The organism is Rhizobium sp. CNPSo 3670, from assembly GCF_057784555.1.
In genome coordinates this window covers 1-49,579 of sequence record NZ_JBXSOL010000032.1, presented here as the reverse complement: position 1 = coordinate 49,579, position 49,579 = coordinate 1, and the positions used below count along the sequence as shown (strand labels likewise).

Below are 49,579 nucleotides of genomic sequence, written 5' to 3'. Positions count from 1 at the left end.
AGAAACATTGGCCTACCCTCAATAACCAATTTTGGATGAGGGAATGATGCAGCTTCGATCTCGGCGCCCTCGCGACCGAATTGCGGCGGCGGATTGCATTTGTTACGGCTTATTCGTGGCGGCAGGATCGCCGTACCGAGGCTCAGGTAGTTGCGGCGAGCGATGTCCTGGCCTGTCGTCTGCTACTGATATTGCCGAGCTTCGGCCTGGTTCAATTCCCGGACGTCCGTCATTTCTAACCGTACCCTCCCTGACGCCCGATACGCGCCGGCATCGGATCGGGAGGAGGATTAGGCTGAGCTAAATCCCGCCGCAAGCGTGCTTGGCTGCGGAGCGCTTCGACCGTGCGCCGCAAGCCGCGCCGAAATGGAGAGCGGGTCGGTTTGCCAGTGCGGCAAAACGATCAATAAGAATCATTGCCGCCATCACGCCTTTGCGCTTGAAATGCCGTCATACATTGGACATAGAGCTAACCGCAGAACTCCGGTCCCGGCTTTCTGCCCGTTTCAACCAATAGGACCGATATCATGGCCTTCCTTGCCGATGCTCTTTCCCGTGTGAAGCCTTCAGCCACCATCGCCGTCTCCCAGAAAGCGCGTGAGCTGAAAGCGAAAGGACGCGACGTCATTGGCCTCGGCGCAGGCGAGCCGGATTTCGATACGCCAGACAATATCAAGACAGCTGCCATCGACGCGATCAACCGTGGCGAGACGAAGTATACGCCGGTTTCCGGCATCCCTGAGCTGCGCAAGGCGATCGCCGCCAAGTTCAAGCGCGAGAACGGCCTTGAATATTCCTGGGAACAGACGATCGTTGGCACCGGCGGCAAGCAGATCCTGTTCAACGCCTTCATGGCGACTCTGAACCCGGGCGATGAGGTCGTCATTCCGGCGCCCTACTGGGTGTCCTATCCGGAGATGGTGGCGCTCTGCGGCGGCACGCCGGTGTTCGTTTCGGCTACCCAGGAGCATAACTTCAAACTCCAGCCTGCCGATCTCGAAAAGGCGATCACCCCGAAGACGAAGTGGTTCATTTTCAACTCGCCGTCCAACCCGACGGGCGCGGCCTATACGCATGCCGAGCTGAAGGCGCTGACCGATGTGCTGATGAAGCATCCGCATGTCTGGGTGCTGACCGACGATATGTACGAGCACCTGACCTATGGCGACTTCAAATTCGTCACGCCCGTGGAGGTCGAGCCCAGCCTGTATGACCGCACGCTGACAATGAACGGCGTCTCCAAGGCCTATGCGATGACCGGCTGGCGTATCGGCTATGCCGCAGGCCCGCTCCAGCTCATCAAGGCCATGGACATGATCCAGGGTCAGCAGACCTCGGGTGCCACGTCGATCGCCCAGTGGGCGGCTGTCGAAGCGCTGAACGGCACCCAGGACTTCATCCCGGCGAACAAGAAGATCTTCGAAGGTCGCCGCGACCTCGTCGTCTCCATGCTGAACCAGGCCAAGGGTATCGTCTGCCCAGTGCCGGAAGGCGCCTTCTACGTCTATCCGTCCTGCGCCGGCCTGATCGGCAAAACGGCGCCGTCGGGCAAGGTCATCGAGACGGACGAAGATTTCGTTTCCGAGCTTCTGGAGTCGGAAGGCGTCGCCGTCGTTCACGGCTCCGCCTTCGGCCTCGGCCCGAATTTCCGCATCTCCTATGCGACATCGGAAGATCTGCTTGAGGAAGCCTGCCGCCGCATCCAGCGCTTCTGCGGCGCTTGCAAGTAAAGCGAACCGCGACAACATCGATTCAAGGCCTGCCGGTGATGGTAGGCCTTTTATTTATCCGGCGTTGATGGTGTAGCTGCATGTGGATACATTTGGCATCATGAAGACCGTTTCGATCCGTGACGCGAAGAACCGCCTGACCGAGCTTGCCCGCGAGGTCGAGGCAGGCGAGACCATTGTCGTCACCGCTTCGCCGTGGCGAAGCGATAAGTGCGTCCGGCGATTCTGAAGTCTTGCAGATTTGCCAGGCAAATCTGCGGGAGGGTTGGCCGAAACGGGCCGGCTGATCGACCGGCCGGCTTGGCCGTAGATCTGGGCTACGACGCGCGCCGGCCGATCGACCATCCAACTCCGTTAGAGCCAACAGAATGCTGCAATCTGACCAGGAAAGGCTCTAAGCTCACATCCCGATTCAACACGTTGCCGTATTGAATCCGCTTCGCCTCGCAAGTTGTTGAATTCCGATTCAAAAGGTGACGCGGAGTGCCGGTAGGGCGGGTGATCTGCGGTTGCGGGCGGACGCCAAACCAACTAGATATCCGGCATCAAGTTCAATTTGGCGCTTCGGGGGGCCGGATTTTGCAGCAGAGTGCCGTCATCGTCTGTTCTGACGTTAACATGCTCCCGGCCGCCTGCTGCACTCTGCTTTCCGTCAAGCGCAATCTTACGAATGCCGGTGTAGAGTTCCTGCTTCTCGGCATCGACCTCAAGCCGCACGAGGTCGCCGAGGTCGATAATTTTGGGCGGCTTCACGATATGGCGATCAGGGTGTTGCCCTATAAGACGCCAGATCCCGGCCTCCAGGCGCGAGGCCGCTGGTCCGCCGCCACGCTGGCGCGGCTCTATATGGATCGGGATATACCAGGCCATGTCGAGCGCCTGCTTTACCTCGATGCCGACGTGCTGGCGGTTGCGCCGGTTGATGAACTCTTCACCCTTGATTTTCAAGGCAAGGCGCTTGCCGCCGTTGACGACTATGTCATGGCCTTTCCCGAGAAATCGGGCGCGCGCCAGCGCAAGATCGGCATGGGCGAGGGCGGCCGCTACTTCAATGCCGGCGTATTGCTGTTCGACTGGTCGGCTTGCCGAGCGAGGGGGCTCTTCCCCAGAACCCGGGAAATCTTCGAGCAGCGGTCGCACCTGTTCGAGAACAACGACCAGGATGCGCTGAACGTCACTTTCGACGGCGACTGGCTGGTGCTCCATCCGCGCTGGAATACGCAGACGGGCCTGCTGCCTTTCGTTGATCGGCCGGCCATCTTTCATTTTACCGGCCGCAAGAAGCCGTGGCAGGCGAACGTCCCCTGGGCGCACCGGCGGATGGCCAATCGTTATGCCGAAGATCTTCGCAACACAGCGTGGACGTCCTTCTGCAGGCAACCGTCGACGACGGACCGAGTGGCGGGCTTCCTCTCGCATGTGGGAAAGCAGATCGGCGGCCTGACGCGGCTTGCCCGGATGCGCGCCTATTTCAGCAACAGCTAGTCGGGCGGGCCGAGCGCATCGTCTTTGGAAAGTGCATGTGAGCCGATATGGAATCAATCCCCAGCGATAACAAGGCTACGACCGCTCCGGATGGCGGCTTCGATTTCCTGACGCCGGACGCTTGGAAGGCGCTGTTGTCGGGCTACTCCCATATCGTGCTAATAGCAAATAGCGAGGCGGTCGATCTCGAACGGCTGCGGAGCGAATTGCCGGAGACGGCGCTCTACGTCTTCTTCAACAAGGTCTATAAGGTGCTCGACGAACCCTTCGTCGGCCATTCCATGCTGGTTGCCCGCAGCGACGTGATGGGCGCCCATATCGTCCACCGGCGCGAAACGGCGGATGTCTTGCGCTTCTTTGGCGGCGACGATTTCCTCGGCGTCGTCAATATCCGGGTCTCCGTCGAGGAAAATTTCAGCGAAACGAGCCGCTTCGAAGGCGCTAAAGCCCGTCACCTCGATCTGACGCAAATGCTCGCCGATCTCTATCCGATCGGCAAGATCGCGACGAGCGGCTTTGCGGTAGCGTTGTGGCTCGCCGATCTGCAGTTGCCGGGCAAGATCCTGCTTGCCGGCTTTTCGGCGAAGCGGAGCGAGAAGTGGAAGGTGTTCGACGTTCACGATTGGACATTCGAGCAGATTTTCCTGCGTCTCTTTGCGCGAATGGGTTCGATCTCGATGATGGGCGGCGTCGATGCCAGCCCCTATTCGGCGCTTGCCAAACGGTTTCCCGAGGTGCCGCCGATCGAGATCGCGATGACCGCGGCTGAAGTCTTGTCGGAGCGGCTCGACAATACGAACAGCCAGATCGACAGGCTGATGTCCGTCACTAAATTCATCCGCGCCGTCGATAATTTCTTTCGGCGGTTCAAACCGAAAACCCGCAAGCAGCGTTTTCTCGAAAAGTCGAAGGGATGACTATCGCAGGCCTTAGCTAACAGGCGTGGGTGGCGAAGAAAGCTGTTGCCGATGCTGGCGATCAAGGTGGACAATGGAACAACAGAACGTCCGAATATTTGTGGGATTCGATCCCAAGGAAGTGGTCGCCTACCACGTTCTCGTGCAGAGCATCATCGAGAAGTCGTCGATCCCGGTCGAGTTCTCGCCCATTGCGCTCTCCAATCTTGGCAGGATTTTCACCCGCCAGCGCAACGCGCTGCAATCCACGGAGTTCTCCTTCTCGCGTTTCCTGACGCCATATCTCAGTGGTTATGAGGGCTGGAGCATCTTCATGGATTGCGACATGCTGATGCGTGCCGATATTGCTGAGCTTTGGGCATTGCGCGACGAGCGTTACGCCGTCATGTGCGTCAAACACGATTACCGGCCGAAGATCGACACCAAGTTCCTCGGCCAGACGCAGACCAAGTACGAAAAGAAGAACTGGTCGAGCCTCATCCTCTTCAACAATGACGAATGCCGCGCGCTGACGCCGGAATACGTCAATACCGCGACCGGGCTGCAACTGCATCAGTTCAAATGGCTGGAGAATGAAGACCTCATCGGCGAATTACCGGTGACGTGGAATTACCTCGTCAATGAATACGACTACCGCGAAGATGCCAAGAACGTCCATTTTACCGATGGCGGGCCATATTTCGAGGAATACAAGAACGACGATTACGCCGAGGAATGGTTCGCAGCCCGTGAACGCCTGCTCTTCGCCCAACAGCCTGCCTAAACAGCCTGTTCCGTCCCTTCTCCGCGGGGAGGGAGGCCTCAGAGCCCCAGCGCCGTCAGCATGACGAAGGTGGCGAAGAGGATGAAATGTGTCATGCCCTCGATGGCGTTTGTCTCGCCGTCGTTGAGGTTGATCGCGGCGGCAATCAAGGTGATCGTCACCATCACCGTCTGCACCGGGGTCATCGCCATGATGAAGGGCTGGCCGGTATAGAGTGCGATCGCCTCCATCACGGGCACCGTCAGGATCACCGTCGATAGCGAGGCGCCCATGGCGATGTTGACGGTCGCCTGCATTCGATTCTTGAGCGCCGCCCGCAAGGCGGTCAGGATTTCGGGGGCGGCCGAAATCGCCGCGACGACGACGGCCGTGACCGCGATCGGCGTGCCGCTGTCGCGCAGGCCTTCGGTCATGAAGGCCGACATGAATTCCGCCAGCATGCCGATAATGACGACTCCGACGAGAATGGTGGCGATCGAGACGGCCGCCGGTCCGTCGGCGCCGTGTCCGTGGTGACTTTCCTTCTTCCGCTCGGAGCGCGGGTAGCTGTAGCTGAAGAAATAGCTGTGCTGGCCGACCTGCATGCGCAGGAAGAGGCCGTAGAGAGCGATCATCGCGATGATGGTGAAGGCGGAATAATAGTGCCACTTATCGCTCGGCACGAATTCCGGCACGATCATCGAAATGCCCATGGCGGTGAGGATCATCACGCCGTAGGTCTTGCCCGAATTGTCGTTGTAGGGCTGCTCCCCATGCTTGAGGCCGCCGAGGAGAGCTGCGAGACCGAGGATGCCGTTTATATCCAACATCAGGGCCGAGTAGATCGTGTCGCGCACGAGGGTTGGCGAGCTCTCGCCCCTCATCATGATAGCGAGAATGATGACTTCGACGGCGAGGGCTGAAAGTGTCAGGATCATTGTGCCGTAGGGATCACCGACCTTGACGGCGAGCAGTTCGGCATGATGGGCGACGCGGATCGAGGCGAGTACGATGGTGGCGACGAGTGCTGCGGCGGCGACGAGCGCCAAGCCGCGCCCCATTTCCATAACCGCATGCTCCAGAAGGTGGGCGGTCAGCGCGACGACGAGTGCGGTGACCAGGAACTTCTCCTCTTTAAGGCGTGACGCGATGCCCAAATCTCAGCTCCCGTTGCGATTCACGCTTTTAAGTAAGTCACTGATTTCGGATGGGAAGCAAGCGGCGGCACTCTGCTATTTGCAGTCTTGGGCGTTTAATGGAATACTGACGCCCTCGGGGCCGGAAAGCAGATCGCGGCGTCCTCGAATTCTCGTCACGCGGCCGCGATGATCCGGACCCTGTCCGGAAGCATGCGAATGCGCAACAAGATGATGAGGAGACGGATGCATGATCAAGGTGGTCTATGAAGTCGTGCCACATGACGGCGGTTGGGCCTACAGGCTGGGAGGCGTCTATTCCGAGGCATTCCCGACCCATGCCGAGGCGCTCGAAGCTGCGCGCATCGTCGCGGCCGAACAGCAGGTCGGGGGCGATTCCGCCGAGATCAGCTGGCAGGACGAAAACGGCAAATGGCATGAGGAATATGCCGAGGGCGGCGACCGACCGGAAACCGAGGTGGTCGACGGCTTATGGCAGGAGCGTATGGCCGGAGCCTCGCAGAGCGCGGGACGTCAACCCTAAAGCGCGTCGCGATCTTTCAAATTCGCTTGCTGCGTTTTGGGCCTTTGTTTCGCGCATGCCGTTATCGCAAAATCGCGCACACTTTTGCGCGACATGATCTATCCCTTCAATGCCCGCGTGACGATCGTGTCGACAAATTCGCGCTTCTCAGCGGTATAACGATCGCCGTCCATTCTGAATTCGGCTGCCAGCCTGCGTTTGAGCGCGGCATAATCGGCCGCCGCCTCCGGATGTGCGATGAGATAATCCCGGAAAGCCAGCCTGTTTCGATGCGTGCCGTTGCCGGCCCGGCAAAGGTAGACCCGCTCCGCCGGCGACGAATCTCTCGACAAAAATGCCCAAACCTCGTCGTCGTAGCGATTGCCGCGCGGCTCGTAATTTTCCGAGAGAAGCACCTGCGTCGCAGGTTCGATATGCTCCAGACCGGGAAGAACGATGTCGATATCGATGAGCGACTTGGCGGTCATATCAGGTATGGCGGTGCTGCCGACGTGATCAATGGCGAGCGCCTGCGGAAGCAAGGCCAGCAGCCTGGCTCGGATGCGCTGGAAAGCTTCCGGCCATTCCCTGTCATAACTCACGAGTTCAACCGGCTTGTGCATCGTCATCTCCATAGGAGCTGCGAGATTGCCATTGATTCTCACCAAAAATCGATCTCGTTTTTCTACTTACGCGCCGGTCGAGTGATGATGGTAGGCCCGGAGGCCCTTGACCAGCGCGTCGAACGTGGCGCGGCAGCGCGGTGAGGTCTTCAAGCTTTCGTGCATGACCACCCATGTGCCGAGCGGAATTTCGAACGCATCGGGAAGGACATGCACGAGGTCGGGGTTTTCCCGTGCCAGTCCGATCTGGCAGAGACCGATGCCGACGCCAGCGCGGATTGCAGAGAGCTGAGCAAGATTGCTGTCGGTCCTGTAGGCGAATTTGATGCCTTCGGGCGCCGGATAGCGTTTCATCACCATGCGGACGTAGGCCGTCTGCCGGTCGAAGCCGATGAGCCGGTGAGTGGCGAGGTCCGCCATGGTTTGCGGAATGCCATGCCGTTCGAGATACCGTCGGTGGGCGTGGAAGCCGATCGGGAAGTCGCCGATGCGGCGCACGATAAGAGTACGCTGCTGTGGCTCGGCCATGCGCACGGCGATATCGGCCTCGCGATTTACCAGATCTTCAATCGCATCGGATGCCGAGAGCTCGATGTGGAGTTCGGGATAGGCTTCCTGCAGCGGCCCGAGAATCCGAGGCAAGACTTCGACGGCGACGACCTCGCTGGCGCTGACTCTGACCGTTCCGGCTACCTTCTCTCGCTCACCGGATGCCGTGCGCAAAAGGGCAGCGACGGTTGCCGACAGCGTTTCGGCATAGGGTTTCAGCGCCTGTGCGGCGTCGGTCGGCAGGAGGCCGTTCGGCGACCGGATGAAGAGCTCGGCGCCGATCGCCTGTTCCAGAGCATCGACATGACGGCCTATGGTCGGCTGGGTCAGCCCCAGTTCGCGCGCAGCCGCCGAAAGCGACCCCTGCTGGAGCACGGTCAGGAAACTGCGGTAGAAATCCCAGCTTGGTTCGAGCGTCATATGTTTTTGTATAGCTAAGCCAGTTATTTCGTCAATTTCGTTTATCTGGAAGCAGGAGCATAGTCATCTCGTGCAATTGAAGGAGATGATTGCGATGAATGGAGAGATGAAGATCACCGCACTGGTTCTCGGCGCGACCGGCGGCATCGGCGGCGCGATCGCGCGCAAGCTTCTGGCCCGTGGCTGGCGCATCAGGGCGCTCAGCCGTGACGCCGCCAAGGCGTCGAAGAACGAGCCGGCATTCGAATGGGTGCAGGGCGACGCGATGAATGCCGGCGACGTGCTGGAGGCGGCTGAAGGTGTTGGCCTGATTGTCCACGCGGTCAATCCGCCCGGCTATCGCGATTGGGAAAGGCTGGTGCTGCCGATGCTCGACAATACGATCGCTGCCGCTCGCATCGCCGGTGCCCGCATCGTGCTGCCGGGCAACGTCTATAATTTCGGTCCCGATGCCCTGCAGTCGCCGACGGAGGAAAGCCCGCAGCGTCCCCTTACAAAGAAGGGAGCGATCCGGGTCGAGATGGAAAAGAGACTGAAGGCGGCTGCGCAATCGGGCACCGGTGCCATCATCGTCCGTGCCGGCGATTTCTTCGGTCCAGGCGCAACGGCCAATAGCTGGTTCTCATCGGGGCTGGTGACGCCGGGCAAGCCGGTCGGCACCATCAAGAATCCCGGGCGACGCGGCATCGGCCATCAGTGGACCTATCTGCCGGATATGGCGGAAACCATCGCCCAACTCATCGAGCGGGCCGATCGGCTGCCGTCCTTCGCCATCTATCACATGGATGGCTTCTGGGATGCGGATGGCATGCAGATGGCAGAAGCGATCAAGCGTGTCGCCGGCGGCAAGGCGAAGATCAGGCGGTTTCCTTGGTGGATCGTGCCGCTCGCCGCGCCTTTCATTCCGTTGATGCGGGAGATCAACGAGATGCGCTATCTCTGGAAAGTGCCGCTCAGGATGAACAACGCGAAGCTTGTGGCCGAACTTGGCGAGGAGCCGCGCACACCGATCGACGAGGCGGTAAGAGCCTCACTCGTGGCGCTCGGCTGCCTGCCCGAAGCGCGTCGTGACACCGCGGCCGCCTTTATCGGGCATGCACTGCAGAAGGCGCCTTAGGCCGCCAGCTCGGCCAGCGCGATGCGCGCGACCTTCAAGGCAGTCTCCGCCTGTTCGATATTGGGGTCGCCAAGAAACCAGGCGGCGGAAAGGCCGGAATAGGCGGCGATCCATTGCAGCAGCCGCTTCGGCTCCAGCCCCGCCTCCGCAGAGACTATGGCGAGCTGGCGGCGGAAGCGGGCGGGGTCGGTGATCGACGGTAGTTCCTCGTTGGCGAAGATATTGGCGAAATCGAAACCGCGCTCGCCGTGGAGCCGTTTCGGATCGATCGCCAGCCAACCCCGCTCCTCGAAATCGAGAATGTTGCCGTGGTGGATGTCGCCGTGGAGGACGGCGAGATCGCGCGGATCGGCAAGGAGGGCGTTGGCGATCGCAGAGCAATCGGCAAGCGTGCCGCCATGTTTGCCGGCGGCCGGCTCGAGATCACGGAACCAGCGGGTGAGGGGAATGGGATCGGGGAGCGGTCTTTCGCGCGGCGCATGCAGCCGCGCGGCGGTGCGGCAGAGAATGCGGCTCGCTTCGTCGTCTTCTCCGTCCATCGCCATGACAAGCAGGGAGCGTTTCCCGGTTGCCCTTTCCAGCAACACAGCGTCGCCTTCGTGTTCGTAGACATGAGCCGCGCCGTCGCCCTCCCACCACTGCATCAACAGTGCGCCGTATCGTTCGTCGATATCCGTCGCCACTTTCAGCATGGCGGGTCTCTCCTGCCAGAGGACCGGCAGCAGGCGGCTGGAATGGGTGATGATGGGCTCGCCGTCCGATATGAGCGACCAGCGATCGAGGTAGGGAGCAAACATGCATCCTATATAGGGATATTGAACGCAGAAATTCCATCTCTCGATGGGATTTCTGCGTTTGCAGAGAAAGTCTCGGCCGCCATGCGCGGCCTTGTGCCGAGCATCTGACCACCGCTATTGCTTGACAAGGAAACGCCCGTTTTCCAATCAATTAACTTGACCGGCGCAGCTCCTTGGCACATGGCGGAGGATGACGTCGCGGGGTTTGCGACGGTTGTCGGCAGCCTCAGGAAACCCCGCGTTCGGCCCGAATTTCTTGAAGCAGAAACCTCAGGCGACCTTTTCGAGGGTGGGATAGTCGAGGTAGCCCTTGGCGGTGCCGCCGTAGAAGGTCGATTGGTCAGGCGTGTTGAGCGGCAGGTTCTTTGCCAGCCTTTCGACGAGATCGGGATTGGCGATGAAGGGTTTGCCGAAGGCGATCAGATCGGCGCGGCCGCTTTCGGCGGCGTCCATTGCGAGATCGCGGTCATAGCCGTTATTGACCATCCAGCTGGCCTTGCCGCCGGCCTTCTCATAAGCCTGGCGCAGCGCCTTGTAATCGAAGGAGGGGTTGTCGCCCTGCCGGTAATCACGGTCGCCGCCGGTCTGGCCTTCGATGACGTGAATATAGGCGAGGCCGTATCTGGCCAGCCCCTCGACGACATGGGTGAAGGTCGCCTGCGGATTGGAATCGTAGCTTTCGCCAGAGGGCGTTACCGGCGAAATGCGGATTGCGGTGCGGCCTGCGCCGATTTCCTTCACGATCGCATCGACGACCTCGAAGGTGAGGCGGGTGCGGTTTTCGATCGAGCCGCCATATTGGTCGGTGCGGTCGTTGACGCCATCGCGGATGAACTGATCGAGCAGATAACCATTGGCGCCATGGATCTCGACACCGTCGAAGCCGGCGTCGATGGCGGCGCGGGCCGCCCTTCGGTAATCCTCGATGATGCCGGGAATTTCGGACGTTTCGAGCGCGCGCGGCTCAGAGGTATCGGCAAAGCTGCCGCTGCCGTCGGCATTGACCAGATAGGTCTTGGCCTTGGCGATACGATTGGTCGAGGAGACCGGCTTGCCGCCGTCCGGCTGCAGCGTCGTGTGCGAGATGCGGCCGACATGCCACATCTGGACGACGATCCTGCCGCCGGCTGCGTGGACGGCGTCGGTCACCCGCTTCCAGCCGTCGAGCGCTTCCTTGCTGTAAAGGCCAGGCACGTTGGCGTAACCCTGGCCCTGATGGGTGATCGCGGTCGCTTCGGTGATGATCAGACCCGCGGTGGCGCGCTGGCGGTAATATTCGACATTGAGGTCATTGGGGATAGCACCCGGCGAGCGGTTGCGGGTGAGCGGCGCCATGACGATGCGGTTCTTGACTGAGATGTCGCCAACCTTGGTGGGTTCAAAAAGCTTGGCCATGATGGTCCTTTCTTTTGCGGGAGGATCACTCTGCGGGGCGAGGGCGGCCCGGCCCTTAGCGGAGAGATAGGTGAACGCCGTCGCACCCAGGCTGATGAGGGCCATCAGGGCTGCGGCGAGTGGAACGCGGGTGACGAGAAGGGCATTCTAGAGATCCTGTGTCAGCTGCTTGAGGAAAGCAGCGATCGCTTCTTCGTTGCGCTTGTAGAAGATCCACTGGCCGACGCGTCTGGTGGTGACGAGGCCGGCGCGCTGCAGGGTTCCGAGATGAGCCGAGACGGTGGATTGAGATAGGCCGCAGCGCTCGAACTGGCTGGCGCAGACGCCCATTTCAAAGGGATGCTCCTGCGTGGGGAAATGTTCCTCGGGATTCTTCAGCCAGCTCAGAATGTCCATCCGGGTTGGGTGGGCGAGGGCCTTGATAATCTCGTCTTTGTCCATCGTTGTTTGCCGAACTATAAATCGTGTTTGAACGATATATTGATCGTTGAATGCCGATATGCAAATCACGGACACGTGAGGCGGCGGCTTTTGTCGATTGAGCAAATTTTGGGCAAAAAAAGAGGGCCACCGGAAAAACCAGGGCCCTTTGAATTGTGAAGGTCAATAACCTCCAGAGGGGAACAGCTAATGCGGTGGAACTGGGAGAGAAACCACGAAATGCATCAGCTGAGTTGGATATGGTGCTTCCTTAGGCAGGTTTCAATGCTTTTTTGTGCATGCCTGCTATGCGCCGCACAAATTTTTTGCGGCGCGGCATTTGTCGAGGCGGCAAGGCAAAAAAAGAGGGCCGCTGGAAAACCAGGGCCCTTATAAGTGTGAAGGTTCAAAAACCTCCAGAGGGGAACAGCTAATGCGGTGGAACTGGGAGGAAAAGCCACCATGTGCATCAGCTATGTGCGATATGGTGGTTTAATGGGCAAACGGCAACCCTCATTTGTGCATGCCAGTCATGCGCTCACCGCATAGTATGGAAATCATTCCATAAATCTGGCTTAAAAATTCCAGTTTCTGGCTTTGCTGACAATGAAATCGCGGAAAGCCTTCAACTTGGCGGCATTCTTGATCTCGTCAGGATAGCAAAAATACGTGTCGAACGACGGTACGTCGGCATTGATCGGCAGCTGAATAAGGCCAGGATCGCGGCCAACGATATAGTCCGGCAGGCAGGCAACGCCGATTCCGAGCAGGCAAGCGCGCTTGATCGAAGTCTGGCTGTTGATTTGGAGATGCGGGATCCGCTTGTTGTCGGACGAACGGCCAGCCACTTCGAGCCAGTTGACATCGAGCAGGTAACTCGGCGCCGGTTCGCCGAAGGTGATAATGCGGTGATTGTCGAGGTCCTCGATCTTCTGAGGTTCGCCATGGCGGTTGATGTAGGAAGGTGCTGCATAGACGTGCATGTGCACGGTGAAGAGCTTGCGCTGGATGAGGTCGGACTGCTGCGGTTGACGAAGGCGGATTGCGCAGTCGGCGTGGCGCATGTTCACATCCACTTCCTCATTGTCGAGGATGAGCTGGATCTGCACATCGGGATAAAGCTGCAGGAATTCCTGAATCTTGTCGGTCAGCCAGCCCTGGCCGAGGCCGACAGTCGTGGTGACGCGCAGCTTGCCGGACGGCGTCTCGGTCGTCTCGGTCAACTGCATCTTGACGGTTTCGAGCTTCAGCAGCACGTCATGGGCGGTGCGGTAGAGCAGTTCGCCCTGTTCCGTCAGGATCAGGCCGCGCGCATGGCGGTGAAACAGCTTGGTGCCGACATCCTGCTCCAGCGCGCTCACCTGGCGGCTGATGGCGGATTGGGACAGATGCAGTTTATCAGCCGCATGCGTGAACGAACCCGCCTCGGCAGCTGCGTGGAAGATACGCAGCTTGTCCCAATCCAATGGCATTCCCCCACCCCTCATGCCGGTTTTACTCCGCGGCCACGGCGACGGGCATGTGGCCCGTCAGGTAGCGCTCGGCTTCGAGTGCTGCCATGCATCCCATGCCGGCGGCGGTAATCGCCTGGCGGAACGTATCGTCGGTCACGTCGCCGGCGGCATAGACCCCTTCCAGGCTGGTCGCGGTCGAATCAGGCGCCGTCCAGAGATAGCCATTGTCCTTGAGCTTCAGCTTGCCCTTGAACAGCTCGGTTGCCGGGGCATGACCTATGGCGACGAAGACGCCGTCGACCGGCATTTCGGTGATCGCGCCGGTCCTGACGTCGCGCAGGCGAGCACCGGATACGGATTGCGGCATCGGTGGCTTGGCCGGCGTGCCAGTGATCTCGGCCACTTCGGTGTTCCACAACACCTTGACGTTTTCTTTCGCGAACAGGCGCTCCTGCAGGATCTTTTCGGCGCGGAAAGAATCGCGGCGGTGAACGACGGTCACCGACTTGGCGATGTTGGAGAGGTAGAGCGCCTCTTCGACGGCGCTGTTGCCGCCGCCGACCACGATGACATCCTTGTTGCGATAGAAGAAGCCGTCGCAGGTGGCGCAGGCCGAAACGCCGAAGCCCTGGAAATGCTGTTCGCTCTCGATGCCGAGCCACTTGGCCTTGGCGCCGGTGGCGATGATCAGCGTATCGGCGGTCCAGACCTGGCCGCTGTCGGTGCGGGCGACGAAGGGGCGCTGGTTGGTGTCGACTTCGGTCACTAGATCGTTGATGATCTCGGCGCCGACATGTTTTGCCTGCTGCAGCATCTGATCCATCAGCCACGGACCCTGGATCGGATCGGCAAAGCCGGGATAGTTCTCGACATCGGTGGTGATCATCAACTGGCCGCCCTGTTCGAGGCCGGCGATCAGAACCGGCTTCAGCATGGCGCGCGCGGCATAGACCGCGGCGGTATAGCCCGCAGGTCCGGAACCGATAATGAGCACCTTTGTGTGGCGGGCGGGCATGTCATTTCCTTTCGACTGGCAGGAGGGCGGCGGCTAAAGTGCGATTACGGCCGTTTCGCGGTCCATGCGCCATTTATGAACGTCCAATGCTTTTATTCAAGGGCAGCCTTGCATTACCAACAAGGCAATCGCCTTGCTGTGCAAGAATCCGTCATCGGCTTGAAACTTTCTTGCGTATTCCGCCGCTTTATATAGAAGCTCGCCGGGAAGAATTAAAGAAAGGCCATGATGTGGGTCGCACGGAACTCGACGTCATCGACATAAAGATCCTCCGGGAGCTGCAGGCCGACGGCCGCATGACCAATGTCGAACTCGCCGACCGTGTCGGCATATCGGCGCCGCCCTGCCTGCGCCGGGTGCGCAAGCTCGAAGAAGCCGGCATCATCGAGGGCTATCACGCCATGCTGAACAGCCCGAAGCTCGGCTTCGATCTGGTTGCTTTCTGTATGGTCGGCCTCAAACACCAGTCGGAAGGCAACCTCAAGGCGTTTGCCGCCGCCACCACCGAATGGCCGCTGGTGCGCCAGGCCTGGATGGTCTCGGGCGACAGCGATTTCCTGCTGCATTGCGTCGCTGAAAATCTCACCCATTTCCAGGATTTCGTCATCGAGATTCTGACGGCGAACGAACATGTCGACACCGTACGCACCATGCTGACGATCCGGCAGGTGAAGAAGCTGGGACTGGTCGAAGTCTGACACAGTCTATTTGCGCGAGGCATAGCCGCCCCGGTTGATGCCGTGGCGCTGCAGCTTGTCGTAAAAGGTCTTTCTCGGAATGCCGAGCGCTTCGATGGTGCGGCGCACGTCGCCGTCATTCGCCGAAAGCGCGTCGCGGATGATCTCCGCCTCGTAGCGTTCCAGCCGTTCGGGCAACGTGCCGCCGGTCGACTGCGGGGAAACGAGCGTCGCTCCGCGGCCCTCAACGCCCAGCACCACCCGTTCGGCATAGTGGGAGAGCTCGCGGACGTTGCCCGGCCATGCGTGGGTGACAAGATGCCGCCGAACATTCTCTGAAAGCTGCGGGACATCGCGGCGGAAGCGCTCGGCCGCGCGGGCGGCGAAATGGGAAAACAGCAGCGGAATATCGTCGCGGCGCTCCCTCAGCGGCGGAATGGAAATCGTCACGACATTCAGCCGGTAATAGAGATCCTCGCGAAAATCGCCGCGCACCTCGGGATCGCCGAGGTCGATCTTGGCGGCTGCGACGACGCGCAGATCCACCGGGCGCACCTCGTTGGTGCCGAGCGGGGTGATTTCGCGCATCTCCAGCACTCTCAGCATCTTGACCTGCGTGGCCAGAGGCATGCTCTCGATCTCGTCGAGGAAGAGCGTGCCGCCGCTTGCATGTTCGATGCGGCCCATACGGCGCTTCTGGGCACCGGTAAAGGCGCCGGCCTCATGGCCGAACAGCTCGCTTTCGATGACGGTTTCGGGGAGCGCCCCGCAGTTCAACGCGACGAAATTGCCCTTCCGGCGGTAGCTCCACTGATGCAGGATCTGCGCGACCACTTCCTTGCCGCTGCCGGTCTCGCCGGCAATGAGCACGTCGACGTCGGTATCGGCGATGTGGCGAAGAATTTTTCTGAGATTCTCCATGACGGGCGTCTGGCCGATCAGCGGCAAAGTCTCTTGCGCATCTTCGGCTGCTTTGCGCAGCATGCGGTTTTCCAGAACGAGCCGACGTTTTTCGCTGGCGCGGCGCACGCTTTGGACGAGCCTGTCGGCAGGGAAGGGCTTGGCGATGAAATCATAGGCGCCATCCTGAATGGCCTGTACGGCCATCGGAATATCGCCGTGGCCGGTCATCAATATCACCGGCAGGTCGGCATCCATGCTTTGCAGCATGGCGAAGAGTTGCAGCCCGTCGATCTCGGGCATGCGAATATCGGTGACGATGGGGCCGGCGAAGTCCGCCGGCAGGTCCGCCAGCGCCGCCTTGGCGCCATCATAGGCGAAAACGGAGAAGCCGGCGAGCTCCAGCGTCTGGGCTGTGGCGCGGCGCAGGTCCCTGTCGTCGTCGATCAGCGCAACCGGGCTCCGTGTGTCCATGACCTAAGCCTTCCTCAGATGAACGATGAACCGGCTTCCTTCGCCATTGCTCTCAACCTCCATCCGGCCGCCGTAATCGCCGACAATATCCTTGGAGATGACGAGCCCGAGGCCGAGACCACTCTCCTTCGATGTGTTGAACGGCGTGAACAGGCCCTTGCGGATTTCAGGCGAAATGCCGGGGCCGTTGTCGACGACCGTCAGGGTCACCATGTCCGCATCGGTTGATGTTCTGACCTCGACGCGCCCCGCCTCAGCCTTCGGCGCCACTGCCTCCAGGGCGTTCTGAAGCAAATTGATGAGCACCTGCTCGAGGCGGATCCGGTTTCCCATGACCTGCAGCGCGGCCGGCGGCAGCTCGATGTCAAGCGTATCCATGCGGCCGGCAAAGCGGCTGCGCAACAGCATCACCGCACCCTCGATGACTTCCCTCAGGCCAGTCGGCTCGGCACTGCTGCGGCCCTTGCGGGCGAAGGTCTTCAGCTCCTCGGTGATCGTGCCGATGCGCTGTGTCAGCGCTGCGATGTTCTGAAGATTTTCGCAGGCAGGCGCGGTTTGGCCGCGCTCGAGGAAGGTGCGGGCATTATCGGCATAGGCGCGGATGGTCGCCACCGGCTGGTTGATCTCGTGGGCGACGCCGGCGGCCACCTGACCCAGGATTGCCAGCCGGTTGGCCTGCACCAGATCCTGCTGTACCGCCTGGAGCTTCTGCTCCGTGCTGCGGTGACCGGTGATCTCGGCCTGCAGGCGATCCCGCGCCTGGCTGAGATCGAGCGTCCGCTCGGCTACGCGCCGTTCCAGTTCTTCGCGCGCCTGCTGTTCGCTGAAGATCCTGAGCGTGATCGTCTGGCGGCGGCGCAGGAGGAAGGCGGCGCCTGCCAGAACCGGCAAAAGCAAGAGCAGCGCCAGCATGCGCGTTTCGCGGACCGCCGCATCGAAGGACGGCCCCAGCGCTACAAGATGCTGCAGATGCCACCTGGTTGCGGGGACTGGCATCGCGACCCCAAGGAAGCTGGTTTTTCCTGCGCCGCCGGGCATGACGATCTCGACGACGTCAAGCCGCTCGCCCAGATGTCGGACGATATCGAGCGGCAATGGCTGAAGCGGCGCATCACCAAATTGCAGGCTCTCGCGGATCGCCGTCAGCCGATCCTCGGCGATCCGGCCGATCGTCATGAACCGCCACGAGGGAATGCTTGTTATGAGGACGATGCCGCGATCGTCGATGACGTAGGACGGTGCGCCCGAGGCATTCCAATCCGCCTCGACATCGTCGAATTCCACCTTGACGACGACGACGCCCAGAAGACCGCTGCTGCCTGATATCCGCTGGGAAATATAAAGGCCCGGCTTCTTGCTGACCGTCCCGAGCGCGAAATGCTCGGCCTGTCCTTCCGTGACCGCGCCCTGGAAGTATTCGCGAAAACGATAGTCATTGCCGACGAAGCTCGTCGGTTCGCGCCAATTGCTGGCCGAAACCGCGATGCCGTTCTTGTCTATGACGTAGATGACGGCAGCCTTCGTGCCGGCGGCCAGCGTCTCCAGCTTCCGGCTGAGCTCATTGAACGTGGCGGCGTCGCGCCCCGCCAAGGCGGCGGCGAGCGCGGTATCCTGCGACAGAACGAAGGGCAGCGCCCGGTATTTTTCGAGGACCGTGCGCAGCAGCGCTACATTCATTCTCGCATCGGTGCGTGCTTGTTCCTCCAGGGCCGCCTCTGCCCGGCGCCGGCCGATCTCGCCGCTGACCCAGAGGCATGCGACGACTGCTGAGAGGGCGAGCACTGCATAGGCCCACCACATCCGGCGGATGCGGTGCTGCAAGGGCAAGGAGGGCCAAGGCCTTTGCGAGACTGACAAGGACATGGAGGATTTGTGCATCTTTCCGCACGAGACGCAAATAGATTTGTGTGGTTTTTCGCATCTTCTGAAAGACCCAAAGGCCCATAGAAAGTTTTTATCCAGGAAATACAACGCTCTAGAAAGGCTACCCGAAACTGGCACGGCGCTTGCGAAAGAGATGGCAACAACGGCTGAGCTGTTGGAGTGAAGCGAACGGCTCGGGAGGCCGGAGTTCGTTCCGGACGAGCCTTTAGGAGGACATCATGATCGCAGCACCATTCGATGCAGTCGCGGAAAGCAAGCGCAGAAAACCCTTTTATGCCCATCTTTACGTTCAGGTTCTCGCCGCCATCGCCGCGGGTATCCTGCTCGGCCATTTCTACCCCGAACTCGGCACGCAGCTGAAGCCGCTCGGCGATGCCTTCATCAAACTCGTCAAGATGATCATTGCGCCGGTCATCTTCCTGACGGTTGCGACCGGTATTGCCGGCATGAGCGACTTGAAGAAGGTCGGCCGCGTCGCCGGCAAGGCAATGCTCTACTTCCTGACCTTCTCGACCTTGGCGCTCGTCATCGGCATGGTCGTCGCCAATGTCATTCAGCCCGGCGCCGGCATGAATATCGATCCGGCTTCGCTCGACCCGAAGGCCGTCGCCACCTTTGCCGAGAAGGCGCATGAGCAGAGCATCGTCGGCTTCCTCACGAACATCATCCCCACGACGATTGTCGGCGCCTTTGCCGATGGCGATATTCTGCAGGTATTGTTCTTCTCGGTGCTGTTCGGCATTGCGCTCGCCATGGTCGGCGAAAAGGGTGAGCAGGTTGTGACCTTCCTCAATGCGCTGACGGCTCCTGTCTTCAAACTTGTCGCCATCCTGATGAAGGCCGCCCCGATCGGTGCCTTTGGCGCCATGGCCTTCACCATCGGCAAATACGGCATCGGTTCGATCGCCAACCTCGCCATGCTGATCGGCACCTTCTACATCACCTCGCTGCTCTTCGTACTCGTCGTTCTCGGCGCCGTCGCCCGCTACAACGGCTTCTCGATCCTGGCGCTGCTGCGCTACATCAAGGAAGAGCTGCTGCTGGTTCTAGGCACCTCGTCGTCCGAGGCCGCACTGCCAGGGCTGATGAACAAGATGGAAAAGGCCGGCTGCAAGCGCTCGGTCGTCGGCCTCGTCATCCCGACAGGCTATTCCTTCAATCTCGACGGCACCAATATCTACATGACGCTGGCCGCCCTCTTCATTGCCCAGGCAACCGGCATCCAGCTCTCCTGGGGTGATCAGATCCTGCTGCTGCTCGTGGCGATGCTGAGCTCGAAGGGGGCTGCTGGAATCACCGGCGCCGGCTTCATCACGCTTGCCGCGACGCTCTCCGTCGTGCCCTCCGTGCCGGTCGCCGGCATGGCGCTTATCCTCGGCATCGACCGCTTCATGTCGGAATGTCGGGCGCTGACCAACCTCGTCGGCAATGCGGTCGCGACGATCGTCGTGGCACGCTGGGAAAAGGAACTGGATACCGCGCAGCTCGCCGCAGCTCTCGGCGGCCAGACGGAAGAGGCGGCACCGGCCGGCGGACTTCAGCCCGCCGAATAGACCAGCCGATCGTTGGTAATCCTTGCAGCGGCCCGTTCCACAACGGGCCGTTCGCGTATCGAGAATTTCGTTCTCTCGTCGTCATTCCCGGCCATTGTGCAGTCTTGTGCCCAGGATCTGCTACCGACCCGAGGCAGATGCTCCGGACAACCGGGGGACAAGCCCGAGCATGACGAAGGAGGGTCGGCGGACTTTCTTCAGCCGCCCCAGGCCCGTTATCCAACGAGCCCGGTTTCGTTCTGCTCAGCCACGATTGTCGCCGAGAAGGCGATCATAGACGGCGCCGATCGCGTTTGCTTCCTTCTCCAGCGCGAAATTCGCCCGGACATGACGCAGCGCATTCTCGCCATGCGCGATCGCCAGCGCCGGATCCGCGATATAGGGGGCGATGGCCCGGGTCAGCGCCTCACCATCGCCGGCGGCCACCACCGCGCCGGTCTCGCCTTCGGCGATGAGTTCGGCATAGGCGCCGGCGTCCGATGCCACCACCGCGGTCCGCGAGGCCATGGCTTCGAGCGGCGTCAGACCGAAGCCCTCATTGCGGGAAGGGGCTACATAAAGCGTCAAACGGCGATACCAGATTTTGATATCGGGCACTTCACCGAGGAAAAGGATACGGTCGGCGAGGCCCGCGGCGGCGACATCGGCCTTGAGCTTTTCGCCGAAGGCGGTGTGCTCCGCCGTCACGCGGCCGGAGACGACGGCCGTCCATTCGGGGTGCTGCGGCAAGAGTTCGATCATCGCTTGGACGAAGAGATCGGTGCCCTTCTGATGACGCACGCGGCCGAAGCAGCCGACGAGATAGCGTCCGCGCAGCCCGGTGGCGCCAATGCCATCGTCGGCCGTTTCCGGCGGGTGGAACAAGGAAAGGTCGACGCCGTGCTGGATGACCGTGTGAGGCACCTCGAGATAGGAGCCGGAACGGTCGCTGGTCGCGATTACCGCATCCATGCGGCGGATCAGCCATTTCGTATAGGCGGTGTGACGGCGTTGCGCGGCCGAGGTGAAGAGCAGCTTCAGCGGCATGCGCAGGACATGGCAAAGCAGGATGCCGACGGCCATCTCATTGTTGCGGCGGGCGTGCCAGACGCGGTGACGGCGCCGGGCCGGCGGGCGCCAGAGCCCGAAAAGCTGCGCCCAACTCAGTTTTGGCAGGGCCTCCGGCAGGCCCGGCCCGAGCGTTGCTATGCGCATGCCAAGCCGGATCTGACATGGGATGAGCTGGACGATGGTCGAGGTGACGCCGGAGAGCCGGCGCTTGAAGTTGGGCGCGATGATCTCGACGTCACGAATGTCCGGCAAGGATGGATCTCATGTCTGGCGGGCGATCAGCCCCAGGAAACCTGGAGGATTTCGTAGGCCTTGGAGCCACCGGGCGCGTTGACCTCGATGGAATCGCCGACTTCCTTGCCGATCAGCGCACGGGCGATCGGGGAGGAGATGGAGATGCGGCCGGCCTTGACGTCGGCTTCCTGGTCGCCGACGATCTGGTAGGTCTTTTCTTCCTCGGTGTCCTCGTCGACGAGCTTCACCCTGGCGCCGAACTTGATCTTGTCGCCCGACATCTTGGTGAGATCGATAACTTCGGCGCGCGCCGTTAGGTCTTCCAGCTCGGTGATGCGGCCCTCGTTGTGGCTCTGGGCTTCCTTGGCGGCGTGGTATTCGGCATTTTCGGAAAGGTCGCCATGGGCACGGGCTTCGGCGATCGCCTCGATGATTCGGGGACGCTCTTCCTGCTGACGCCAGCGCAGCTCTTCCTGCAGCTTGACGAAACCACCCTGTGTCATCGGTACCTTATCAACCATTTTTCTGTCCTTCACTCCTTGCGGCCGCCCGTCTTGCGTCAGCACAGTCAGGCACACACAAAAGAAAACAGGTCCCGAAGGGGAGCTTCGGAACCGTGCCACAATCATAGTTGCATGCTTATAGCAGATCGCCACGGCTGATTTCCAGAAAATTCGCATAAATGAAACGCAACCCGCTGGTACGTCAGGTGATGTGCGCCAAAACGGGGCAGAAGCGGGGACGTCGGGATTGACTTTGCAGCCAAGAACATATAGTGAACGTTCTAATGAAGAAGTCGCTAACCGAACGTTTGGCCATCCTTTCAGACGCCGCGAAATACGATGCTTCCTGTGCTTCCAGCGGCACGGTGAAACGCGATTCGAGCAGAAGCGGCGGACTGGGTTCGACCGAGGGATCCGGCATCTGCCATGCCTATGCTCCGGATGGGCGGTGCATTTCGCTTCTGAAGATCCTGCTCACCAATTTCTGCATCTATGACTGCGCCTATTGCGTCAATCGCTCCTCCAGCAATGTCGAGCGGGCACGCTTCACGGCGGAGGAAGTCGTCTGGCTGACGCTGGAATTCTACCGCCGCAACTATATCGAAGGCCTCTTCCTTTCCTCCGGCATCATCCGCTCTTCCGATTATACGATGGAGGAGATGGTCCGCATCGTCCGCGAACTGCGGGTGACGCATAGTTTCCGGGGCTACATCCATCTCAAGGCGATCCCCGAGGCGTCGCCGCATCTGATCGAGGAGGCGGGGCTTCATGCCGACAGGCTGTCGCTCAATATCGAGCTGCCGACCGATAGCGGGATTACCCGTTTCGCACCGGAGAAGAAGCCTGCCAGTATCAGGCGATCGATGGGGGACCTCCGGCTCAAGATCGAGGCGGCCAGTGAGCCGACATTAAAGACGAGGAAACGACAGCGTTTCGTCCCGGCCGGCCAGAGCACGCAGATGATCGTGGGCGCGGACGGGGCCAATGACGCCACTATCCTTGCGAGCAGCGGCCGGCTTTACAGCAGCTATGGCCTGAAGCGCGTCTATTACTCCGCCTTCAGCCCCATCCCCGACGCTTCGAAAAACCTGCCGCTGATCAAACCGCCGCTGATGCGAGAACACCGGCTCTACCAAGCGGACTGGCTGTATCGGTTCTACGGTTTCGGCATCGAGGAAATCACCGCAAGCCAGGCGGACGGCATGCTTGATCTCAATCTCGATCCAAAGCTTGCCTGGGCCCTTGCCAACCGGGGCGAGTTTCCGGTCGACATCAACAAGTCTGAGCGTGAGCGACTGCTGCGTGTGCCGGGCCTCGGCACCAAAACTGTGAAGGCGATCGTTTCGGCGCGCCGTTTTCGTCGCCTGCGGCTCGACGATCTCTCGCGGCTCGGCGTCTCGGTCAAGAAAGTTCAGGCCTTCATCTCAGCGGAAGGCTGGTCGCCCCGACGGCTGATCGACCGCCCGGACCTGCGCGCCATGTTTGAGCCGCAGCCTGAACAATTGTCGTTGCTGTGATGCGCAGGGTCATGCTTGCGGGACGCGGAGATTTAGGCGAATGGCGGGATGCCGCGCGCGCCCTGGCAGCCGCCGGCATATTGCCCGAGGAGATCGACTGGCGCGAAAAAAGCACTGAGGCCGATCTTTCGTTTCAACGCGATGCCATGCCGCCGGAGCCTGCGACATCACGCAAGCCAATGACGGTGCCGCCCGCTTTCATCGAGCTTGCGGAGACGGTTCTCTGCCATTCCGATCCGGCGCGATTTTCCCTGCTTTACCGTCTGCTCTGGCGGCTGCAATTGGACCGGCGACTGCTTGAAGTGGCTTCCGATGAGGATGTCGTGCGGGCCAGGCTGATGGCGAAGAATGTTCGGCGTGACGCGCACAAGATGACAGCCTTCGTCCGTTTCAAGGAAGTAGGTGCGGTATCATCGGCACGTCGAAAATTTATCGCCTGGTTCGAGCCGGACCATCATATCGTCAGACGCACGGCTCCCTTCTTCCAGCGGCGCTTCAACGATATGGACTGGCTGATTGCAACGCCGAAGGGATCGTCGGCCTGGGACGGCGAGCGGCTGACGATTGCCGACGAGCCGTGTGAAAAGCCCAATCTCAGCGATGCCACCGACGAGCTCTGGCGTACCTACTACGCCAATATCTTCAACCCGGCGCGATTGAAGGTGAAGGCGATGCAGGCGGAGATGCCGAAGAAGTACTGGAAGAACCTGCCGGAGGCGGATCTCATTCCTGGCTTGATTGCATCGGCCGAAAGCAAGGTGCGGGAGATGGCGGCGCGGGAGGCGACGCAATCGCTGCCGTTCCACGACCGCTTGCAGCAGGCGGCACGCAATCTCCTCGCAGAACCTGAGGCTCCAGCGGGCACGCTGGAAGCACTGCGCGCGGAAGCCGCCGTCTGCACGCGCTGTCCGCTGCATGCCAATGCCACCCAGCCAGTGTTCGGGGAGGGGCCGCGCGATGCGCAGGTGATGTTTGTCGGCGAGCAGCCGGGAGACCAGGAGGATATTGCCGGCCGCCCCTTCGTCGGACCTGCCGGCAGGCTTCTCGATCAGGTGATAGCAGAGGCCGGCATCGACCGATCGAGGCTCTACGTCACCAATGCGGTCAAACATTTCAAGTATGAGCCGCGTGGCAAGCGGCGCATCCACCAGAAGCCCAATATGAGCGAGGTGAAGCATTGCCGCTGGTGGCTCGATCGGGAGTTGGTGCTGATCAAGCCGAAACTGATCGTCGCAATGGGGGCGACGGCGCTTGCTGCGCTGACCGATGTGAAAGAACGGCTGCAGGATGTCAGGGGAAGGGCGATGGCGATCGAAGGAGGGCGTACGCTCTTCGTCACCGTGCATCCATCCTATCTGCTGCGTATTCCTGACGAGCGGCTGAAGGCAGAGGAACTGGCGCGGTTTCGCGAGGATATGATGAAAATTCAGCGGCTTATGGTCTTAGCCGGATAAATTGATTCCGGCGAGATAGCGCCAGCGCCCATCGAGCGATGGCGCTATCTCGTTGTTTTTACGCAATCCAGCAAGACTGCGGCACAGTTCTGCTGGAATTGCTCTCATGTCAGGCGAAGTAGCTCTGCAGCGGCCGGACTTCGAGATTGCCCGCCCTCAGCGCCTTGATCGCCTGAGCGGCGGCTTCGGCGCCGGCCATCGTCGTGTAATAGGGCACCTTCTGCATCAACGTCGCGCGGCGCAGTGACTTGGAATCCGAGATCGCCTTGTTGCCGTCCGTGGTGTTGATGACGAGCTGGACCTGGCGGTTGCGGATCGCGTCCTCGATGTGCGGACGGCCTTCCAGGACCTTGTTGATCTTGGTGGCGGTGATGCCGTTTTCGCCAAGGAAGCGGGCGGTGCCGCCGGTTGCCAGCACCTTGAAGCCTTCTTCGACGAGGATGCGGATCGCCGGCAGCACGCGCGCCTTGTCCTCATCACGCACGGAGACGAAGACTGTTCCATCACGCGGCAACTCGACGCCGGCGCCGAGCTGCGACTTGGCGAAGGCCAGGGCAAAATCGGTGTCGAGGCCGATCACTTCGCCGGTCGAGCGCATTTCCGGGCCGAGCAGCGTGTCGACGCCGGGGAAGCGGGCGAAGGGGAAGACGGCTTCCTTGACGGCGATGTGGGTGAGCTTACGCGGATCGGGCTTCTGCCCATAGGCGGCGAAGGTCGCGTCGAGCGTCTCGCCGGCCATGACGCGGGCGGCGATCTTGGCGATTGGCGCACCAATGGTCTTGGCGACAAAGGGCACGGTGCGCGAGGCGCGCGGATTGACTTCGAGCACGTAGACAGTGCCGTCCTTGATGGCGAACTGGACGTTCATCAGGCCGCCGACATTGAGCGCCTTGGCCATGGCTTTGGCCTGGCGCTCCAACTCGTCGAGCAGTTCGACCGGCAGCGAACGCGGCGGCAGCGAACAAGCGCTATCGCCGGAGTGGATGCCGGCTTCCTCGATATGCTCCATGATGCCGGCGACATAGACGTCGGTGCCATCGGAGAGGCAGTCGACGTCGACTTCGATCGCGTGAGTGAGATAGCTGTCGAAGAGCAGCGGATTCTTGCCGAGCAGCGTGTTGATCTGGCCGGTCTTGTCGTTGGGATAACGCTGCTTGATATCCTCAGGCACCAGTTCCGGAACCGTATCGAGAAGGTAGGTCTGCAACTGGCCTTCCGAATGCAGGATCTGCATGGCGCGGCCGCCGAGCACGTAAGACGGGCGAACGACCAGCGGGAAGCCGATCTCGGCGGCGACCAGGCGGGCCTGCTCGACCGAATAGGCGATGCCGTTGTTCGGCTGGTTGAGATCGAGTTTCATCAGAAGCTTCTGGAAGCGGTCGCGGTCTTCGGCAAGGTCGATCGCGTCAGGTGCTGTGCCGAGGATCGGAATACCGTTCTTCTCGAGCGCCTCGGCAAGCTTCAGCGGCGTCTGGCCGCCGAACTGGACGATGACGCCGACGACTTCGCCCTTCTCCTGTTCGGCGCGCAGGATCTCGATCACGTCTTCGGCCGTCAGCGGCTCGAAGTAGAGGCGATCCGACGTGTCATAGTCGGTCGAGACGGTTTCGGGGTTGCAGTTGATCATGATCGCTTCATAGCCAGCATCCTTCAGCGCGAAGGCGGCATGGCAGCAGCAATAGTCGAACTCGATGCCTTGCCCGATGCGGTTCGGGCCGCCGCCGAGGATGACGACCTTCTTGCGGTCGGAGACTTGAGCTTCCGAGCGGGCGGCGCCGACGAAGGGCGTCTCGTAGGTCGAATACATATAGGCCGTAGGCGAAGCGAATTCGGCCGCACAGGTGTCGATACGCTTGAAAACCGGACGCACGTTCAGGCTGTTGCGGAGTTCCGCGACTTCCTTCGGGCGCTTGCCGGTCAGGGTCGCCAGCCTCGCGTCGGAGAAACCCATGGCCTTCAGCATGCGCAGGTTCGCGGCATCGCCGGGCAGGCCATGCTCGCGGATGCGGGCTTCCATGTCGACGATATTCTTGAGTTCGGCGATGAACCAGGGATCGATCTTGCAGCCTTCATGCACCTCTTCGATGCTGAGGCCCTGGCGCAGCGCCTGGGCGACCATGCGCAGGCGGTCCGGCGTCGGCGTGCCGATGGCTGCGCGGATGGCGTTCTGGCTGGATTCGCCTTCTTCGAAATCGGGGATCTCGATTTCGTCGAGGCCGGTCAGGCCGGTTTCGAGGCCGCGCAGCGCCTTCTGCAGCGATTCGGCAAAGGTACGGCCGATCGCCATGACTTCGCCCACCGATTTCATCGCCGTCGTCAGGACCGGGGAGGCGCCGGGGAATTTCTCGAAGGCGAAACGGGGGATCTTGGTGACGACATAGTCGATCGACGGCTCGAAGGAAGCCGGCGTTGCGCCGCCGGTGATGTCGTTTTCCAACTCGTCGAGCGTGTAGCCGATGGCGAGCTTCGCGGCGACCTTGGCGATCGGGAAGCCGGTGGCCTTGGAAGCGAGTGCCGAGGAGCGCGAGACGCGCGGGTTCATTTCGATGACGACGAGGCGGCCGTCCTTCGGATTGACAGCGAACTGGACGTTCGAGCCGCCGGTCTCGACGCCGATCTCGCGCAGCACCGCGATCGAGGCGTTGCGCATGATCTGGTATTCCTTGTCGGTCAGCGTCAGCGCCGGAGCGACGGTGATGGAATCGCCGGTATGAACGCCCATCGGATCGATGTTCTCGATCGAGCAGATGATGATGCAGTTGTCCGCCTTGTCGCGGACCACTTCCATTTCATACTCCTTCCAACCGAGCACCGATTCTTCGATCAGCACTTCGGTGGTCGGCGAAGCATCGAGACCGCCGCCGACGATCTCGAAGAATTCCGAGCGGTTGTAGGCAATGCCGCCGCCGGTGCCGCCGAGGGTGAAGGAGGGGCGGATGATGGCGGGCAGGCCGACATGGTCGAGTGCCTGGGCGGCGATCGCCATGGCATGGTTCAGGTAGCGCTGCTTGCGGTCGCTCTCGCCAAGATTCCACTGGTTTTCCAGCTCGTCCAGCGCCTTGTCGAGGTCGGGACCGGAGAGGCTTTCGCGCAGTTTGGTGCGCTCGGCCTCGTGCGTCTTGCGGTCGAGATCCTTGATGTCGGTGGCGTTCGCCAGCATCGAGCGCGGCGTTTCAAGGCCGATGCGTGCCATAGCCTCGCGGAACAGCGCGCGGTCTTCGGCCATGTCGATGGCCGCCGGCTTGGCGCCGATCATCTCGACATTGTAGCGGTCGAGCACGCCCATGCGCTTCAGGGATAGGGCGGTATTCAATGCCGTCTGGCCGCCCATGGTCGGCAGCAGCGCGTCCGGGCGCTCCTTGGCGATGATCTTCGCGACGACTTCCGGGGTGATCGGCTCTACGTAAGTTGCGTCTGCCAGCCCGGGGTCGGTCATGATCGTCGCCGGGTTGGAGTTGACGAGGATGACGCGGTAGCCTTCCTCTCTCAAAGCCTTGCAGGCCTGGGTGCCGGAATAGTCGAATTCGCAAGCCTGGCCAATGACGATCGGTCCCGCGCCGATGATGAGAATCGATTTGATGTCTTGGCGCTTCGGCATGGCGATATCCATTTTCTGGCTGCGCAGAAAACCGGCCAGGGTGGGAGATCACCGGGTCGGTTGCGCATGCTGGGTCTTTTCAGGCTAGAAGCGGCTTATAGGCAAATGTATTTGCAAACGGAACCCCATAAATCGCGGAATCGACAGGAATTCGAACCGGCGCGGACGCCTATTCCCGGCCGGGGATGACGAGTGCCCGGATTTCGCCGCTGCGCGCCGGATTGACGATCGCGTCTGGGGCTTCTGCAAGCCCAATCCTGCGGGAGATCAACGGCTCGACCTTGATCCTGCCGGAGGCGATCAGATCGGCGGCGCGGCTATGGGTGAAGGGGTTGACGAAGGAGCTTATCAGCCTGACTTCGCGAAATAGCAGGTCAAAGGGCTCGATTTCGATTTTTGCCCCCTGCGGCATCACGCCGAGAATGACGGCAGTGCCGCCGCGGCGGGCAAGCCGCGGCGCCTGTTCCATGGTTTCAGCGACGCCTGCGCATTCGAAGACGACGTCGGCGCCGCCGGGCAGCAATCCGTCGGCGGCGGTGATGCGGGCAACGATATCGCCGTCGCCTGGATCGGCCGTTGCCGTGGCGCCGAGGATTTCGGCCAAGCGTCGTTTTTCGGCGCTGCGCGTCACCAGAATGACACGGGTGGCGCCGGCGAGCCTTGCCAGTTGAACCGTGAGCAGGCCGATCACGCCGCCGCCGAGTACGATGACTGAAGCGCCAGTATGCAGCCCGGCGAGATCGACGCCGTGGATGCAGCAGGCGAGCGGTTCGCAGAAGGCTCCGTGGAGCGGATCAAGATCGGTCGGCAGCGCGAAGGCCTGGCTTTGCGGCATGCAGACATAGTCGGCAAAGCCGCCGTCGCGGTGAATGCCGATCGCCTGCAGGTTCCGGCAGAGATTGACTCGGCCGCGCCGGCATTCCCCGCAGCCGCCGCAGGAAATGTTCGGATCGCCGGTCACGCGCATGCCGGGGCGGAAATCGGTCACATCAGGTCCGACGGTCTCGACGATGCCGGCGAATTCATGGCCGAGCGTCACCGGCGGCTTTGACGGAAATTCGCCGTGGAAGATATGGCGGTCGGTGCCGCAGATGCCGCAGGCCTCGATCCGGACGAGCAATTCACCCGGACCTGGTGCCGGCTTTCCGACTTCGCAAAGTTGCAACTGTCCCGTCGCTTGCAGACGCACCGCCTTCATCGCCATCTCCTCCTGCATTCTCCCCTTCTAACAGGAAGGGCGAAAGCAGGAGTTGCGTCAAGCGGTTGACGCATCTTCTTTACGCGATGGGGACGCATGGCTGGGGCCGATGGGCTGAGGGAACAATATCCCGTCCGTCAAGTTTGCAGCCGAGGAGCCGTGCAGCCGCCGATTTTTCATGCGGTTGAAGCCGCTGGAATTCCTCCTGCTGACGGTTATATAAATTCATTGATGACAAGCATCTGGATTGGCGGGGAGAACGAAGATGGAATGGAGAGGCCGGCGTCAGTCCGACAATGTCGAGGATCGTCGCGGCGAGCCCACCGGCGGCGGTTTTGGCCGCGGCGGTGGTTTCAGCTTTCCCTCAGGCGGCGGTGTTCGCCGCGCCGGCGGTGGCTTGAGCATCGGCACGATCATCTTCCTCGTCGTCATCTATCTGATCTTCAAGGCGATGGGCATCGACCTGATGCAGGTGCTGGACACCGGGGGCATGTCCAGCGGCCCCGGCTACGAGCAGAGCGAATCCGGCGCCCGCACCCCCGCCAATGACGAAATGACTGCTTTCGTGCGGACCGTCCTTGCCGAGACCGAGGATACCTGGAACGGCATTTTCCAGGCACAGGGCCGGGATTACGAGGAGCCTCGGCTCGTACTCTTCTCCGACCAGACGCAGTCGGCCTGCGGCTTCGCCTCTACAGCGAGCGGTCCGTTCTATTGCCCTGGAGATCATAAGGTCTATCTCGATACGGCCTTCTTCCAGGAGCTGTCCGATCGCTTCGGCGCATCGGGCGATTTTGCCGAAGCCTATGTCGTTGCGCATGAGGTCGGCCATCACGTGCAGAACCTGCTCGGCATCTTGCCGAAGTTCAACCAGGCCCGTCAGCGCATGAGCGAGGAGGAGGCCAACAAGATGTCGGTCCGCGTCGAGCTGCAGGCCGATTGCTTCGCCGGCATCTGGGGCAAGTATACCCAGCAGAAGGGTATCCTGGAGGCGGGCGATCTCGAGGAGGCGCTGAATGCCGCACAGCAGATCGGCGACGATACGCTGCAGAAGCGCTCGCAAGGTTACGTCGTGCCCGAGAGTTTCAACCACGGCACCTCGGCGCAGCGCGTCAGATGGTTCAAGCGCGGTTTCGACAGCGGACAGCTGACGGCGTGTGATACGTTTTCGGGGCCAGTTTGAGGTTTCCAGAGTCCCTGCGTGTGGCCCCTCATCCGACCCTTGGGGCCACCTTCTCCCCGAGGGGAGAAGGGGACTTTCCGCGACGTCTCGATTCCCTCTTCTCCCCTCGGGAGAAGGTGCTCGTAGGTCGGATGAGGGGGCTACACGGCCGGACGTTTGAGCCCCTTTGACCTAACACCTAACCTCACTTCTCACTATCCATGCGCTGCAGCATATGCTCGGGATAGCGCCCGCCGGCCGCAGCATCCTTCGGCACGACGCGTTCAATGGCGGCGAAATCTTCTGCCGACAGATCCACCGCAAGTGAACCGAGCGCCTCAGTCAACCGGTCGCGGCGGCGGGCGCCGATGAGGGGAACAATGTTCTGCTTGGATTGATCTGGATGCCGTCGCGGCGATTGCAAGGGAGTTTTATCGCTACGATTCCCCGGAACGACGGCGCGCGTCTACCGGTTGAGGCCCTGACGATTTTCCCGTAGAACTCCTGGGATGCTTCCAGATGTTCACCGATTGTTTCAGTTTCTTTTCTGAGCTATGTCACTTTCCGGCGACGGAGATCGTCTTTTCAGAAACAGCTGCTGTAGAGATGCCTCATGCTTGATCCGAGATTCGTTCGCCGCGGCCTTTTCCTGGTCTTCGTCATCCTCTTCCTCGACATTATCGGCATCGCCATCATCATGCCGGTGCTGCCCGCCTATCTGGAGCAACTGACCGGCGGCAGCGTCAGCGATGCGGCGATCGACGGCGGCTGGCTGATGCTCGTCTATGCCGGCATGCAGTTCCTGTTCGCGCCGTTGCTCGGAAACCTGTCCGACCGCTTCGGCCGCCGGCCGATCCTTCTGCTTTCGGTGCTGACCTTCGCCATCGACAACTTCATCTGCGGCATCGCCACCAGCTTCTGGATGCTGTTCGTCGGCCGCGTGCTTGCCGGCATCAGCGGCGGCAGCTTCGCCACCTGCTCGGCCTATATCGCCGATATCAGCACGGAGGAGAACCGCGCGAAGAACTTCGGACTGATCGGCATCGCCTTCGGCGTCGGCTTTACCATCGGCCCTGTCATTGGCGGATTCCTCGGGGAATTCGGCCCACGCGTACCCTTCCTCGGCGCTGCCGCTTTGTCGCTTCTCAATTTCATCGCCGCCTGCTTTCTGCTGCCGGAAACGCTGGAGGCGAAGAACCGCCGCCGCTTCGAGTGGAAACGCGCCAACCCCGTCGGCGCGCTGCGCCAGATGCGCCATTACCCTGGCATCGGCGGGGTCAGCCTCGTCATGTTCCTGTTTTTCCTGGCGCATGCCGTTTATCCCTCGGTCTGGTCCTTCGTCTCTACCTACCGCTACGGTTGGAGCGAGGGCCAGATCGGCCTGTCGCTCGGCATTTACGGCATCGGTGCTGCGATCGTCATGGGCCTTGTCCTGCCGCGGATCGTGCCTGTGCTTGGCGAGTGGAAGACCGCGCTTCTCGGCCTCTGTTTCTCGGCTGCAGGCTTGACCGGCTATGCCTTCGCCTGGGAGGGCTGGGTGGTCTATGTCGTCATCGTGGCGACCGTCATTGAAAACGTCGCCGATCCGGCGCTGCGCAGCATTGCCGCCGGGAAGGTGCCGCCTTCCGCGCAGGGCGAGTTGCAGGGCGCGCTGACCAGCCTCAGCAGCATCACCACCATTGTCGGGCCATTGATCTTCACGCAAATGTTCGGCTATTTCACGCGGCCTGAGGCGCCCGTCACCTTTGCCGGTGCGCCTTATCTCACGGCTGCCGTCCTCATTGTTGTGGCCGCCGGGATATTCCTCACGAGGGTTCGAGCCGGGGAGCCGGCCGAGGCGCTGGAAGGTGTGGGCTGAACCGATCAGAAATGGTGATGGTATGATGAATTTTTCATCATCTGCCTGTTTTGGGGTAGTTCTTTGCGGGGCTTTGATTTAAGCCCGAGTGATATTTTTGCGCCACTACGCGGCGTTGCAGATCTCAATCACAGGACTGGTGTCATGGACACGCCGATCGACGCGCGCAGCCTTGCGCCGACAAACGATAATCGTTGGGGTGCGCATTTTCGTGCAACACTGGCGCTCGGTATTCCGCTGATCGGCGCACAGCTCGCTCAGCTCGGCATCAATACCACCGACGTGATGATCGTCGGCCGCCTCGGCGCCGAGCATCTGGCGGCGATGGTGCTGTCGGCTCAATTCCTCTTCACCATCCTGATCTTCGGTTCGGGTTTTGCCATCGCCGTCATTCCGATGGTGGCGCAGGCCTATGGTCGCGGCGACGTCATCTCTGTGCGCCGATCGCTGCGCATGGGTCTGTGGGTGGTGCTTGGATATTGGGCCGTCATGCAGCCCGCCTTCTTCTATTCCGAGCAAATCCTGCTCTTCGCGCAGCAGAAGCCGGAGGTAGCCGAGCTCGCGCATGGCTATATCATGATCGGTCAGTTCGGCGTGCTGCCGGCACTGCTCTTCAACGTGATGCGCGCGCTGGTCAGCGCCATCGGCAAGGCAGGCATCATCCTCAACGTCACCATCGTGACGCTGGTGATGAACGCGTTCTTCGCCTATGCCCTCGTGCTCGGCCATTTCGGCTTTCCTGCGATGGGGCTCGAGGGTGCGGCGATCGTATCGGTCGTGGTCCAGACGGCTGGTTTCCTCTTCATCCTTGCCTTCGTGCAGAGGCGGGAGGAGACGCGCCGCTACGAGATCTTCGTGCGGTTCTGGAAGCCCGACTGGCATGCGCTGCTGGAAGTCATCCGGCTCGGTTTCCCGATCAGCGTCACCATCCTTGCCGAGGTCAGCCTGTTCACGGTGGCCTCGCTGCTGATGGGCTATATCGGCACGATCGAACTCGCCGCCCACGGCATCGCCCTGCAATGGGCTTCGATCGCCTTCATGATCCCGCTAGGCCTCAGCCAGGCGGCGACGGTGCGCGTGGGCGTCGCCCACGGGCAGGGCGATTATGACGGGCTGGTGCGGGCTTCGATCATGGTGTTCATCCTCGGCTGCGCCATTTCGGCGGTGGGCTCGGTGCTCTTTGCCACAATGCCCCAATTCCTCGGCAGCTGGTTCCTCGACGTCAGTTCGCCCGAGGCGCCCGAGGTGCTCTCCTATGCCGGGCCGCTGATCGTCGTTGCCGGGCTTTTCCAACTGGTCGACGGGCTGCAGGTGATCGCTAATGGACTGCTGCGCGGCCTGAAGGACGCGCGCGTGCCGATGATCATGGCGCTGATCGCTTACTGGCCGATTGGCTTCTTCCTGGCCTGGGCCTTCGCTTTTCCGTTGGGTCTGGGCGGCATCGGCATCTGGTTCGGCTTCCTTGTCGGGTTGGCGGCGGCGGCCGCCATGCTCTGCGGACGCTTCTATCTTCTCGTTCGCCGGGAGGGCGCAATCGCCGGCGTCTGAGCCGGCGTCCTTGCCCTCAGGCCGCGACAGGCTTGTAACTGCCGATATCGGCTCGAATGCCGAGACGCGAGAACATTTCCTGCGGATCGAAATTTGAGGCCTTGTGGGCGGCCGTCACGGCTGCCCGCGCACGCTCGACGACCTCGGTATTTTCCCATTCGGCGATGGTAACGAAATTGAATTCGCCGGGACCTGAGACCTGCTCCAGCACCCGGTGATCGATGAAGCCCTCCTGTGCCTCCAGCAGCTTGTGGGTCATCATCACTTTGACAAGAAATTCCTCACGCGCCGCCGCCGGCACGATGAACTTGTCGACACGATAGAAAGCTCCGCTCATCTATATCTCCTGCATCGGATCTGCGGGCAGTTCTGTAATTCCTCAAGCATGGTTGAGGTCAATAGTGAAAGGGCAGAGGCCGGTCGAATGTCCATTGCTTTCCTGTTTCGGCGACATTGTCGAAGCTTGATGCAACGGTGCGCCAGAAGCAGTTGCTGGCTCGGCGTCAAGGAACGACAGAGCAGTCATTGCGTGCAGCTTCAACGTTGGGTGCGTCGATGAGCCATTAGACAAGTCGATCTCAGCCAAGATCGCTCCAAGCCGCGGCTAGAAGTTCTTTCTTGCCTTCTGTCTCCCTGCTATCCTGGAAGTGAGGAGACCGCGCCATGAGCGAGAACCGAAAGCTGGCTGCAATCCTGGCCGCAGACGTGGTCGGGTACAGCCGGCTTGCCGGCGCCGACGAGGACCGCACCCTGGCGAGGTTACGGGCACTGCGCAGCGATCTCATCGATCCGACGATCGCCGTGCACCATGGCCGGGTGGTGAAGCGCACCGGCGATGGTGCGCTGGTCGAGTTCCGCAGCGTCGTGGACGCCGTGCGCTGTGCCATTGAGGTGCAGAACGGTATGCTGGAGCGCAATGACGGCGTGCCGCAGGACCGTCGCATCGAGTTTCGGATCGGTATCCATCTGGGCGATGTCGTGGAGGAAAGCGATGGCGATCTGATGGGCGACGGTGTCAACATCGCCTCGCGATTGGAGGGCGTCGCCGCGGCGGGCGCGATCTGCCTGTCCGAGGATGCCTATCGCCAAGTCAAGGCGAGGCTCGACCTCTCGGTCAGCGATCTCGGCAACACGCAACTCAAGAACATCGCCGAACCGATCCGCGTCTATTCGCTGCAAGTCGGCAGCGCCGGGACCAATGCAGCCGTCACCTCGGAAACCGCAACGAGTCCACCTGCGAGGGCAACGTCGCCGAAGCTGTCGATCGCCGTCCTGCCCTTCGCCAACATGAGCGGTGACGCCGAACAGGACTACTTCGCCGACGGCATCTCGGAAGACATCATCACGGCGCTATCGAAGTTGTCGCAGCTCTTCGTCATCGCCCGCAATTCGTCATTTACCTTCAAAGGCAGGAACGTCCATGTGCAGGAGGTGGGCACGAAGCTCGGCGTGCGGCATGTTCTTGAGGGCAGTGTGCGCAAATCAGGCAACAGGGTACGCATCACCGCGCAGCTCATCGACGCGACCACCGGCGGGCATCTATGGGCGGAGCGGTTCGATCGAGACCTGACCGACATTTTCGCGGTTCAGGACGATGTCACGCAGCAGATCGTCGACGCACTGGCGGTCAACCTGACAGAAGGTGATCGGAAAAGGCTGGTGCCGGGCCAGACCGGTCAGCCCGAGGCCTATGACTGCTTCCTGCGCGGCCGGGAGCTGTGGCACCGGCTGACGAAGCAAACGAACAGCGACGCCCGCGATCTTTTGCAACATGCCGTCGAACTGGACCCCAACTTCGCCTCGGCACATGCCTTTCTCGCCCTTACCCATGGGCTCGACTACCTGAACCGGTGGAGCGCGTCGCCGCAACGCTCGCTCCAGCAGGCCGAAGAGGCTGCGATGCTGGCGGTGGCGCGGGATGAGAGCGACCCCGTGGCGCACTGGGCATTGAGTGTCGTCAGGCTTTACTCACGGCAGCACGATAGAGCCATCGGCGAGGCCGAGCGTGCGATAGGCCTCAACCCGAACTTCGCCGAAGGGCAGGTCAGCCTCGGCGAGGCACTTCTCTATTCAGGCAGATCCCACGAGGCACTCGCCTGTTTCGATCGGGCGAGGATCTTGAACCCGTATTTTCCGGATGTCATTCTCCACTTTCAGGCCTGGGCCTGGTTTCAACTGCGAAGGTACGAAGAGGCCGTTGAATTGTTGATGCAGCGCGTGAGCCGCAATCCCGTCACCGACGTCTCGCGCGCGCTTCTGGCCGCCTGTTACGGACACCTCGGCCGGTTCGAAGAGGCTCGGGCGACGTGGCAAGAGGTGCTGCGCGTCAATCCCGACTTCTCCTTGGAATACCGCCGCAAAGTCTTGCCCTTCAAGAACCCCGCTGATTTCGACCTCGCCATGGAGGGGCTACGCAAGGCCGGTGTCGTACAATGATGAGTGATCAATGCCCGATCTTGAACCTGTTCGCCATTTCGGCGGAAGATGAACAACAGCCGGTGCCGGCGTAGCCACCACCTCCAGCGCAATCTGCCATCAAGGTCTGCTTTCAGGAAGCTGCGAAGTCGCCCTCTACTTGCGGCGCAAAGCAGCCCTATCCTTCAACAAAGAAAAAGGACGCTATGGGCAGATAGCGGTCCTTTCTCTGATAGCTGTCTTTCAAGATTCAAGAGATGCCACATTACGTTGGTGGCTGCCGGTTTTAACAGAGTTTGCGAAACCGGCGCTTCTTGAAACTAGCGCTCTGCAAGCGCCGGTTCGCCCTTCTTCTCGCGCACCATATTGACGAAGCGGCGGAAGAGATAGTGGCTGTCCTGCGGGCCGGGGGAGGCTTCCGGATGGTGCTGGACGGAGAAGACCTGCTTGCCGAGCACGCGCAGGCCGCAATTGGTGCCGTCGAAAAGCGAAATATGAGTCTCTTCAACGCCGTCGGGCAGCGACTTTGAGTCTACCGCGAAGCCGTGATTCATCGAGACGATCTCGACCTTGCCCGTCGTGTGATCCTTGACCGGGTGATTGGCGCCGTGATGGCCCTGGTGCATCTTTTCGGTCTTGGCGCCCAAGGCGAGGCCGAGCATCTGGTGGCCGAGGCAGATGCCGAAGACCGGAATATCGGTCTTAACAAGCGTCTTGATGACAGGCACGGCATATTCGCCGGTTGCCGCCGGATCGCCGGGGCCGTTCGAGAGAAAGATCCCGTCCGGCTGCAAGGCGAGCACGTCTTCGGCGCTCGTTGTTGCCGGCACGACGGTCACCTTGCAGTCGAGGCCGGCAAACAGGCGCAGGATGTTGCGCTTGACGCCGTAATCGAGGCAGACGACGTGATATTTCGCATCCGCCGCGCCGAGTTCGCCGTAACCTTCGTTCCAGACCCACGGCGTCTGCGCCCATTGTGAGGACTGGCCGGACGAGGCGATCTTGGCAAGATCGAGACCTTCCAGGCCGCTCCAGGCCTTGGCTTCGGCCTTCAGCGCCTCGATGTCGAAGACGCCGTTGGCGTCGTGGGCGATCACCGCGTTCGGGGCGCCGTTCTCGCGGATCCAGGCGGTGAGCGCACGCGTGTCGATGCCGCAAAGGCCGATGATGCCGCGGGCCTTGAGCCACTGGTCGAGATGCTTGGCGGCGCGGTAGTTCGAGGGGTCGGTGATGTCGGCCTTGAAGATGACGCCGACGGCGCCGTGGCGGGCCGCAGGGGTCAGGTCCTCGATATCTTCGTCGTTGGTGCCGATATTGCCGATGTGGGGAAAGGTGAAGGTGACGATCTGGCCGAGATAGGAGGGGTCGGTCATGATCTCTTCATAGCCGGTCAGCGCCGTGTTGAAGACGACTTCAGCCTGGACCTTGCCGGTGGCGCCGATGCCCTTGCCTTCGATCACCGTGCCGTCGGCAAGAACGAGCAGGGCGGTCGGCTTTTCGGTTGTCCAGGGTGCTGTTGCGGTCATCTTCATCCCGTTTCCGGCGGCTGATGCGCTTAGCCGCGCTCGTCGCCATTTGATCTCGCAGACGTGTGGGCACGGCAATGCCGCGCGCTTCAGGCCTGATCACGAATTTTGGTGCAGGTGGCGGTAAATAGCCACGCAATCGCTGAGCGTCAATCTTTGTAGCCGGGATTGCGGCCGTTTTCTTGCGCTTTGTCGCGCCGATCGCGCAATTTATTTGATCCGTCGCATCGGCGTGGTTTATGAAGCGGCATCAAAAAAGGAGTGAAGACATGCTGCGCGATCAACTCGCCACCCAGCTGAAAGAGGCGATGAAGGCCAAGGATTCGGAGCGGCTGTCGACCGTTCGGCTGATTCAGGCGGCGATCAAGGACCGCGACATTGCCAATCGCGGTACTGGCAAGGAGCAGGCGAGCGACGACGAGATCCTGCAGATCCTCGCCAAGATGGTGAAGCAGCGCGACGAATCGGCAAAGATCTATGAGGAGAATTCCCGACCGGAGCTCGCTGCCAAGGAGCGTGCGGAAATCGCCGTCATTCAGGACTTCATGCCGAAGCAGCTTTCCGATGGCGAAGTGCGCGCCAATATCTCGGCGATCATCACCGAGACGGGTGCTGCCGGCGTCAAGGACATGGGCAAGGTGATGGCGGCGCTCAAGGAGCGTTATGCCGGCCAGATGGATTTCGCCAAGGCATCGGCAACCGTCAAGGAGCTTTTGAACGGATAACCTCAGATGGCCCGTCTCGCCTGCGGCTCTTCACGGACCGCAGGTCCGAGCACGGCCTCGGCGGCGGCATCGACGATCGCAAACTTCGCCGCCTGGTAGTTCCAATATTCGAGGATAAAGCGCCGGGACAGCCAGAAGTCGCCCTTGCGCGAAGGTTCTGTCCAGCCGACGCTTTCCATGGTCGTGGCCTGGGTCAGAAGCCGCTTCAGGTGGGTATTGGAAATCATGAATTGTTCGCGGAGCTCACGGAGCGACAGTGGGCCGATAACGACGCGCTCGGCCGCCCGAGGAAATTGCGGAAGGCGGGAGATAAGGTAATCCATCACCAGTCCGCCGGAATTCGCCCAGTTGAAGAGGTTGAAGGTGGGGCCCGGATTGCGCACGGACTCACTGCCGATGATTGCCCTTGCGATCCGCGGCTGAATCGCAGCCATTGTCACGGAGGGGTCGGCGGTGATCTGGTCGGCGCGCTCGCCGCCGTCGAGGCTATCGAGGATCATCATATGGGTGACGAGCCATCGGATGAAATGCTGTTCGGCGATTTCGGTCGGTTCCAGATAGCGTGTGCGCTTGTCAGGTCCAGGCACCAGACGCAGGAAACGATAGGCCAGCATTTCCTGCATGAAGGCCGCGGCCGTGTTGCGGCTGGCGATGTCATTCTTGACTGCGAAATCGACAAAGCGGCCGGAATAGAGGCCACCGCTCTGGCCGTCGTCGGGATGACCGTAATGAAGTGCTAAGCCGGCATGGGCCATCAACCAGCGCTGTTGCGCGGCGAAAATCGATGCGATGCGCGGGCTCTCGCGATAGATCGCAAGCAGTTGATTGGCGCAATGGAGGATCGCAGCGAGAAAGCGATCGTCTCCTGCAAGATTTTCCGCGGTGAAAGCCATTGGGAAGGGTCCAGGAGTTCGGCGCAACATCTTTCATTCACGCGCCGTCTGTCAACGGTTCCGTCGATAAGCGGTTAATTTCAAAGGGAGAGTTGGCAACAGAGCCTAAAATTTAAGAAGGCAGGAGCTGGGGGCGCTCCTGCCTTCTTGCTCTTTGCTTCCGCCGGCAACGCAGGGCTGAGGCCCAAGCCGGAGGGTATTTGCAAAGGCACCCTTGCGAAGCGGCGCCGGGGGTAGGGATGGTGCTTCGCTCGGGGATCGCTTTGTTGAGATCAAACCTATTGCGGTGCGGCCGTCTGTTCAAATTACAAAAAAATAATGATTGCCGGAAAAGGCGCTTCGAAGCGAAGGTTCGACAAGCGCCGCGAGGATGGGGGCGCCCAAGCGGCGGCTCCGATAAGTGACTGTTTCGAAAAGTTTTAATTCAACTTGGCCGAACGATCTCGCTCATGCCGAAGCACCTGCAGTGCCCGGCTTCAGAGACGTTCGGCGACAATAATGTCGCACCCTGTCGCAGGGGTCGGTCACGAGTTGTTGATTGGATAACTGACGCCGCGGACGTCGGGTGCACTTGCCTGTGAATAGCGGGTTTTCCTGACGAGTTTCGTGGCATGGTGCGGCAAAGCAGCTTATATGGAGCTTGGCCAAGAGGGATAAATGCGCTTTTCGAACACCTTTCTCGATGAGATCCGCGACCGCGTTCCGATTTCGAACGTGATTGCGCGCCGCGTCAGCTGGGACAAGCGCAAGACCAACGTCTCGCGGGGCGACTACTGGGCCTGCTGCCCCTTCCATGGCGAGAAATCGCCGAGCTTCCACTGCGAGGACCGAAAGGGTCGGTATCACTGCTTCGGCTGCGGCGTCACCGGCGATCACTTTCGCTTTCTGACGGAGCTGGAGGGCTTGAGTTTTCCCGAGGCGGTGCAGCAGATCGCCGACATGGCCGGCGTGCCGATGCCGCTTGCCGATGCCGCGATGGAGAAGCGCGAGAAGGAGCGCGGCTCGCTGATCGACGTTATGGAAATGGCGACCAGCTTCTTCCAGGACCAGCTGCAGACGGCCAATGGCGCAAAGGCGCGCGCCTATTTGCGCGATCGCGGGCTGACGGGGCGTACCATCGAGACCTTCCGTCTCGGTTATGCGCCTGACAGCCGCAATGCGCTGAAGGAATTCCTCGCGGGCAAGGGCGTCTCCAAGGAGCAGATCGAAGCCTGCGGCCTTGTCGTTCATGAAAACGTGCCGCTCTCCTACGACCGTTTCCGCGACCGCATCATGTTCCCGATTCTTTCGTCCCGGGAAAAGGTGATCGCCTTCGGCGGCCGCGCCATGTCATCAGATGCGCCGGCGAAATATCTGAACTCCAACGAGACTGAGCTCTTCCACAAGGGTAATGTCCTTTACAATTTCGCCCGCGCGCGCCGCGCCATACAGGGTCCCGGCCGCGGCGATCAGGATGACAATGCGAGCGGCACCATCATCGCCGTCGAAGGCTATATGGACGTGATCGCGCTCTATCAGGCGGGTATCGAAAACGCCGTCGCGCCGCTCGGCACAGCGCTCACCGAAAACCAGCTCGAGCTGCTCTGGAAGATGGTGCCGCAGCCGGTGCTTTGCTTCGATGGCGACGGCGCCGGCATTCGCGCCGCCAATCGCGCCGCCGAGCTGGCGCTGCCGCATCTGAAGCCCGGCCGTTCCGTCCGCTTCGCGCTTCTGCCTGATGGCAAGGATCCGGACGACCTCGTGCGCGACGAGGGCCGCGCGCCTTTCGACAAGGTGATGAGTCAGGCAAAGCCGCTTTCGGAGATGCTGTGGAGCCGGGAGATCAACACCGGCAAGTTCGATACGCCCGAGGCGCGCGCCGAGCTCGAAGCGCGGCTGAAGCAGCTCGTTGCCGTCATCGCCGACGAGAATGTGCGCCGTCATTACCAGCAGGATATTCGCGACCGGCTGAATGCCTTCTTCCAGCCGCAGTTCCAGAACCGCAACAGCGGCGGGCGGCGCGGTTTCAGCAGCAGCCCCCGGAACGCCCGCGACAATACGGCCAAGGCAGGACCGAAAAGCCCCAGCCTGATTTCCGATCGGCTCGCCCGCTCGGGCCCCGTCCGCGGACACCGGGACAATACGGCGTTGCGCGAAAGCGTGCTTGCGCTCACCATCGTCAATCATCCGGCCCTGATGATCGATGATTATGATGAAATCGCCGCGATCGAATATGACAGCCGTGAGCTGCAGCGGCTCTGGTCGGCGATGCTTGGCGCAGCCGCTGCCGTCGCCGGTCCGCATCTGACGCGCGAATATCTGACTGAGCGGCTGGAATTCGAAGGTTTCGGTCCGCTCATCAAGAGTCTCGACCAGCAGGTGCGCAATGCGAGGCTCTGGACGGCGACCGAGGAGGCGGCGATGGAGGATGCTCGTGAAGGCTATCGTCAGGCGCTCGCCTTCCACAAACGGGCGAAGGCGCTGCGCCGGCAGAAGATGGAACTCGAACGCGAGATTGCGCTGGCGACCGAAGCCGGCGACGGCGAGGCGATCATTCAGCTGATACGGGCGCAGCAGGAAGTGCATCTCGAAGGCGTACGCCTGGAGAACCAGGAGGCGATTATCGACGGCTTCGGCGTGCTTTCCGGCCGTGTCAAAGGGGCGGCGAACCACTGATGCCGCTCAGCGAACGCAAGGAGCCCGGTTTTTTCGTTTCCGATGCGCTGTTTTCCGCCGGCCGCTCGCCTCTCGACGTCCTGAAGCAGGTCTATGGTTATTCCTCCTTCCGCGGCAGGCAGCAGGAGGTGGTCGAGCACGTGGTTTCAGGCGGCGATGCCGTGGTGCTCTTTCCGACAGGTGCAGGCAAATCGCTCTGCTTCCAGATCCCGGCGCTTTGCCGTGACGGCGTCGGCATCGTCGTTTCGCCGCTGATTGCGCTGATGCGCGATCAGGTGGAGGCGATGAAGCAGCTCGGCATCAGGGCTGCGGCACTCAATTCGTCGCTGTCGCGCGAAGAGTTCGTCGAGGTTCGCCGTGCGCTTTCGGCGCGAAAGCTCGACCTTCTCTACGTCACGCCCGAGCGCATCCTGACGGAGGGTTTTCGCGAGCTGATCGCCAGTGATAAGATTGCGCTGTTTGCGATCGACGAGGCCCATTGCGTCTCGCAATGGGGCCATGATTTCCGCCCGGAATATCGCGAGCTCGGCCGCCTCGGTGAACAGTATCCCGGCGTTCCCCGCGTGGCATTGACGGCAACGGCCGACCCGCACACGCGTGACGATATCATCGAGCGGCTGGGGCTCGGCAAGGCCGAAATCTTCACCACCAGCTTCGACCGGCCGAATATTGCCTATGAAATCGTCGAGCGCGACCAGCCGCGCCAGCAGCTGCTGCGCTTCCTCTCCGGCCATAAGGGCAACAGCGGCATCGTCTATTGCCTGTCGCGCGCCAAGGTCGAGGATACGGCCGATTGGCTGAACGGGCAGGGCATCCGCGCACTGCCCTATCACGCCGGCATGGACCGGGCGCTGCGCGACGCCAATCAGGATGCTTTCCTGAAAGAAGAGAATCTCTGCTTGGTCGCCACCGTCGCCTTCGGCATGGGCATCGACAAGCCGAATGTGCGCTATGTCGCCCATCTCGACCTGCCGGGTTCGGTGGAGGCCTATTATCAGGAAACCGGGCGCGCCGGCCGAGACGGGTTGCCGTCCGAGGTCTGGATGGCCTATGGCATGGCCGACGTTATCCAGCGCCGCCGCATGATCGATGAGGGCAACGCCGCAGACGAAATCAAGCGGGTTGAGCGCGCCAAGCTCAATTCTTTGCTCGCGATCTGCGAAACCACCTCCTGCCGCCGGCAGGCGATCCTTGCCCATTTCGGCGAGGCGCATGCCGGCCAATGCGGCAATTGCGGCACCTGCCTGAAGCCAGTCGAGACCTGGGATGGCACGGAAGCGGCGATCAAGGCGCTGGCCGCGGTCTACCGCACCGGCGAGCGGTTCGGCGCCGGTCATGTCATCGATGTGCTGGTCGGTAACGTCAACGAAAAGACCGAGCGTTTCGGTCATGTCGATATGCCGGTCTTCGGCGCCGGCAAGGACATTCCGGCGCGGACTTGGCAATCCGTCTATCGCCAGCTGCTCGCCATGGGGCTGATCCGTATCGATCATGAGGCCTATGGGGCGCTGAAGCTGGAGCCGGAGGCGCGCGCCGTCTTCAAGCATGAACGGCAGGTCTTCTTCCGCAAGGACCGGCCGGCATCGGAACGGCGTACGAAGAAGGCCGAGCGCAGCGAGCGCAAGTCAGGCCTGTCGGGCGCCGACGGCACGCTTTTCGAGGCGCTGAGAGCCGAGCGCATGGCGATCGCCAAATCGCTCGGCGTGCCGCCTTACGTCGTCTTTCCCGATACGACGCTGATTGCCTTTGCGACGGAACGGCCGCGCAGCCGCAAGGAATTGCTGGGCATATCGGGCGTCGGGCAATCGAAGCTCGAGCGTTATGGCGACGCTTTCCTGGAGATCATTCTCTCGCACGACAAGGATTGAACGGGCTCGCTGATTTTGGCGCAGCGAGAAGACAAGCAAGCAGCGATATGCTAACCCGATTGCTATAAAAAACGTCAGGAAGGGCCGCCCATGACCTCGCCATTTCTTTCTCATCTCCGGGCCGAGATTTCGGCGCTCAGAGATGCCGGCCTCTACAAGTCAGAGAGGGTCATCCGTTCCAAGCAGGCTGGCGAGATTGCGATTTCCACCGGCGAGCGGGTACTGAATTTCTGCGCCAACAACTATCTCGGCCTTGCTGATAACGAAGAGCTGGCCGAGGCCGGCAAGAAGGCGCTCGACCGCTATGGCTACGGCATGGCCTCGGTGCGCTTCATCTGCGGCACGCAGGAGGAGCACAAGCAACTTGAAGCACGCATTTCCTCCTTCCTCGTCATGGAAGACACGATCCTCTATTCCTCCTGCTTCGACGCCAATGGCGGCCTGTTCGAAACGCTGCTTGGCGAAGAGGATGCGATCATTTCCGACGCGCTGAACCATGCCTCGATCATCGATGGCGTGCGTCTCTCCAAGGCCAGGCGCTTCCGGTACGCCAACAACGACATGGCAGCGCTGGAAGAAGAGCTGAAAAAAGCCGAAGGCAGCCGCTTCAAGATGATTGCGACCGACGGCGTCTTCTCCATGGACGGCATCATCGCCAATCTGCAGGGGGTGTGCGATCTCGCCGAGAAATATGGCGCGATGGTCATGGTCGACGACAGCCACGCCGTCGGCTTCGTCGGCAAGAACGGCCGCGGCTCGCCGGAACATTGCGGCGTCGAGGGCCGCATCGACATTATCACCGGAACGCTCGGCAAGGCGCTCGGCGGCGCTTCAGGCGGTTATACCTCAGCCAGGGCGGAGGTCGTCGAATGGCTGCGGCAGCGCTCGCGGCCCTATCTGTTCTCGAATACGCTCGCCCCCGTCATCGCCGCTGCCTCGCTGAGAGTGTTCGACCTGATCGAAAACGGTGATGCCCTTCGCAAGCGCCTTTCCGACAATGCCGATCTCTTTCGTATTGAAATGACCAAGCTGGGCTTCAAGCTTGCCGGCGAAGGCCATCCGATCATCCCGGTCATGCTTGGCGATGCCAAGCTCGCGCAGGACATGGCAAGTCTGATGCTGAAGAAGGGGATCTATGTGATCGGCTTCTCTTTCCCTGTGGTGCCGAAAGGCCAGGCCCGCATCCGCACGCAGATGTCGGCGGCGCATTCGAGGGCGGATGTGGAGCGGGCGATTGCAGCCTTTGCCGAGGCCGGGCGGGAGTTGGGGGTGATTTGAGCGGGGCTTGCTTCCTCTTCTCCCCAGTGGGGAGAAGATGTCCGTCAGGACAGATGAGGGGGTGAGCGAAGCGAGGTTTCGAGCGGTAAGCGAGAAACAATATTGGATTTGAACGGTGTGCCGTGTGGCCCCCTCATCCGCCCTACGGGCACCTTCTCCCCGCTGGGGAGAAGAGGGAATAGCGAAGTCTGCGCCAAGCAAAGGTGGGATAGTTGAATGTCGAACATGATGAAGGCGCTGGTCAAGTCGAAGCCCGAGGTCGGGCTTTGGATGGAGAATGTGCCGGTGCCGGAGGTCGGGCCGAACGATGTGCTGATCCGGGTGAAGAAATCGGCAATCTGCGGCACCGACGTGCATATCTGGAACTGGGACCAGTGGGCGCAGAAGACCATTCCGGTGCCGATGGTGGTTGGCCATGAATTTTCCGGCGAGATCGCCGAGATCGGTTCGGCGGTCACCCGCTATCATGTCGGGGAGCGCGTTTCCGGCGAGGGGCATATCGTCTGCGGCAAGTGCCGCAACTGCCGGGCGGGCAGGGGGCATCTCTGCCGCAACACGCTCGGCGTCGGCGTCAACCGGCCGGGCTCGTTCGGAGAGTTCGTCTGCATTCCCGAAAGCAATGTCGTGCCGATCCCGGGCGATATTTCAGACGAGATCGCCGCGATCTTCGATCCGTTCGGCAATGCCGTGCATACCGCACTTTCCTTCGATCTTGTCGGCGAGGACGTGCTCGTCACCGGCGCCGGGCCGATCGGCATCATGGGAGCACTCGTTGCCAAGCGTTCCGGCGCCCGCAAGGTCGTCATCACCGACATCAATCCGCACCGTCTGGATCTGGCGCGCAAGCTTGGCATCGACCATGTCGTCGACGCCTCGCGCGAGAACCTTGCCGACGTGATGAAGGCGATCGGCATGACGGAGGGTTTCGATGTCGGGCTCGAAATGTCGGGTGCAGCGCCCGCCTTCCGCGACATGATCGACAAGATGAACAATGGCGGAAAGATTGCCATCCTCGGCATCGCGCCGGCGGGCTTCGAGATCGACTGGAACAAGGTGATCTTCAAGATGCTCAATCTCAAGGGCATCTACGGCCGCGAGATGTTCGAAACCTGGTACAAGATGATCGCCTTCGTGCAGGGCGGCCTCGATCTTTCGCCCATCATCACCCATCGCATCAACATCGACGATTTCCGCGATGGTTTTGAGGCGATGCGGTCGGGCAATTCCGGCAAGGTCGTGATGGACTGGATGTGAGGGAAGACGACATGCTTTCATCATTTTCTGCGCCAATTGCGGCATCGCCCCCTTCGGCGAGGGCGTGGCGCCGAACGGTGCCGCGATGGCTTCGATCAATCTGCGCTGCATTCCCGCGATCGATCTCGGCGCGCTGAAGGTGACGCCTTACGACGGCCAGGCTCGTTAGCCAATATTTGCCCGGATCGGGCGAATATACCGTCGGCACAATTACAGGAAATGGCCGGAACAACTGGGGCGGCGGGCAAAATTCGGGCCGCCCTTGTCTTTTGTTTGCTGCTTCTTAAATAAGGTTCGCAATCGCAGCCGCGGTTCAAAGCCTGTGGATAAGGCTTTTTCCGAGTTTTCGCGGGCTTTTTTGCTGGAAAAGCTTGACGAGAACAAAAAATGTGGGAATCACCGTTCGACTTGTTGAAACGGTGAACAGGGTCAAGGCGGATCGCGCAACCATGGCCGGAAATCCAGAGGCAAGAAAGCTTTGCTGTCCGGTACCGGCGATCGTGGTTAATCAGACTTTAAATGTCATCCCGTTAGGTGGGCTCAGGTGATTCAAGGGCGACGCGAGCGGCGCGTCAGGCCCTGAGACGGCCCATTCACCGTAGCGAGATTGGATAGCGTCAGGAAGGCGACGATATAAATGGCAACCAAGGTCAAAGAGAACGAAGACGCGGAAGTCGAACGCGACGGCGCAAGCGACGGCCCTCTTCTCGATCTTTCCGACGACGCGGTCAAGAAGATGATCAAGGCCGCCAAGAAGCGCGGCTACGTGACGATGGACGAGCTGAACGCCGTCCTGCCGTCCGAAGAAGTGACCTCCGAGCAGATCGAAGACACGATGTCGATGCTGTCGGACATGGGCATCAACGTCATCGAGGACGAGGAAGCCGAAGAGGCCGGTGCTTCCGGCGGTGGCGATGACGACGACGCCGGCGGCGATGAGGACAGCGAAGGCGGCGAACTCGCGCCTTCGGCCGGCACCGCGCTTGCGACCGCCAAGAAGAAAGAGCCGACCGACCGTACCGACGACCCGGTGCGCATGTATCTGCGCGAGATGGGCTCGGTGGAGCTTCTGTCGCGCGAAGGCGAAATCGCAATCGCCAAGCGCATCGAAGCCGGCCGCGAGACGATGATCGCGGGCCTCTGTGAGAGCCCGCTGACCTTCCAGGCCCTGATCATCTGGCGCGACGAACTCAACGAGGGCACGACGCTGCTGCGCGAGATCATCGATCTCGAGACGACCTATTCCGGTCCGGAAGCCAAGGCCGCGCCGCAGTTCCAGAGCCCCGAGAAGATCGAGGCCGACCGCAAGGCGGCGGAAGAGAAGGAAAAGACCCGGCGCGCCCGTTCCGGCGACGACGACATTACCGATGTCGGCGGCGAAGGCCTGCCTCCCGAAGAGGAGGAAGAGGACGAGGACGAATCCAACCTGTCTCTCGCCGCGATGGAAGCCGAGCTGCGCCCGCAGGTCATGGAAACGCTGGACATCATCGCCGAGACTTACAAGAAGCTGCGCAAGCTGCAGGACCAACAGGTCGAGCAGCGCCTTGCCGCCACCGGCACGCTGTCGTCCGCGCAGGAGCGCCGCTACAAGGAGCTCAAGGACGAACTGATCAAGGCAGTCAAGTCGCTGTCGCTCAACCAGAACCGCATCGATGCACTGGTCGAGCAGCTCTACGACATCAACAAGCGCCTCGTGCAGAACGAAGGCCGCCTGCTGCGTCTGGCCGAATCCTACGGCGTCAAGCGCGACTCCTTCCTGGAGCAGTATCAGGGCGCCGAGCTCGATCCGAATTGGATGAAGTCGATCGGCAATCTGGCCGCTCGCGGCTGGAAGGAATTCGCCAAGGCCGAGAATACGACGATCCGCGACATCCGCCAGGAGATCCAGAATCTCGCGACGGAAACCGGCATCTCGATCTCGGAATTCCGCCGCATCGTGCACATGGTGCAGAAGGGCGAGCGCGAAGCGCGCATCGCCAAGAAGGAAATGGTCGAAGCGAACCTGCGCCTCGTCATCTCGATCGCCAAGAAGTACACGAACCGCGGCCTGCAGTTCCTCGACCTCATTCAGGAAGGCAATATCGGCCTGATGAAGGCGGTGGACAAGTTCGAATACCGCCGCGGTTACAAGTTCTCGACCTATGCAACATGGTGGATCCGTCAGGCGATCACCCGCTCGATCGCCGACCAGGCCCGCACGATCCGCATTCCGGTGCACATGATCGAGACGATCAACAAGATCGTCCGGACCTCGCGCCAGATGCTGCACGAGATCGGCCGCGAGCCGACGCCGGAAGAACTGGCCGAAAAGCTCGCCATGCCGCTCGAAAAGGTCCGCAAGGTCCTGAAGATCGCCAAGGAGCCGATCTCGCTCGAAACCCCGGTGGGCGACGAAGAGGATTCGCATCTCGGCGATTTCATAGAGGACAAGAACGCGCTGCTGCCGATCGACGCCGCCATCCAGGCGAACCTGCGCGAGACGACGACCCGCGTTCTCGCTTCGCTGACGCCGCGCGAAGAGCGCGTGCTGCGCATGCGCTTCGGCATCGGCATGAACACCGATCACACGCTCGAAGAAGTCGGCCAGCAGTTCTCGGTCACCCGCGAACGTATCCGCCAGATCGAAGCGAAGGCGCTGCGTAAGCTGAAGCATCCGAGCCGATCGAGAAAGCTGAGAAGTTTTCTGGACAGCTAAGAAACTCCAAGCTGCGCTCGATCCTCGACAGCTGAGGTTTCGACAATTGCCGTGATGATTGGAAAGCCGGGCGTCGTGCCCGGCTTTTGCTTTTGTGATTAATACCAATGATCCCGGCGGCTTTCTTGTCGCTTAGTGGTGACAAGATTATAGTCCGGCCACGGGGGAAGAAATCGATCGCGGTGCGCGAGCGAGGACCGACGCATACCCGTGTCGGGCGAATCCTCCGTTCGGAGGTGCAAGATGACCACTTACATTGTGTTGATCAACTGGACGGACCAAGGCGTGCGCACTGTTCGCGACTCGTCAAAACGGCTGGATGCGGCGAAGAAACTGC

Annotated in this window: 38 protein-coding genes and 4 pseudogenes; 23 read left to right on the top strand and 19 right to left on the bottom strand. The window is 61.1% G+C overall.

What is annotated here, in order from left to right:
• Positions 1–527: 527 nt before the first annotated feature.
• From AC13QO_RS25230 to AC13QO_RS25210, 5 genes and pseudogenes are all read left to right on the top strand, one after another.
• Positions 528–1,730 carry a pyridoxal phosphate-dependent aminotransferase gene (locus AC13QO_RS25230; protein ID WP_285191462.1) on the top strand — a complete coding sequence of 401 codons (1,203 nt, stop codon included), beginning with the start codon at positions 528–530 and terminating at the stop codon, positions 1,728–1,730.
• A gap of 100 nt (positions 1,731–1,830) precedes the next feature.
• Positions 1,831–1,917 (top strand): annotated as a pseudogene (locus AC13QO_RS25225) (type II toxin-antitoxin system Phd/YefM family antitoxin); the annotation flags it as partial.
• Positions 1,918–2,309: 392 nt separating this feature from the next.
• The gene (locus AC13QO_RS25220; RefSeq protein WP_488542201.1) at positions 2,310–3,215 is read left to right on the top strand and encodes a glycosyltransferase family 8 protein; all 906 of its coding nucleotides are present in this window, start codon (positions 2,310–2,312) and stop codon (positions 3,213–3,215) included.
• A gap of 47 nt (positions 3,216–3,262) precedes the next feature.
• Positions 3,263–4,132 (top strand): 3-deoxy-manno-octulosonate cytidylyltransferase, encoded by an 870-nt coding sequence (locus AC13QO_RS25215; RefSeq protein WP_488542200.1) that lies wholly within the window; start codon positions 3,263–3,265, stop codon positions 4,130–4,132.
• A 73-nt stretch (positions 4,133–4,205) separates the two neighbouring features.
• Positions 4,206–4,895 (top strand): glycosyltransferase family protein, encoded by a 690-nt coding sequence (locus AC13QO_RS25210; protein ID WP_285191466.1) that lies wholly within the window; start codon positions 4,206–4,208, stop codon positions 4,893–4,895.
• Between the two features lie 38 nt (positions 4,896–4,933).
• Here the strand turns inward: AC13QO_RS25210 and AC13QO_RS25205 are convergent, their stop codons facing one another.
• Positions 4,934–6,031 carry a calcium:cation antiporter gene (locus AC13QO_RS25205; RefSeq protein ID WP_488542199.1) on the bottom strand — a complete coding sequence of 366 codons (1,098 nt, stop codon included), beginning with the start codon at positions 6,029–6,031 and terminating at the stop codon, positions 4,934–4,936.
• Positions 6,032–6,260: 229 nt separating this feature from the next.
• On the opposite strand from AC13QO_RS25205, the gene AC13QO_RS25200 reads away from it, so the two are divergent.
• On the top strand, positions 6,261–6,554 hold the full coding sequence (locus AC13QO_RS25200) for a DUF2188 domain-containing protein (protein ID WP_085778883.1): 294 nt from the start codon (positions 6,261–6,263) through the stop codon (positions 6,552–6,554).
• 98 nt (positions 6,555–6,652) lie between these two features.
• Here AC13QO_RS25200 and AC13QO_RS25195 read toward each other — a convergent pair whose 3' ends face one another.
• Complete coding sequence (locus AC13QO_RS25195; protein ID WP_488542203.1) at positions 6,653–7,162, bottom strand: GrpB family protein; 510 nt, start codon at positions 7,160–7,162, stop codon at positions 6,653–6,655.
• A 60-nt stretch (positions 7,163–7,222) separates the two neighbouring features.
• Positions 7,223–8,125: a LysR family transcriptional regulator gene (locus tag AC13QO_RS25190; RefSeq protein WP_488542198.1), complete on the bottom strand. Its 903-nt coding sequence runs from the start codon at positions 8,123–8,125 to the stop codon at positions 7,223–7,225.
• Between the two features lie 94 nt (positions 8,126–8,219).
• Between AC13QO_RS25190 and AC13QO_RS25185 the strand changes: the two genes are divergently transcribed.
• Positions 8,220–9,242 carry an NAD-dependent epimerase/dehydratase family protein gene (locus AC13QO_RS25185; protein ID WP_488542197.1) on the top strand — a complete coding sequence of 341 codons (1,023 nt, stop codon included), beginning with the start codon at positions 8,220–8,222 and terminating at the stop codon, positions 9,240–9,242.
• Here AC13QO_RS25185 and AC13QO_RS25180 read toward each other — a convergent pair.
• The 5 genes from AC13QO_RS25180 to trxB form a co-directional block, all read right to left on the bottom strand.
• Positions 9,239–10,039, bottom strand: coding sequence for an aminoglycoside phosphotransferase family protein (locus AC13QO_RS25180; RefSeq protein ID WP_488542196.1), 801 nt, complete (start codon positions 10,037–10,039; stop codon positions 9,239–9,241). The genes AC13QO_RS25185 and AC13QO_RS25180 overlap by 4 nt on opposite strands.
• 270 nt (positions 10,040–10,309) lie before the next feature.
• Entirely contained in the window at positions 10,310–11,434 is a 1,125-nt protein-coding gene (locus AC13QO_RS25175) for an alkene reductase (protein WP_488542195.1), read from the bottom strand.
• Between the two features lie 147 nt (positions 11,435–11,581).
• Positions 11,582–11,875 carry an ArsR/SmtB family transcription factor gene (locus tag AC13QO_RS25170; RefSeq protein ID WP_097596912.1) on the bottom strand — a complete coding sequence of 98 codons (294 nt, stop codon included), beginning with the start codon at positions 11,873–11,875 and terminating at the stop codon, positions 11,582–11,584.
• A 554-nt stretch (positions 11,876–12,429) separates the two neighbouring features.
• The gene (locus AC13QO_RS25165) at positions 12,430–13,326 is read right to left on the bottom strand and encodes a LysR family transcriptional regulator VtlR (RefSeq protein ID WP_085778879.1); all 897 of its coding nucleotides are present in this window, start codon (positions 13,324–13,326) and stop codon (positions 12,430–12,432) included.
• Positions 13,327–13,348: 22 nt separating this feature from the next.
• On the bottom strand, positions 13,349–14,323 hold the full coding sequence (gene trxB, locus AC13QO_RS25160; protein ID WP_430960351.1) for a thioredoxin-disulfide reductase: 975 nt from the start codon (positions 14,321–14,323) through the stop codon (positions 13,349–13,351).
• Between the two features lie 230 nt (positions 14,324–14,553).
• Here trxB and AC13QO_RS25155 point away from each other — a divergent pair, with 230 nt between their 5' ends.
• A complete protein-coding gene (locus tag AC13QO_RS25155) occupies positions 14,554–15,021 on the top strand; it encodes an Lrp/AsnC family transcriptional regulator (protein ID WP_064695956.1) in 468 nt (155 codons plus the stop codon).
• A gap of 6 nt (positions 15,022–15,027) precedes the next feature.
• Here AC13QO_RS25155 and AC13QO_RS25150 read toward each other — a convergent pair whose 3' ends face one another.
• Together AC13QO_RS25150 and AC13QO_RS25145 are read right to left on the bottom strand one after the other, a co-directional pair.
• On the bottom strand, positions 15,028–16,374 hold the full coding sequence (locus tag AC13QO_RS25150) for a sigma-54-dependent transcriptional regulator (RefSeq protein ID WP_488542194.1): 1,347 nt from the start codon (positions 16,372–16,374) through the stop codon (positions 15,028–15,030).
• 3 nt (positions 16,375–16,377) lie between these two features.
• Positions 16,378–18,252 (bottom strand): sensor histidine kinase, encoded by a 1,875-nt coding sequence (locus AC13QO_RS25145; protein ID WP_488542193.1) that lies wholly within the window; start codon positions 18,250–18,252, stop codon positions 16,378–16,380.
• A gap of 224 nt (positions 18,253–18,476) precedes the next feature.
• On the opposite strand from AC13QO_RS25145, the gene AC13QO_RS25140 reads away from it, so the two are divergent.
• Complete coding sequence (locus AC13QO_RS25140) at positions 18,477–19,811, top strand: dicarboxylate/amino acid:cation symporter (RefSeq protein ID WP_488542192.1); 1,335 nt, start codon at positions 18,477–18,479, stop codon at positions 19,809–19,811.
• Positions 19,812–20,054: 243 nt separating this feature from the next.
• Here the strand turns inward: AC13QO_RS25140 and AC13QO_RS25135 are convergent, their stop codons facing one another.
• Together AC13QO_RS25135 and greA are read right to left on the bottom strand one after the other, a co-directional pair.
• Positions 20,055–21,113: a glycosyltransferase family 4 protein gene (locus tag AC13QO_RS25135; RefSeq protein ID WP_488542191.1), complete on the bottom strand. Its 1,059-nt coding sequence runs from the start codon at positions 21,111–21,113 to the stop codon at positions 20,055–20,057.
• A gap of 26 nt (positions 21,114–21,139) precedes the next feature.
• On the bottom strand, positions 21,140–21,616 hold the full coding sequence (greA, locus tag AC13QO_RS25130) for a transcription elongation factor GreA (RefSeq protein ID WP_085778873.1): 477 nt from the start codon (positions 21,614–21,616) through the stop codon (positions 21,140–21,142).
• 266 nt (positions 21,617–21,882) lie between these two features.
• On the opposite strand from greA, the gene AC13QO_RS25125 reads away from it, so the two are divergent.
• Together AC13QO_RS25125 and AC13QO_RS25120 are read left to right on the top strand one after the other, a co-directional pair.
• The gene (locus AC13QO_RS25125; protein ID WP_488542190.1) at positions 21,883–23,115 is read left to right on the top strand and encodes a putative DNA modification/repair radical SAM protein; all 1,233 of its coding nucleotides are present in this window, start codon (positions 21,883–21,885) and stop codon (positions 23,113–23,115) included.
• Positions 23,115–24,569 carry a UdgX family uracil-DNA binding protein gene (locus tag AC13QO_RS25120; RefSeq protein WP_488542189.1) on the top strand — a complete coding sequence of 485 codons (1,455 nt, stop codon included), beginning with the start codon at positions 23,115–23,117 and terminating at the stop codon, positions 24,567–24,569. Before AC13QO_RS25125 ends, AC13QO_RS25120 begins: the two co-directional genes overlap by 1 nt.
• Positions 24,570–24,678: 109 nt before the next feature.
• Here AC13QO_RS25120 and carB read toward each other — a convergent pair whose 3' ends face one another.
• Together carB and AC13QO_RS25110 are read right to left on the bottom strand one after the other, a co-directional pair.
• Positions 24,679–28,167, bottom strand: a complete 3,489-nt coding sequence (carB, locus tag AC13QO_RS25115; protein ID WP_285191481.1) for a carbamoyl-phosphate synthase large subunit — start codon at positions 28,165–28,167, stop codon at positions 24,679–24,681.
• 169 nt (positions 28,168–28,336) lie between these two features.
• Positions 28,337–29,365: a zinc-dependent alcohol dehydrogenase family protein gene (locus AC13QO_RS25110; protein WP_488542202.1), complete on the bottom strand. Its 1,029-nt coding sequence runs from the start codon at positions 29,363–29,365 to the stop codon at positions 28,337–28,339.
• A 265-nt stretch (positions 29,366–29,630) separates the two neighbouring features.
• On the opposite strand from AC13QO_RS25110, the gene ypfJ reads away from it, so the two are divergent.
• Entirely contained in the window at positions 29,631–30,548 is a 918-nt protein-coding gene (ypfJ, locus tag AC13QO_RS25105; protein ID WP_488542188.1) for a KPN_02809 family neutral zinc metallopeptidase, read from the top strand.
• Positions 30,549–30,732: 184 nt separating this feature from the next.
• On the opposite strand, the pseudogene AC13QO_RS25100 reads toward ypfJ, so the two are convergent.
• Positions 30,733–30,915: pseudogene (locus AC13QO_RS25100) on the bottom strand (aldo/keto reductase); the annotation flags it as partial.
• A 225-nt stretch (positions 30,916–31,140) separates the two neighbouring features.
• Here AC13QO_RS25100 and AC13QO_RS25095 point away from each other — a divergent pair.
• Positions 31,141–32,385, top strand: a complete 1,245-nt coding sequence (locus AC13QO_RS25095; RefSeq protein ID WP_488542187.1) for a TCR/Tet family MFS transporter — start codon at positions 31,141–31,143, stop codon at positions 32,383–32,385.
• A gap of 144 nt (positions 32,386–32,529) precedes the next feature.
• Positions 32,530–33,933: an MATE family efflux transporter gene (locus tag AC13QO_RS25090; RefSeq protein WP_488542186.1), complete on the top strand. Its 1,404-nt coding sequence runs from the start codon at positions 32,530–32,532 to the stop codon at positions 33,931–33,933.
• A 16-nt stretch (positions 33,934–33,949) separates the two neighbouring features.
• On the opposite strand, the gene AC13QO_RS25085 is transcribed toward AC13QO_RS25090, so the two are convergent.
• Positions 33,950–34,270, bottom strand: coding sequence for an antibiotic biosynthesis monooxygenase family protein (locus tag AC13QO_RS25085; protein ID WP_285191485.1), 321 nt, complete (start codon positions 34,268–34,270; stop codon positions 33,950–33,952).
• A gap of 42 nt (positions 34,271–34,312) precedes the next feature.
• Positions 34,313–34,519: a hypothetical protein gene (locus tag AC13QO_RS25080; protein ID WP_488542185.1), complete on the bottom strand. Its 207-nt coding sequence runs from the start codon at positions 34,517–34,519 to the stop codon at positions 34,313–34,315.
• Between the two features lie 77 nt (positions 34,520–34,596).
• Here AC13QO_RS25080 and AC13QO_RS25075 point away from each other — a divergent pair, with 77 nt between their 5' ends.
• Complete coding sequence (locus AC13QO_RS25075; RefSeq protein ID WP_488542184.1) at positions 34,597–36,369, top strand: adenylate/guanylate cyclase domain-containing protein; 1,773 nt, start codon at positions 34,597–34,599, stop codon at positions 36,367–36,369.
• 299 nt (positions 36,370–36,668) lie between these two features.
• Here the strand turns inward: AC13QO_RS25075 and carA are convergent, their stop codons facing one another.
• On the bottom strand, positions 36,669–37,874 hold the full coding sequence (gene carA, locus AC13QO_RS25070) for a glutamine-hydrolyzing carbamoyl-phosphate synthase small subunit (protein WP_085780136.1): 1,206 nt from the start codon (positions 37,872–37,874) through the stop codon (positions 36,669–36,671).
• A gap of 269 nt (positions 37,875–38,143) precedes the next feature.
• Here carA and AC13QO_RS25065 point away from each other — a divergent pair, with 269 nt between their 5' ends.
• A complete protein-coding gene (locus AC13QO_RS25065) occupies positions 38,144–38,599 on the top strand; it encodes a GatB/YqeY domain-containing protein (RefSeq protein ID WP_085778864.1) in 456 nt (151 codons plus the stop codon).
• A gap of 2 nt (positions 38,600–38,601) precedes the next feature.
• Here AC13QO_RS25065 and AC13QO_RS25060 read toward each other — a convergent pair whose 3' ends face one another.
• The gene (locus tag AC13QO_RS25060; protein WP_488542183.1) at positions 38,602–39,492 is read right to left on the bottom strand and encodes a hypothetical protein; all 891 of its coding nucleotides are present in this window, start codon (positions 39,490–39,492) and stop codon (positions 38,602–38,604) included.
• A gap of 657 nt (positions 39,493–40,149) precedes the next feature.
• Here AC13QO_RS25060 and dnaG point away from each other — a divergent pair.
• The 7 genes and pseudogenes from dnaG to AC13QO_RS25025 form a co-directional block, all read left to right on the top strand.
• Positions 40,150–42,147, top strand: coding sequence for a DNA primase (dnaG, locus tag AC13QO_RS25055; protein ID WP_285191490.1), 1,998 nt, complete (start codon positions 40,150–40,152; stop codon positions 42,145–42,147).
• Entirely contained in the window at positions 42,147–44,015 is a 1,869-nt protein-coding gene (recQ, locus tag AC13QO_RS25050) for a DNA helicase RecQ (RefSeq protein WP_488542182.1), read from the top strand. Before dnaG ends, recQ begins: the two co-directional genes overlap by 1 nt.
• Positions 44,016–44,105: 90 nt before the next feature.
• Positions 44,106–45,293 carry a glycine C-acetyltransferase gene (locus AC13QO_RS25045; protein WP_488542181.1) on the top strand — a complete coding sequence of 396 codons (1,188 nt, stop codon included), beginning with the start codon at positions 44,106–44,108 and terminating at the stop codon, positions 45,291–45,293.
• A 216-nt stretch (positions 45,294–45,509) separates the two neighbouring features.
• Positions 45,510–46,547, top strand: coding sequence for an L-threonine 3-dehydrogenase (tdh, locus tag AC13QO_RS25040; RefSeq protein ID WP_488542180.1), 1,038 nt, complete (start codon positions 45,510–45,512; stop codon positions 46,545–46,547).
• A 25-nt stretch (positions 46,548–46,572) separates the two neighbouring features.
• Positions 46,573–46,716 (top strand): annotated as a pseudogene (locus AC13QO_RS25035) (GFA family protein); the annotation flags it as partial.
• Between the two features lie 468 nt (positions 46,717–47,184).
• Complete coding sequence (rpoD, locus tag AC13QO_RS25030) at positions 47,185–49,242, top strand: RNA polymerase sigma factor RpoD (RefSeq protein WP_011426193.1); 2,058 nt, start codon at positions 47,185–47,187, stop codon at positions 49,240–49,242.
• A 243-nt stretch (positions 49,243–49,485) separates the two neighbouring features.
• Positions 49,486–49,579: pseudogene (locus tag AC13QO_RS25025) on the top strand (GYD domain-containing protein); the annotation flags it as partial.

Excerpts from the sequence above, each read along its gene's own strand:
- AC13QO_RS25230 (WP_285191462.1), top strand. The coding sequence starts at position 528 with ATGGCCTTCCTTGCCGATGCTCTTTCCCGTGTGAAGCCTTCAGCCACC.
- AC13QO_RS25215 (WP_488542200.1), top strand. The coding sequence starts at position 3,263 with ATGGAATCAATCCCCAGCGATAACAAGGCTACGACCGCTCCGGATGGC.
- AC13QO_RS25210 (WP_285191466.1), top strand. The coding sequence starts at position 4,206 with ATGGAACAACAGAACGTCCGAATATTTGTGGGATTCGATCCCAAGGAA.
- AC13QO_RS25200 (WP_085778883.1), top strand. The coding sequence starts at position 6,261 with ATGATCAAGGTGGTCTATGAAGTCGTGCCACATGACGGCGGTTGGGCC.
- AC13QO_RS25195 (WP_488542203.1), bottom strand. The coding sequence starts at position 7,162 with ATGACGATGCACAAGCCGGTTGAACTCGTGAGTTATGACAGGGAATGG.
- AC13QO_RS25190 (WP_488542198.1), bottom strand. The coding sequence starts at position 8,125 with ATGACGCTCGAACCAAGCTGGGATTTCTACCGCAGTTTCCTGACCGTG.
- AC13QO_RS25185 (WP_488542197.1), top strand. The coding sequence starts at position 8,220 with ATGAATGGAGAGATGAAGATCACCGCACTGGTTCTCGGCGCGACCGGC.
- AC13QO_RS25180 (WP_488542196.1), bottom strand. The coding sequence starts at position 10,039 with ATGTTTGCTCCCTACCTCGATCGCTGGTCGCTCATATCGGACGGCGAG.
- AC13QO_RS25175 (WP_488542195.1), bottom strand. The coding sequence starts at position 11,434 with ATGGCCAAGCTTTTTGAACCCACCAAGGTTGGCGACATCTCAGTCAAG.
- AC13QO_RS25170 (WP_097596912.1), bottom strand. The coding sequence starts at position 11,875 with ATGGACAAAGACGAGATTATCAAGGCCCTCGCCCACCCAACCCGGATG.
- AC13QO_RS25165 (WP_085778879.1), bottom strand. The coding sequence starts at position 13,326 with ATGCCATTGGATTGGGACAAGCTGCGTATCTTCCACGCAGCTGCCGAG.
- trxB (WP_430960351.1), bottom strand. The coding sequence starts at position 14,323 with ATGCCCGCCCGCCACACAAAGGTGCTCATTATCGGTTCCGGACCTGCG.
- AC13QO_RS25150 (WP_488542194.1), bottom strand. The coding sequence starts at position 16,374 with ATGGACACACGGAGCCCGGTTGCGCTGATCGACGACGACAGGGACCTG.
- AC13QO_RS25145 (WP_488542193.1), bottom strand. The coding sequence starts at position 18,252 with ATGCACAAATCCTCCATGTCCTTGTCAGTCTCGCAAAGGCCTTGGCCC.
- AC13QO_RS25140 (WP_488542192.1), top strand. The coding sequence starts at position 18,477 with ATGATCGCAGCACCATTCGATGCAGTCGCGGAAAGCAAGCGCAGAAAA.
- greA (WP_085778873.1), bottom strand. The coding sequence starts at position 21,616 with ATGGTTGATAAGGTACCGATGACACAGGGTGGTTTCGTCAAGCTGCAG.
- AC13QO_RS25125 (WP_488542190.1), top strand. The coding sequence starts at position 21,883 with ATGAAGAAGTCGCTAACCGAACGTTTGGCCATCCTTTCAGACGCCGCG.
- AC13QO_RS25120 (WP_488542189.1), top strand. The coding sequence starts at position 23,115 with ATGCGCAGGGTCATGCTTGCGGGACGCGGAGATTTAGGCGAATGGCGG.
- carB (WP_285191481.1), bottom strand. The coding sequence starts at position 28,167 with ATGCCGAAGCGCCAAGACATCAAATCGATTCTCATCATCGGCGCGGGA.
- AC13QO_RS25110 (WP_488542202.1), bottom strand. The coding sequence starts at position 29,365 with ATGAAGGCGGTGCGTCTGCAAGCGACGGGACAGTTGCAACTTTGCGAA.
- ypfJ (WP_488542188.1), top strand. The coding sequence starts at position 29,631 with ATGGAATGGAGAGGCCGGCGTCAGTCCGACAATGTCGAGGATCGTCGC.
- AC13QO_RS25095 (WP_488542187.1), top strand. The coding sequence starts at position 31,141 with ATGCTTGATCCGAGATTCGTTCGCCGCGGCCTTTTCCTGGTCTTCGTC.
- AC13QO_RS25090 (WP_488542186.1), top strand. The coding sequence starts at position 32,530 with ATGGACACGCCGATCGACGCGCGCAGCCTTGCGCCGACAAACGATAAT.
- AC13QO_RS25085 (WP_285191485.1), bottom strand. The coding sequence starts at position 34,270 with ATGAGCGGAGCTTTCTATCGTGTCGACAAGTTCATCGTGCCGGCGGCG.
- AC13QO_RS25075 (WP_488542184.1), top strand. The coding sequence starts at position 34,597 with ATGAGCGAGAACCGAAAGCTGGCTGCAATCCTGGCCGCAGACGTGGTC.
- carA (WP_085780136.1), bottom strand. The coding sequence starts at position 37,874 with ATGACCGCAACAGCACCCTGGACAACCGAAAAGCCGACCGCCCTGCTC.
- AC13QO_RS25065 (WP_085778864.1), top strand. The coding sequence starts at position 38,144 with ATGCTGCGCGATCAACTCGCCACCCAGCTGAAAGAGGCGATGAAGGCC.
- AC13QO_RS25060 (WP_488542183.1), bottom strand. The coding sequence starts at position 39,492 with ATGGCTTTCACCGCGGAAAATCTTGCAGGAGACGATCGCTTTCTCGCT.
- dnaG (WP_285191490.1), top strand. The coding sequence starts at position 40,150 with ATGCGCTTTTCGAACACCTTTCTCGATGAGATCCGCGACCGCGTTCCG.
- recQ (WP_488542182.1), top strand. The coding sequence starts at position 42,147 with ATGCCGCTCAGCGAACGCAAGGAGCCCGGTTTTTTCGTTTCCGATGCG.
- AC13QO_RS25045 (WP_488542181.1), top strand. The coding sequence starts at position 44,106 with ATGACCTCGCCATTTCTTTCTCATCTCCGGGCCGAGATTTCGGCGCTC.
- tdh (WP_488542180.1), top strand. The coding sequence starts at position 45,510 with ATGTCGAACATGATGAAGGCGCTGGTCAAGTCGAAGCCCGAGGTCGGG.
- rpoD (WP_011426193.1), top strand. The coding sequence starts at position 47,185 with ATGGCAACCAAGGTCAAAGAGAACGAAGACGCGGAAGTCGAACGCGAC.